Source organism: Erythrobacter sp. LQ02-29, assembly GCF_022576075.2.
Lineage (GTDB): Bacteria > Pseudomonadota > Alphaproteobacteria > Sphingomonadales > Sphingomonadaceae > Alteriqipengyuania.
Map to the genome: position 1 here is coordinate 684,935 of NZ_JANCNT010000001.1, position 55,863 is coordinate 740,797.

Consider the following 55,863-nt stretch of genomic DNA (forward strand, 5'->3'; position numbering starts at 1 on the left):
CGCGGCCCTCGCCATGCTCCGCATGGCCGTGCGCCTTCAGGAAGTAGGCCGCGATCATCGGGGTGATGAGGCGTGCGACCAACAGGCTGATCAGCACCGCCACTACCACGGTAAGTCCGAACGGCTTGAAGAACTCCCCCGGAATGCCCGGCATCATGCCCACGGGCAGGAAGACTGCGACGATGGAGAATGTTGTGGCGACAACGGCGAGGCCGATTTCGTCCGCCGCGTCGATGGATGCCTGATAGGCGCTCTTGCCCATGCGCATGTGCCGCACGATGTTCTCGATTTCCACGATGGCATCGTCGACCAGCACGCCCGCCACCAGGCTGAGCGCGAGCAGGGAGAGGAAGTTCAGGTTGAAGCCCAGCAGGTCCATGAACCAGAAGGTCGGGATCGCCGAGAGCGGAATGGCGATCGCGCTGATCAGCGTCGCGCGCCAGTCGCGCAGGAAGAAGAACACGACCACGATCGCCAGGATCGCGCCCTCGACCAGCGCCGCCATCGAGCTTTCATACTGGCCCTTGGTATAGGGAACCGGGGTGAACAGCTCGGTGAACTTGATGCCGGGGTTCTCCGCCTCGATCTCCTTCATCACCTCCTGCGCGTCGTCGTACACCGACACTTCGGATACGCCCTTTGCGCGGGACATTGAGAACGTCACGACTTCGTTGTCGCCGACGCGGGAAATGCGCGACCGCTCCGAATTGCCATCGGTTACGGTGGCGATATCGGACAGCTTGACCGTCCGGCCGGCGCCGATCGGAATCTGCGCCTGCGACAGCTGATAGGCATCGGCGGCGTTGCCGAGCACGCGCACCGACTGGCGCGAACCCGCGATTTCGGCCTGGCCGCCGGCGGCGTTCACATTGACCTGGCGCAAGACGGCGTTGATGTCGCGCGCGGTCACGCCCAGCGATTGCATGCGCTGTGGATCGAGGATGACGCGGATCTCGCGGTCGACGCCGCCGGCCCGGCTGACCTGCGCCATGCCTTCGACCGAGAGCAGCCGCTTCGAAACCGTGTCGTCGACGAACCAACTCAGCTGTTCCAGCGTCATGTCGTCGGCTTTGACGGCATAGAAGCCGACGGTGCCGCCGCCGTTGATCTCCACCTTGGAGACGCGCGGTTCCAGGATGCCGTCGGGCAAGTCGCCGCGGATCTGGTCGACCGCGTTTTTCACCTCGTTCACTGCATCGTTCACGTCGGTGCCGATGGCGAAATTGACGAAGGTGCTGCTGTTCCCCTCGCTGGCGGTGGACTGGATATCCTCGACGCCATTGATGGACCGGATCGCCGATTCCACGCGCTGCGTGATCTGCGTCTCGATTTCGGTGGGGGCCGCACCCGGCTGGCTGATGCTGACCGTGACCGCGGGGAACTCCACCTCTGGTGTGTTCACGATCGCCAGGCGGTTGAAGGACACCAGGCCGGCGATCGTCAGGCCGATGAAGAACACGATCGAGATGATCGGGTTGCGTATCGACCACGCGGACATGTTGCGAAAATTCATGGGCTTAGCGCTCGACCACCGGTTCTACCGTGTCCCCGGGATTGAGGAAGCCGCCCGCCCGCAGCACGACCCGTTCGCTGCCGTCGAGACCGGAGGTCACGGCGATACCTTCGCCTGTCACGATTCCGGTCGTCACGCCCCGGCGACGAACCTTGTTCTCCTTGTCGACGATATAGACGTAGCTGCCATCGTCGTCCGACAGGATCGCGCTTTCGGGCAGGCGCGGGGCGACCACCGTGCCGCTGTTGATCGTGGCGCTGGCGAACCCGCCGGGCTTGAGCGCGGGATCGTAGGACAGCGCAACACGCGCGATGCCTTGGCGGGTCTGGGGGTCGATGGTCGGCTCGATCTGCCAGATTTGCCCGGTAAAGGTCTGGGTGCCGCCGACGGGCGTGACCTGAGCCTCCACCCCGGGGGATAGCTTCGCCAGATCGCTCTCGCCGACCTGAGCCAGCAATTCCAGCTCTCCACCCTGCGCAATCGTGATCAGTGGTTGGCCACCGGGGCTGACGGTCTGGCCCGGTTCGACATTGCGTTCGAGCACCAGCCCCGAAGCGGGGGCATAGATGTTGAGCCGCGCGTTGCGTGCCTGCAACTCGCCCAGCTGCGCCTGCGCCACCTTTACCCGCGCCACGGCGGCATCGCGCGTGGCGGTGAGACGATCGACGTCGGCCTTGGAGATGAAGCCGCGATCGACGAGCTGGAGCGCGCGATCGAGATTGTTCTGCGCCAGTTGCGCATCGGCCCGCGCGACCTCGATCTGGGCCGCCGCGCTGCGCGCCTGCTGATCCTGAACCGAGCGGTCGATCGAAACCAGCACCTGTCCCTGACGCACCCAGTCACCCTGTTCGACGTTGACCGAAACCACGCGGCCACCCTCGCCCACCACGCCCACGGGCAGGGTCCGCCGAGCGGCGAGCGTACCGGTGGCACTGATCGTGCCGGCGATGGTCGACCGACCCGGCGCGGTAACGGTCACCCGCTGGGCGCTCTGCGCACCCTCCGCTTCTTCCGCAGTACCATCGCCGGAATGATACCAGAAGTAGGCCAGCGCCAACAGCGCCACGACCACCACGACGGCGGCGATCGTGCGCCAGCGCCGGTCTTTCGCCACCGGTTCGAATTCGCCGTTCTGCGCGCCGGGGGGCAAATCGTCTGCGTGGGGCGATGTGCCCGGATCGCCTGGCGATTGATAATTCATGCTCGATGCAGCCTCTTCAATTGGAGCTGTATTAGGAGCATAGATCACTTCGCGCAAGCCGAAGCGTTTTCGCTCGTTCCTCAGCGCTTTATCCGGGTGTCCGGACTGAGGCAATGAAAGGCGGGCTGCCCTGCCTTAGGAACGCACCAAAAAAGGGGCCGCCCGATGGGCAGCCCCTTTCTCTTTTTCCGGTAAGTTTGCGAGCGGTTAGCGCACGCGCCCGCGCTGGACCAGATTCACGATCGCGAGCAGAATGACCGCGCCGATGAAGGCCGTGATAAGATAGCCGATCCAGCCGGTTCCGAACCACGTCGCACCGATCGCGCTGGCGATCAGGCCGCCGATGATACCGACGATGATATTCCACAGAATACCCATCGAGGCATCCCGGTTCATGACCATGCTGGCCAGCCAACCTGCGATACCGCCGACAATAATAGTGATAATCCAGCCCATTTCCCAATCCTCCTGTTCGGTGGGGAGTATGGGGCGGGAAACGTGCGAATGTGTAAGCGGGTTCCCCGAAACATTAGCGCCAAGTTAGTCGGCGCCGTAGAACGCCGGTCTGCGCCGCAAATAGCGGTGGGACCGGGCCCATCCTCAATATTTAAGCTGGCGCTCGTAGAGTTCGCGATAATGCTGAATACGGGTGACGCGCAGGCCCTGCATCCCGGACCTGTCGACCGCACGCTGCCAGGAAGCGAACTCCTCCAGCGTCAGGCCGTAGCGCTCCAGCACCTCGTCGATGGTGAGAAGACCGCCGTTCACGGCTGCGACCACCTCGGCCTTGCGGCGCACCACCCAACGCTTCGTGTTCTGCTTCGGCAGATCGTTCAGCGTAAGAGGTTCGCCAAGCGGCCCGATAACCTGTTCGGGACGGATTTTCTGGTTTTCAATCATGACATCTCTCGGTCGGGAACGGTTCGCCCTCTCGGCGATGAAGAGGGTATGCTACCGTGGAATTTGCGGCGCTCTAAAGCATTATGGTTAATGCTCCTTTCCACCTGGTCGAACAATTGTCGCGCAGCCTGCGGATCGAAGCTCGATCGGGCATGGCGAGCCGCATTGAGATTTGCGCGCAGTTCCCGTCGTGCGTCCAGCCGGGCGACGAGCTCGGCCCAGTCGAACGCACGCAGCGGCAACTCCGTATCGTGCGGGACGGGGATCGCTCTTTCGAACATGACGTCAGCGTAGCGACGCGTGGTCAAGATCGGGTAAACGCGATCGCCGCCAAATGCCGACCCTTTGCGCAGACGGTGTGAATTGGTATCGGGGCGACCTCGCCATGATGAAAGCCGATCCCCTCGATGCCGCGGCCGACGCGGCCGCGCTGTTCGACCTGCCGCGCCCGGCCGGCGAATGCCGCATCGTCGTGGCCATGTCGGGCGGGGTGGATTCCTCCGTCGTCGCGGCGCTGGCCGCGCGTACCGGAGCGGAGGTGATCGGCATCACGCTCCAGCTCTACGACTACGGCGCGGCCACAGGCCGCAAGGGCGCGTGCTGCGCAGGCGACGATATCCGCGACGCGCAGGCGGTGGCCGACCGGCTCGGTATCGCGCATTACGTGTTCGACCACGAAAGCGCCTTTCGCGAAGAAGTGGTCGACAGTTTCGCCGACGATTACCTTTCCGGCCGCACGCCGGTGCCCTGCATCCGCTGCAATATGGGGCCCAAATTCACCGATCTGCTGCGCATGGCGCGCGAGCTGGGGGCCGACTGCCTCGCGACCGGGCATTATGTGCGCCGGGTGGCAGGCGCGGCGGGGCCAGAGCTGCACCGCGCGGCGGACCCGGCGCGCGACCAGTCCTATTTCCTCTTCGCGACGACCGAGGAACAGCTCGCCTTCCTGCGCTTCCCGCTTGGCGGACTGCCCAAGGCCGAGGTCCGCGACCTTGCCGAGAACGCCGGGCTGCGCAATGCGGCCAAGCCGGACAGCCAGGACATCTGTTTCGTGCCGGATGGCGATTATGCGAAGCTGGTGAAGAAGCTGCGGCCCGAAGGCGCGCGACCCGGGACGATCGTCCATGCGGAAAGCGGCGAACGGCTGGGCGAGCATGCGGGCGTGATCCACTTCACCGTCGGCCAGCGCCGCGGGCTGGAGATCGGGGGTCAGCCCGAGCCGCTCTACGTCGTCGGCCTCGATGCCGATGCGGCGGAAGTGCGCGTTGGCCCCAAGCGCCTGCTGGGGGTGGTCGCCGCGCGGCTATCGGGCACCAACCGCATCGGTCCGCTGCCGGATGCGCCGCTGACGGCCAAGGTCCGCTCGCTGGCGAAGCCGGTGCCGGTCGCGCTGGAAGGTTCGCTCGGCGACGGCGCGGCGGCGACGATCCTTTTCGAGAACGCCGAATTCGGCGTCGCGCCCGGACAGGCGGCGGTAATCTATGCCGGAGAGCGCGTGATCGGCGGCGGCTGGATCGAGGAAACCGAGCGCGCCGCGTGACGGATCAGTGCTTCCACGGGTCGAGCACGCAGCCATAGCCGTCGCGCAGGCGAGCCGTATCGCTGGCGACCAGGGGGAAGGTCGCGGTGACGCTCTTCTCCGTATCGTCGTCCGACAGGAAGACCAGTTCCATCCCGGCGAGCTTGTCCTTCTTGCAGTCCGCCAGCGTGCGCCCTTCGACATAGCGGCAGGAGCAGGCGACTCGCGCGCCATAGGCGGTGCCCGCGCGGCCATAGCCACGCAGCGTCTCGCCCCAAAAGGCGTAGGCGACCGCCGCGAGCAGCAGGACGACCAGCAGCACCCACAACCACCGTCCACCGCGGCTGGTGGAGCGGGCTTTCCGCCGCGTGGTCTTCCGTTTTCCCGTTGCCAAGCGCGGCTCCTGTTGCGAGATGCGCGGGCCTGATATGCCCCGCTTTCGCCCCGCCCTTATCGTGCCGCTGGCCCTTGCAGCAAGTGCCGCGGCGAGCCTTGCCGCGTGCAGCTCCCAACCCGACGCGCCGCCGCCGCTCGACAGCAAGGCGCTGGAGGCGGTGACCAAGGATGCGGGCGCGCCAACGGAGGATCTGGCGCGCGCGGTCGACACCCTGTTCACCGATCCGGAGCTGGGCGAAACCCGCGCGGTGCTGGTGATGCAGGGCGGCAAGATCGCGGCCGAGCGCTATGCGCCGGGCTACGACAAGGACACGCGGATGATCAGCTGGTCGATGGCCAAGACCGTGACCGGCGTGATGATCGGCATGCTGGTCGCCGACGGGCAATTGCGGCTCGACCAGTCGCCGCCGATCCCGCGCTGGCAGCGCCCCGGCGATCCGCGCGGCGAGATTACGCTGCGCCAGCTGCTGCAGATGCGATCGGGCCTGCGTCATACCGAAGCCGGGCCGGTGCCCTACGAATCGTCCGAAGTGCGGATGCTGTTTCTCGACGGGCGCGACAACATGGCCGCCTATGCCGAATCGCAGCCGCTGGAGGCGGAGCCGGGCGCGAAGTTCGAATATTCGAGCAACACCACGGTGATCCTCGCCGACATCGCCGCGCGGGTTCTGACCGGTAACAGTGACGACCCGGAGACCCGGAGACAGGCGGTCGCCGGGTTCCTGCGCGACCGGCTGTTCGGCCCGCTCGGCATGACGTCCATGGTGCCGGAGTTCGACGCGCACGGCACGCTGATCGGGGGGAGCCTGATCCACGGCACCGCCCGCGACTGGGCGACCTTCGGCGAATTCCTGCGCCACGGCGGGTCGTGGAAGGGCGCGCAGCTGGTGCCGCGGCAGTGGGTGACCTTCATGACCAGCCCTAGCCCGCGCGAGAAGAACTACGGCGCGCAAACCTGGCTCAACACCACTGCCTCGCAGGAGGACGATCCCCTGCACCCCATCTCCCAGCCAAGCGGCATCTTCGCCGCGATCGGGCATATGGGGCAGTACGTCATCGTCTCGCCCAAACAGCGGCTGACCGTGGTCCGGCTGGGCCATTCGGACGAGGCCGAACGGCGCGTGCTGCTGAACCGGCTGAACGACGTCGTGGACCTCTATCCCGCTCGCTAGGCGGGCAGATGGAAACGCCCCTCGACCACCGTCACGCACGGGCCGCCGAGCCATACCCGGTCGCCATCGAGCCGACAGGCGAGATCGCCACCGCGCGCCGAGGCCTGATGCGCGGTGAAACTGTCGCGCCCGAGCTGTCCCGCCCAGTAGGGCGTGAGCGCGGCGTGGGCGGAACCAGTCACACTGTCCTCGTCCACTCCGCCGCCCGGCACGAACACGCGGCTGACGACATCGGTCTTGTCTCCGGGCGCGGTGCAGATGAACTGGTCGTCGCCTAGCGCCAGCAGCGCGCGCATGTCGGGATCGAGCGCGCGGACCGTCGCCTCGTCGGCGTAGCGCAGGATCGTGTAACCATCGGCATTGCGCTCGATATGTTCGGGTTGCGCCCCCAGCCCCGCGACCGCCTCGGGCCAGGTATGCGGTTCAGTGCGAATCCCGGGGAGCGCCAGCTCGTGACCCTCTTGTGTCCGCCGCACCTCCAGCACTCCGGCCTTGCGCGTGCGGAAGGTTACGCGCTCGCCACCGCCGAAACCGTTCGCGGGATCGAGCAGCACGAAACCGCTGGCCAGCGTGGCGTGGCCGCACAGCCGGATCTCGCAGGTCGGCGTGAACCAGCGCAGTTCCCAGTCCGCCGCGCCGGTCGCGTCGCGCACGACGAAGGCGGTCTCGGCGAAATTGTTCTCTTCGCCGATGGATTGCAGGACATCGCCGGGCAGCCAGGCATCGAGCACCATCACCGCCGCCTGGTTCCCGGCGAAGGGCCGCGCGGCAAAGGCATCGACATGCCAGTAGGGGATGGTGGTGGCGGTATCGCTCACGGGCGTTTCTCCAGCTTTGCGAATTCGTTTTCCTCGGCGAGCGGATTGTCCGGCTCGTCCACATGGCCGCGCGGATCGATGTGGATCAGCAATTCGGTATCGGGGAAGCGGCGGCACAGATCTTCCTCGACTTTCTCTAGGATGTCGTGCGCCTCGCCCACCGTCATGCGCGCGGGCATGTCGACGTGGAACTGCACGAAATCGCGATTGCCCGCCGTGCGGGTACGGAGATCGTGCAGATTGCTCAGCTCGTGGTGCTCGGCTGCGGCCGCGACGAAGCGCTGGCGCTTCGCCTCGTCCCACTCCCGGTCCATCAGGTGATCGATCGCCTCGGTCCCCGATCGGTATGCGCCCCAGATCAGCCACGCGGCGATGGCGAGGCCGAACAGCGGGTCCGCGCCCGACAGACCCGCATACTGGTCCAGCGCGAGCGCCGCGATCACCGCGAGGTTGAGCAACAGGTCGGACTGGTAGTGGACGAAGTCCGTCCGGATGGCGACCGAGCGGGTGCGCGCGATCACGAAACGCTGCCAGGCGAGCAGCCCGAGCGTGGCAAGGATCGCGAACAGGGAAACATATATGCCGTCGGTCGCGGCGGTCACGCGCGCGCCGGAGACCAGATCGTCGATCGAGCGGAAGGCGATGGCGGCGGCGGAGATCGCAATCAGCAGAACCTGAATCATCGCGGCGACCGCTTCCGCCTTGCCGTGCCCGAACCGGTGGTCCCGATCGGCGGGCTGGGCCGCGATCCATACGCCAACCAGCGTGACCATGCTGGCCAGCAAGTCGAGCGAAGAATCGGCGAGGCTGCCCATCATCGCCGCCGAGCCGGTGCGCACCGTCGCCCATGTCTTGAGCGAGATGAGCACCGCCGCGACCCCGATCGAGGCAAACGCCGCGCTGCGAGCCAAGGTCGCCCTTTCGCTCATGGATACAGCAGCGTATTCGTCCAGCCGCCGGTGCCGCGATCGCGCGTGAACAGCCGCCGGTCGTGCAACCGGTTGGGCCGATCAAGCCAGAATTCGATCCGTTCGGGCGTCAGCGTGAAGCCTGTCCAGTGCGGCGGGCGCGGGATCTCCTCCGCGCCCTCGTATTCATCCTCCAGCGCTGCGACGCGATCGAGATAGACCTGCCTGTCGGGTAGCGGGCGCGACTGGTCGGACGCCGCCGAGCCGATTTGCGACACCCGGGCGCGCGAGTGGAAGTAATCATCCGCCTCGCTGCTGCTCACCTCGGCAAGCGGGCCCTCGATCCGGATCTGGCGACGCAGGCTCTTCCAATGGAACAGCAACGCGGCCTGCATATTCGCGCGGATTTCCTCGCCCTTGCGGCTTTGCGCATTGGTGTAGAAGGTGAAGCCATCGCTCCCATGCCCCTTCAGCAACACCATCCGCACCGAGGGCGCGCCCTCCGGCGTCGCCGTCGCGAGCGCCATCGCATTGGAATCGTTCGGCTCGCTCTCTCGCGCTTGCGCAAACCAGGTGTCGAACAGTGCGAACGGATCGCTTTCGGGGATGGCGCTGCGCTCGGCTTCCATGAACGAACTCCTACAGGATGGAACACATGGAACAGTGTCCAGGGGCGGAAAAACGGACGCTCCGCCGGAGTTCCTGCGAAAGGTTGCCAAGATGTCCGGGAGCGGTTTGCATGGCGGCGCCCTTACCCCCTCGCGCGATCGTAGGAAAGACAGGGTTCTTGCGCCAAATCGGTGCTATGCCTAGCTAACACGCCATGGCCGATCCCTACGCAACCCTTGGCGTCGCACGCTCCGCCTCCGAGAAGGAGATCAAGAGCGCCTACCGGACCCTTGCGAAGGAGCTGCATCCCGACCGCAACAAGGACAACCCGAAGGCGGCCGAGCGGTTCAGCCAGGTAACCAATGCGTACGACCTGCTGTCAGACAAGGACAAGCGCGCGCAATTCGATCGCGGCGAAATCGATGGCGAGGGCAATCCGACTAATCCCTTCGCCGGAATGGGTGGCGGTGCAGGCGGCTTCCGCCGTGGCAGCGGCGGCGACCCGCGCGGGTTCAACGCGCAGGATTTCCAGGGGTTCGGTGGCGAGGAAGTCGATCTGGGCGATATCTTCTCCGACCTGTTCGGGCGAAGCGCGGGCGGCCGTGGTCAGGCGGGCGGCGGCTTTCGACGGCCGCCACCGCCACCCCCGCGCAAGGGGGCCGATATCGGCTACCGCCTGCGCGTTCCCTTCGTCGATGCCGCCGCGCGCAAGGACCAGCGGATCACGCTGGCCGACGGCAAGACGATCGACCTGAAACTGCCCGCCGGGGTCGAGGACGGCACCCAGATGCGGCTGAAGGGGAAAGGCGAACAGGGGCCGGGCGGTGCGGGCGACGGCATCGTGACCATCGCCATCGATCCCCATTCTTTCTTCCGCCGCGAAGGCGACAATGTCCGCCTCGACCTGCCGATCACGCTCGGCGAAGCGGTACACGGGGCCAAGGTGCGCGTACCCACCGTGGACGGCCCCGTAATGCTGACGATCAAGCCGGGCATGTCGGGCGGCACGACCATGCGGCTTACCGGCAAGGGCTTTTCGAAGAAGAGCGGCGGGCGCGGCGACCAGCTGGTGACGCTGGAAATCGCGCTGCCGCAGGACCCGTCGGAACTGGCCAAACGGCTCGAAGGTTGGCAGGACGATACCGATCCGCGCGCCGGACTGGGGGTCTGACGACTTCTACCGCACGGGCGCCAAGCCGTTGGGGACCCTGCGTAGCGTGTCGAACTCCTTGCCGAGTCCCGAAAAGCGGCGCTTGCGCTCCCTCACTCCGGAGGATCGGCGCCGCGAGGCGAAGACCCTGCGCGGCGAGATCGTGGAGCGCGTCGGGCCCGGCACCCGCTTCTTCAAAGTCCTGAAGCGCGTCGCCATCGGTACGTTCAACGACGGTTTCATCTATGCCGGCAATCTCGCCTATCTGGCGATGCTGACGATCTTCCCCTTCTTCATCACCGCCGCCGCCCTGTTCTCCCTGGTCGGAGAGGAAAGCGAGCGCGCGGCGACGATCAACGCCCTCCTGCTCGCCATGCCGCCGATGGTCGCCGACGTGATCGAGCCGGTGGCGCGCGACGTCGTTTCCGCACGATCCGGCTGGGTGTTGTGGGTCGGCGGGCTGGTAGGTTTCTGGACCGTGGGGAGCCTCGTCGAAACGATCCGCGACATGCTGCGCCGGGCCTACGGAACGGAGCCGACGCTGGCGTTCTGGCGCTACCGCCTGCTGTCCGCCGGCGTGGTGCTGGGCGCGGTCGTGCTGCTGATGCTCTCGCTCATCGCGCAGGTCGTCATCGGCGCGGTGCAGCAGGTGGTCGACGCATTCTTCCCGCTGCTGACCGATCTGTTGCGCAATCTCTCGCTCGCCCGGTTCGTCCCCGGCCTGGGTCTGTTCGGTTCGATCTACCTGCTGTTCTATTCGCTGACCCCGGCCACCTACCGATCGCGGCGCTATCCCAAATGGCCCGGTGCCCTGGCGGTGACGTTGTGGTGGATCGCGGTCACTGTTGCGCTGCCGCCGGTGCTGCGCAGCTTCTTCAGCTACGACCTGACCTACGGCTCGCTGGCGGGGCTGATGGTGGCGCTTTTCTTTTTCTGGCTGGTGGGGCTAGGGATGGTCGTGGGCGTCGAACTGAATGCCGCGCTGGCGGAAACGCCGGAAGAAGCCGACCTGATCGGGCAGGCCGACGATCGCCGGCGCAAGGATGCGGAAAGCGACGCCGCGGCGACTGAAGAGGAATTGGAATGACGGGTTTGATGGCAGGCAAGCGCGGTCTCATCATGGGGCTGGCGAACGACAAATCGCTCGCCTGGGGTATCGCGAAGAAGTTGAGCGAACAGGGTGCCGAGCTGGCGTTCTCCTATCAGGGCGAGGCGCTGAAGAAGCGGGTCGTGCCGCTGGCGGAACAGCTCGGCAGCGACTTCACCTTCGAATGCGACGTGTCGGACATGGACGCGCTGGATCGCGCCTTCGACACGCTGAAGGAGCGCTGGGACAATTTGGATTTCGTCGTCCACGCGATCGGCTTTTCCGACAAGAGCGAGCTGCGTGGAAAATATGTCGACACCAGCCTCGACAATTTCCTGATGACCATGAACATCTCGGCCTACAGCTTGGTCGCGGTGGCGAAGCGCGCGGCGGAAATGATGCCCGAAAGCGGCGGCAGCATTCTGACGCTGACCTATTACGGCGCGGAGAAGGTCATTCCGCATTACAACGTGATGGGCGTGGCGAAGGCCGCGCTGGAAACGAGCGTGCAATATCTCGCCAACGATCTCGGCCCCGCGAACATCCGCGTGAACGCGATCAGCGCCGGACCGATCAAGACGCTGGCGGCGAGCGGGATCGGCGATTTCCGCTACATCCTCAAGTGGAACGAGCTCAATTCGCCGCTGCGGCGCAACGTCACGATCGAGGATGTCGGCGGTTCGGGCCTATATTTCCTCTCCGACCTGTCGAGCGGCGTGACCGGCGAGGTCCACCATGTCGATGCGGGCTATCACGTCGTCGGCATGAAGCAGGAAGACGCGCCCGACATCTCGCTCGACAAGGGCTGAACCGGTGCGGGTTCTGGTAACGGGCGCTGCCGGTTTCATCGGCTCGGCGCTGACCGAACGGCTGGCCGCGCGCGGCGACCGGGTGCTCGGGATCGACAATCTGGTACCCTATTACGACCCGGCGCTGAAGGAAGCGCGGCTGGCGCGGGTGGCACAGGCGGCGGGCGACGCCTTCGCGTTCCGCCATTGCGATTTCGCGGACTTGGATGCCCTCTCGGCCACCGTGGAAGGCGAGGATTTCGATCGCATCGTCCATCTCGGTGCGCAGCCGGGCGTGCGCTATTCGCTGGAAAATCCCCACGCCTATGTCCGCGCCAACGTGATGGGGCACCTCAACCTGCTGGAGCTGGCGCGCGCGCGCCGGACCGAACACATGGTCTATGCCAGTTCCAGCTCGGTCTACGGCGGCAACGACAAGGTGCCGTTCAGCGTCGAGGACCGGGTCGATCACCCCTATTCGCTCTACGCCGCGACCAAGAAGTCGGACGAGCTGATGAGCGAAACCTACGCCCATCTCTATCGCCTGCCGCAGACGGGCCTGCGCTTCTTCACCGTCTATGGCCCATGGGGGCGGCCCGACATGATGCCGTGGATCTTCACGGGCAAGATCCTGAACGGCGAGCCGATCCCGGTGTTCAACCACGGCGAGATGAGCCGCGACTTCACCTATATCGACGATATCGTCACCGGCATCGTCGCTTGCCTCGACGCCCCGCCCAAGGACGATGGCTCCGCAAAACCCGGCGGCAGCGTAGCCCCGCATGCGCTCTACAACATCGGCAATAATCGTCCCGAGCGGCTGATGGACGTCATCACCATTCTGGAGGAAGCATGCGGCCGCAAGGCGGAGTTGGAAATGCTACCCATGCAACAGGGCGACGTGCCGCGCACCTACGCCGATATCGATGCGTTGGCGCGCGATCACGGCTACGCACCGACTACGCCTGCCGCCGAAGGGTTTCCGCGCTTCGTCGACTGGTATCGGGAGTATCACGGCCTCCATTGAGCGGGGCCAGACAGGATACTAGCCGGGGTCCGACGGAACGGTCGGATCGCCCAGCGAAGGCTCGGTCGCCGGGCGCTGCCCCTCTTCCCCGTCGTCGAACTGCGTCTCCTTGGAGGGGACGACAGGCGGCTGGCGGCGGGCCTGGTTAATCGCCGGCGGCGCGCTCGCATCCACCGCGGCATTGCCGGTCGTCTCGGCATCGCGTTCCCGCTCCAGTCGCTGCATGTATTCACGCTCGATCATCTCGACGCGCTCCTGCTCCGCCGCCGCTTCCTCGTCGATGGTGGAAAGCCGCTCCGCCCGCGCCTCGTCGATCAGGCGACCGAACCGGATCGAACTCGAATTGGCCTTCTCGCCATAGGCCCGATCGATCAACTGCTTGGTGCACCCGGTGATACCGCCAGCGCCGACGGGCGAGCAGGAATCGATACCGAACGCGCCGACCATCTCCATCGATTCGACGGTACGCGTCCACGACGTATTGGCTGGATCGTCGCTGTAACGCAGGTCATCCGGAATGCGATAGCGCTCGGAGTCCGGCTTGCGCGCGCAGACCACGATCTCGCCATCGGACGATGGCGGGCAGGCGTCCTCGCCATAGACGATCACCATGTTGACCTTGTCGCCCGGATCGTCCTGCGCCGCGGCGGTGGCAGGCAGCATCGTCGCGCCTGCCAGCGGCAGGGCGAGAGCGGTAGCGAAGCGAAGGGCGGAGGCGGTCATCATATGTCTTCCCGGGTACTGGCGGTCGAATGATCGATTAGGACGCTCGCGGCGTGAACCCATACTGAAGCGGGCGAACGGGGGGCGCGGTTCCCGGCCGTTCCCTCAAATGCGCTCGCTGATGCGGATCGCGGCCTTGCACCCCAGCCGGATCAGGCCGGACAGGACGGGATAGGCAGGTGCCTGTTCGGCCCCCGCCGCCAGTGCGGTATCACGATGCGCGCGCTCGTCCTCTCGAAATTCCTCGATCATGCCGGCCAGTTCCGGGTCCTCACCCGTTTGGGCCAGAGCATCGAGCTGGTCGGAATAGTGGCGGTCGATCTCCTCCTCCACCGCCGCAGTGCAGGCCATCGCCGCCTTCGGGCCGATGAGGGCAGTGGCGGCACCCAGCGCATAGCCGGCGACATGCCAGAAGGGCTGGAGCGCGGTCGGGCGCACGCCTCGTCGCGTCATCAGCGCGTCGAACTGGGCGCGGTGCCCCTCTTCCTGCCGCGCCATGGCCGCGATCTCGCCCGATTGCGGCCCGCGATCGCCCATCACCGCTATTTGACCGGCATAGATCCGGGTCGCGCCGAATTCACCCGCCTGATCGACCCGGATCATCCGGTCGATGTGGTTGCGTCGTTCGCTCATATCATTCCCCGCGATTGCCCGCCACGACCCAGCAACAGCCCCAGGATCGCGAGGCCGGCGATGGTCGAGACGATGAAGTTCCATCCTGCCAGGGAAATGCCCAGCAGCGTCCATTGTGCCTGCCCGCAGCTGACCAGGGGAATATCTTGCAAGGTATTGAGGATATCGCCGCCCGCCGCAACGACGCCGGTGCAGGCGGTGTGCCCTTCCCACCAGCCATATTCCACGCCCGCGTGATAGGCCCCGATCGCGCCCGAGACGAGGATCGCCACCGCTGCGAGCGCAATCCAGAGCCGCTTGGGTGCGGCCGCGAAGGCCAGCAGGCCGAACGCAACGGCCGCGAAATGGGGATAGCGCTGCCACCAGCACATCTCGCATGGATAGAGCCCGAAGCCGTACTGGCTGAGATACGCACCGCCCAGCAGCAGCGCGGGAATGCCCAGCGCCAGCATGCGCGCGAGCCGTGTCGAAGGCTGCAGTTCCACCGGTTTCCCGCCGATCATGTCAGTCGATCAACGCTTGGCGGCGGCGATCGCCCCACCGCCGGTGCGACGCAGCGTCTTGACCGCGTAGTCGAGCTGGAAATCCTCGATCCCCTTCGCCTCCAGCTCCTCCGCCGTGGCGGTAAAGCGGGGGTCGGGGGTGGCGTCGTTTTCCAGTTCCTCGTCCTTGATCGCCACTTCGTTGATCAAGTGATGGCGCAGATCCGATTCGCGCAGGGCGTATTTCTGGCGCTTCTGGTAATCGGGGTCGGACAGTTGCGGCACGCGGATGTCGGGCTTGATCCCGCCTTCCTGTACCGAGTGGCCCGACGGCGTGTAGTAACGCGCGGTGGTCAGCTTCAGCGCGGCATCCTTGCCCAGCGGGATCAGCGACTGCACGCTCCCCTTGCCGAAGCTGCGTTCACCCATAATCACGGCGCGATGGTGATCCTGCAGGGCACCGGCGACGATCTCCGATGCCGAGGCCGAACCGGAATTGATGAGCACGATCATCGGCAAGCCTTCCGCGATTTCGCCCCGGAACACGCTTTCCGCGTCGTATTCGATGCTCTCGCTCTGCGCCCGCCCGCGCTGCGACACGATCTGTCCCTGGTCGAGGAACAGGTCGGACAGTATCACCGCCTCGTCCAGGGCCCCGCCGGGGTTGGACCGCAGGTCGAGGATCAGGCCGTTCAGCTTGCCCCCCGCCTGCTTGCGCAGCTTGTCGTATTCGGTGAAGACGTCGCGCCCGACATCGCGCGAGAACTCGTTGACGGAGATCACGCCGATCCCGCCATCCTGCAGCGCCGAGGTGACCGGCTCCAGCTCGATCACGCCGCGCGTCACGGTCGTTTCGATCGGCTCTTCCGCCCCGGGGCGGAAGATCGTCAACCGGATCGACGTTCCCGCCTTGCCGCGCATGCGCTGCACCGCTTCGTCCAGCGACCCGCCATAGATCAGATCGCCGTCGAGATGGGTGATGTAGTCGCCGGCCTTCACCCCGGCCGCCTCGGCCGGGCTGCCCTTGAACGGACTGACCACCTTGACCGCATCGTCTTCCATCACGACCGACAGGCCAAGCCCCGAATAATTGCCGTCGATCATGGTCTCGAGCCGCTGGAGATCGGACCCGTCAAGATAGGCCGAATGCGGATCGAGGCTGGCCAGCATGCCGTCGATCGCGCCACGGATCAGCTTCTCGTCGTCGACCTTGTCGACATAGCTCGCCTTGATCCGCTGGTAGGTCTGGAACAGCCGGGCGAATTCGGGACCCGCGCTCGCATCGACCTGGGCATAGCCCACTGTCGTCGCCGGGATCAGCGCGACAGCGGTGACTAGGGCGGCGGAACGGGCGAGAGCGGCGAATTTCATGTGCACGGCGGCTCCAACTGGAATGGCGCGGGTATGTATCGCGCAAGAGGTGTGAATGCCAGATGAGGATTGGGACGGCTTTCGCGCACGCGACCGCCGGGCCCGCCCCTATCCGATATGGTCGAGCGGATTGACCGGTTCGCCTTCGCGGCGCAGCTCCAGCGTGACTTGCGGATCGGTCGCCCCCGCCACACCGATCGGCGCGCCCGCGACCAGCTCGTCCCCCACCCGGGCATCGGCGCGCCCGAGCCCGGTGACGAGGCTGGTCCAGCCATCGCCATGGTCGATGATCACGATCCGCCCATAGCCGCGATAGGGCCCTGCGAAAGCAACCCGGCCGGGAGCTGGCGCGGTAACCTGCGCGCCGATCCGGGTGGCGATGGTCACCCCTTCGCTGCGCTGGCCGCCCCGGGTGGGGCTGCCGAAGCCCAGAACGGTGCGCCCCGTCACCGGCAGTTGCAGGCGAAACCGAGCCGCGCGGGTGGAGAGGCGCGGCGCGGGCCCGCCGGTCGCAACCCGCGCCGCGGCGGGATTTCCTGGACGCATCACGGGGCCGGGAAGCGCGGCCAGTCGCTTGCGCAGCGCCGCGGCATCGTCGAGCTGGTCGACCAGCCCGGTCAGGTCGCGCGCTTCCTCCGCGAGGGCCAGCGCTCGGTCGGTTTCGCGCGCCGCGTCGCCGCTCTTGCGACGCGAGGCGAAGCGCTGGCGCGCCTCTATCGCGGCGAGCTTCCTGCGCTGTTCGCCCAGCGTCTGCTGCTGTCGGCGCAACTGAGCGAGGCCGGTGCGCGTTTCGTGCTGCAGGGCCCGGCCCCGCTCGATCTCCTGCCGCAGCGTAGCGGTGCGCAGCTTCACCTGCGGAATGCTGGTTTCCAGCACCGCGCGCAGATAGACCGTGTCGCGCAGCGATCCGGGCCGCAACAGCGAGAGGATGATCGGCCGGCGGGCGAAATTCTGCAGTGCGGCGGTCAGCTCTACCAGCGGCTGCCTGCGTTCGGCCAATCGCCGCTGGAGCGAGGCGCGCTGGCGCGCGACCAGCGCGAGGCGGCTTTCGCTCGCCTCAATCAGCGCCTCGGACTGCTGGATGCGCGCGGCGATTGCCGCCGCTTCCTGCCGCGTGCGATCGGCCTGCTCTCGCGCCTGGCGCGCCGCGCTGTCGAGCCGCTGGCTGCGCGCCGCTGCCGCCTGAGCCGCTGCCCGCGCACGGGTGATGTCTTCGCGAATTTCGCGCGGGTCGGAGGCGGTTCCGGCAACGCCATCCTCCTGTGCCCCAAGCGCTGGCACGAAGGCCACCGCCCCGGCGAGGGCGAATCCGAGCAGGATGGGTGTGAAGGCAGCGCGGGTCACGGCGCTATCCTGCCCGATGATAGGGATGTCCGGCAAGAATGGAGGTCGCGCGATAGAGCTGTTCCATCAGCATCGCGCGCGCCAGCAAATGCGGCCAGGTCGCGCTGCCGAAGGCGAGCAGCAGATCGGCCCCGGCCCGGTCGTCTTCCGCATGCCCGTCCGCCGCACCGAGTACGAAACGTATCTCTCGCATCCCGCCGTCGCGCCACATCTCCAGGCGCTGGGCGAGCTCTTCGGACGACAGGTCGCGCCCGCGCTCGTCGAGCAGCACGGTGCGGTGTGGGCTTTGCGGTTCCGGAATGCGGCCACCGGTTTCGGGGAGCTCGGTCAGTTTCACCGGCCAGGTCAGCCGTTTCTCGTATCGCGCGACCAGCTCCGCCTCGGGCGAACGGGCGATCTTGCCCCGAGCGATGATGTGGAGGAGCGTTATTTGTCGGTACCGTCGGACTCCGGGGGTGGCGTCGCGCCCCGCCCGGTCGATAACGTGCTAGGCGTTGCCCGACGCCACCGGCGGCGCATCGCCGAACGCCCACATGCGTTCCAGATTATAGAAGCTGCGTACTTCGGGACGGAACAGGTGGACGATCACATCGCCGGCATCGAGCAGCACCCAGTCGGCGGTGGGCAGACCTTCGAGCCGCACGGGGCCGAACCCCTGCTGCTTCACCTTCTCGGCCAGCTTCTGCGCGATCGAGGCAACCTGCCGCGTGGAGCGGCCCGACGCGATCACCATGTGATCGGCGATCGAGGATTTGCCCTCCAGCGGGATGGAAACGATGTCCTGCGCCTGATCGTCGTCGAGCTGCTCCAGCACGAGGGCGTGCAGCGAGCCGGGCTCGGCATCGGCGAGAGGCGGACGAAGCGTGTCGTCGGCAGAGGCCGCCGACGCGGGTTGCGCCTTGGTCATGGGCGAGTGCGATACTCCTGTCATGGTCTGAAAATGGGAAGCAACGGGAAAATTGCCAGTCCTCACGCCGGTTTGCTCCCCGGCAATGCGGAATGCGAGGGAATCGGCCGATGGGTTACCTGATCGCGCAGGCTCCATTGGGGCGCGGCGTCGGTATCGAAGTCGGCCGCCCAGTCCGGGTCGGCGCGGCGGATCGCCGTGGCCGATCGCGGATCGGGATCGAATCGCAGGATCACCAGCGCCGGTGCCCTCCACCGCCCCTGTTTACGAAAGGCCGCCGGTGTCGTGCGATACCGCCTGAGCCATGCCATCGCGGGGCTGGCGATAGCGGCTGCATCATAACCCGGCCGCGCGATTACCGCAATCGGCACCAGACGCGCTATGTCGCGCCAGCTTCTCCACTGATGGAATATTGCCAGATTGTCCGAGCCCATCAGCCAGACGAAGCGTCGCTTGGGATAGCGCCGCAGCAGCGCGCGCAGCGTATCGAGGGTATAGCGCGTATCGAATTCCCGCTCGATCGCGGTCACGCGGATCGGTGCGCGGCGCGCCTGGCGTACAGCCGAGCGATAGCGCGCCGCCAGTGGAGCCATGCCCTTCACGGGCTTGAGCGGATTGCCGGGGGAAACCAGCCACCACACCTCGTCCAGCCCCAGCGCCTCGCGCGCGAACAGCGAGATTCTGCGATGGCCGCCATGGGCCGGATTGAAGCTCCCACCGAGGAGGCCGATGCGGATTGCGCGTGTCACCACGCCTACCAAAGCGAACGCGAGCTGCGCTGGCAAGCGTTCGCTTTGGCCAAGCTTGGGCGTTGAAACGAATCGGGCGCAACGCGCTCCACGCTCGCTGGTTCCAAAAAAATCGGTTCGGTGGACAGATATTTGTCGCTTCATCCCGCGACTCACTCGACTCGGCGGTTAACCGCTTATCGTGATTCGACCCCTCGCAGGGTGGCTGCTAGCCGCCCCGCGGATCGCATTGGACACCAATTACAGGTCGGGGGTCGACTTGACTATTAACCACTCCGATGGCGGCTTTCGCCAGCGGCTCTCCGGATTGTTCGTGGAGCGCGAGTTTTTCATGCGCTCTCACGGACAGGTTCGTTTCGTAACGCTTTCCGCGCGGCTGCAGAAAATGATCGCCGCCGGTGCGATCGCGTTGATCGTTGCATCCATCGCCAGTCTCGGCGCGATGAGCTATCTGCAATACCGCACCTTGTCGGAACGATCGGCGCTGGTGGAACGCGAGGCGAAGATCGCCTCCGCGGAAGACCGAGTCGGCGCCTATCGCGACGATCTGAAATCGGTCGCCCATGACCTCGAGAAGCGGCAGGATTTCCTCGAAAGCGTGATCACCACCCTGCCCGAGGATGCCCGCACCGAAGATGCTGCGGCAGAAGGCAGCGAAACGACCGAGACCGTCGCCAAGGTGAGCGCCGCGCTGCCCGAAGCGCGTGGACTGGTCGCGATCGAGGCGCGCCAGCTCGCGCTGGTGGACCGGCTGACGCGCTTTGCCGATGGCCGCTCCGATCGCGCGGCGAAGGCGATTCGCCAGCTCGGCCTCAATCCCAGCACGGTCATCGCCACCGCCGATCGCGGCGCGGCGATGGGTGGTCCGCTGGAAAAGATCGGGCTGAACAAGGACGATCCGCTCGATCCGCGCTTCGAGCGTCTGGCGGCGAGCATGGTACGGATGAACGCGCTCGAGGCCGGGCTGGAAGGAATTCCGCAGTTCAAGCCAACCATGGGCGCGGCGATCAGCTCCAGCTTCGGCTATCGCCACGACCCGTTCGACGGATCGACGGCCTTCCACGCCGGGCTCGATTTCAGCGGCGCGATGGGCGCGCCGATCTTCGCCGCGGCGACCGGCCGGGTCAGCTTCGTCGGCGTGCGACATGGCTACGGCAACGTGGTGGAGATCAGCCACGGCAACGGGCTGATGACGCGCTACGCGCATATGTCGAAATTCGGCGCGAAGGTGGGTCAGCGGGTCGAGGCGGGCGATCGCATCGGCGCGATCGGCAGCACCGGGCGTTCGACCGGCCCGCATCTTCATTTCGAAGTCCGCATCAACGACCAGCCGGTCAATCCGCGCCTGTTTCTGGAGAAAGCCAACCATGTTCTCGAAGAAGCCCGCCGCCCCGACACAGGCACGAAGCGCCAGCGTGGCTAAGCCGCAGAGTTCGGGCAGCTTCTCGGTCATCGGGTCCGACGTCACCATCACCGGCGACATCGATGCTTCGACCGAACTGCATATCGACGGCACCGTGGAAGGCGACATTTCCTGTGCCGCGCTGATTCAAGGGGACACCGGGGTCATCAAGGGAGCGGTCAAGGCCCACAGCGCGCGGCTTGCGGGCCGGATCGAGGGCTCGGTCGATGCGAGCGAGCTGGTGATCCTGAAAAGCGCGACGATCGAGGGCGATGCGCGCTACGACACGCTGACGATCGAACAGGGTGCCAGCGTGGCGGGCCGGTTCGCCCCGCGCGATGCGACTGGACAGGCAAGCGAAGATTTGCCGCGCGAGCCCAGGCTCACCGTAGCGAGCTGACCCGTTCGGCCGGTCAGCCGAGCACTTCTGCCCGCAGCGCCTTGCGGTCGAGCTTCCCGATCATCGTCTTGGGCAGCTCGTCGCGCACCACCACGCGATCGACCCGCTCGTGCTTGCCCACGCGGGCATTCAACCAGGCGTGCAGCGTCTCGCCGGTCGCATCGGCATCTTCGCGCAAGGTCACGTACGCACGCGGGCTTTCGCCGCGATAATCGTCGGGCACGCCGATCACGAGCGCTTCCTTCACCGCGTCGTTTTCCAGCAGCACCTCTTCCACCTGACTCGGGAAGACCTTGAACCCGCCGACCGCGATCATGTCCTTGATCCGGTCGACGATCTTCAGGAAGCCGTCCTCGTCCAGCGTCGCGACGTCACCGGTACGCAGCCAATGCCGCCCGCCATGCGTGACGAACACGTTCTTTGCCGCGTCGGGCCGGTTCCAGTAACCTTGCATGATCTGCGGCCCGTGAATCGCCAGTTCGCCCGGTTCGCCAGGCTGGGCGATGACCTCAGGGTCTTCCTTGTCGAGCAGCAGGATCTCGGTGCCGGGCAGCACTTGCCCGATCGTGCCGGGCTTGCGCGTGCCGTCATAGGGGTTGGTGGACACCACGCCCGAACTCTCCGTCAGGCCGTATCCTTCGACCAGCCGCACCCCGCTGCGCTCCTCGAAGTCCTCGCGCAACGGCCCCGGGAGGGGCGCGCCGCCCGAAATGCAGATCTTCAGCGAGGAAAGCGCCTCCCGGCTGAAATCGTCATGGTCGAGCAGCGCCTGGTACATGGTCGGCACGCCGGGGAAGGCGGTGGCGCGCGTGCGCCGGATCGTCGCGATGACCTGCTTCGCGTCGAAGCGCGGGACCATCGCGATGCATCCTCCGCGCACCACTGTGCGGTTGAGCACGCAGGTGTTGGCGAAGACGTGGAACAGCGGCAGCGCGCCCATGATGATGTCGTCGTCGCCATCGTCGAAAGGATCGATCGCATCGACCTGCTGCGCGTTCAGCGACAGGTTCGCGTGGCTCAGCATCGCCCCCTTGGGCCGACCGGTCGTGCCGCCGGTATATTGCAGCAAAGCGAGATCGTCGGGCGTCAGGTCCACGGGCTCGGCATTGCCATGCGTCAACAGGTCGCTCCAACGCCACACGCCGTGGCCCTGACGGTCGCCGTAATCGGGCTTGCTGATTTTCGAGCCGCCCAGCAGCTTGAGCGCCCAGCGCTTGAGGGTGGGGAGAGCATCGCCCAGCCGCCCGACGATCAGCGCCTCCAGCGCGGAGGCGCGCAGCACCTTCTCGGCCGTGGGATAGAGTGCCGCGACATCGGCGGTGACGAGAAACCGCGTCCCCGAATCGGCAACCTGCTGCGACAACTCCTCCACCGTGTAGAGCGGCGAGAAATTGACCACCGTCGCCCCGGCCATCATCGCGCCGTAATAGGCCGCGACATAGATCGGCATGTTGGGCAGGAACAAGCCCACGCGGTCGCCCCGCCCGATCCCGCGGGCGCGCAATCCCGCGGCGAACGCCTGCGCCTCTGCCTGCATCTCCCGATAGCTGAAACGCCGCCCGAGAAATTCCACCAATGGCGCATCGGGTGCGCGCGCCACCGCTTCGGCGAGGAGCGTAGGCAAGGTCTTGGGCGTTAGCGGAAAATCCCAGGCGACCGGGTGGTGATAGGGCAGCTTACTGACATCCATGTAAGCAAGGATGCCCGTTCCCGCGCCCCTTCGCAAGGGCGCTTCGCTCCGCCCCGGGCAGGATCAGACTGGTTCGTCGCCCCCGCCGGACGTTCCGGCAGCTTCGGCGGCACGCTTCGCTTCCAGCCAGGCGGCGGCTTCGGCTTCCTGCGCGGCTTCGGCGGCGGCCTTCTCGTTCGCCTCGCGCTCGGCCCGCAGTTCGGCGATCAGCTTGTCCTTGTCGCTGGTGTTGTCGGCAACGGCGACCGGTTGACCTTCATCCGTCGTCCCGGCCTTCTTCGCCGCCTTCGCCACCACCGCGTCGAGCTCGCGCTGCGAGCACAGGCCCAGCGTTACCGGGTCCTTCGGCTGGATGTTCTGGATGTTCCAGTGGGTGCGATCGCGGATCGCGCCGATGGTATTGCGGGTGGTGCCGATCAGCTTGCCAATCTGCGCATCGGTCACCTCGGGGTGGTTGCGCAGGATCCAGGCGATGCCGTCGGGCTTGTCCTGTCGCTTCGACACCGGGGTGTAGCGCGGTCCCTTGGTCCGCGTGACTTCGACCGGGGCCTTGTGCATCTTGAGCGAATAGGAGCTGTCTTTCTGCCCCTTCTCGATCTCTTCCTGCGTCAGCTCGCCCGCGTGCACGGGATCGCGACCGGTATATTTGCTGCCCGCCAGATCGTCCGCCATCGCCTGCACTTCGAGGATGTGCAGCCCGCAGAATTCGGCGATCTGTTCGAAGGACAGGCCGGTGTTGTCGACCAGCCAGGTGGCGGTCGCGTGCGGCATCAGCGGTTTGGGTTGGTCGGCCATCGGGCACCTCTTGAAAATAGAAGGGCCGCCCCTTTCGGAGCGGCCGTTGCACCCGCACACTTAGGCGAGCGGACCGCCTGCGGCAAGCCCCGCTCGGGCGGCGAGACCTCAGGGGTGCGCCTGGATCGCAAGTCCTTCGACGAATTGCGCCGTCGCCGCGTCCCAGCCGAAGGTCTCCCCATAGGCCGCGCACCGGCTCCTGTCGCAATAGAGCGCCGCCGCGATCGCGCGGTCGAGATCGTCCGAGACGGCGCCGCAATCGTCGGTCAGGATATCCAACGGGCCGGGGACGGGGAAGGCGGCGACCGGGGTGCCGCAGGCGAGCGCCTCTATCATGACGAGGCCGAAGGTGTCGGTGCGGCTGGGAAAGACGAACACGTCCGCCCCGGCATAGCAGCCGGCGAGTTCGCGGCCGGATCTGGGTCCAAGGAAATGCGCCTTGGGAAACCGCCTGGCGAGATCGCCGCGGGCCGGGCCTTCGCCGACCACCACCTTGCTGCCGGGATAGCCGTTGGCGAGGAACGCCTCGATATTCTTCTCCACCGCCACGCGGCCGACGTAAAGCTGGATCGGGCGTTCAAGCCCTTCGAATGCGGACGGAGGCGGGGCGTCCGGAGTGAAGCAGGCGGTATCGACCCCCCGGCCCCAGTGGTGAAGGTTGGTCAGCCCCTGTTCGCGCAGTTCGCCGCGAATGCTCTCGGTCGCGACCATGATCGTTTCCGACGGTCGATGGAACCAGCGGATATAGGGCCAGAACGCCCCCGCAGGCAGGCCGGTGCGGCGAGCGAGATAGTCGGGAAACCGGGTATGGAAGGCGGTGGTGAACGGCTTCCCTACGCCTAGGCAATAGCGCCGCGCGGCCACGCCCAGCGGCCCTTCCGTCGCGATGTGGATCGCATCGGGCGCGATCGCCGCAAGCCGGTGCCGGATGGCGCCGGGTGGAGCGAGCGCGAGCCGAATCTCGGGGTAGGTCGGGCAGGGAATGGAGCGGAACCGGTCGGGCGCGATCACATGCACCACATACCCGCCCGCGCGCAGCATCTCGCACGTGGTCGACAACGTGCGCACCACGCCGTTGACCTGTGGGAACCATGCATCGGTGACGATGGCGATGGTGCTCGCGCCCGGAGCGGGGGTGCGGCGGGCGGTCGCCTCCCCCTCAAGCGCCCGCATGTCGAGGGGGGCGTTCACGCCGCGGCCCGGCCTGCCGTGCCGGCCTCGCTTGCGGCAGCGCTCTCGCGCTTCGCGATCTCGTCGGGCCAGTGGAGCACTTCCATCCGCCCGTCGAAATGTTCGACCAGCGCGTTGCACCCTTCCACCCAGTCGCCATCGTTCCAGTATTCGATGCGGCGCCCGTCATGGCTGAATTCGCGGAATTCGGCGGTGTGGATATGGCCGCATACCACGCCGTCGACCCCGCGCTCACCAGCGGCGCGGGCGACCACTTCCTCGTAATGGGAGATGAACTCGACCGCGTTCTTGACCTTGTGCTTGGCCATCTTGCTGAGCGACCAGTAGGGTAGGTCGAGCCGCTGGCGCACCATGTTGACCCAGCGGTTGAGCCCCATCATCAGCGTGTAGAGCGCGTCGCCGACGAAGGCGAGCCAGCGGTGGGCAAGCATGATGGTGTCGAACTCGTCGCCGTGCAGCACCATCAGCCGGCGCCCGTCGGCCGTGGTGTGGAAGGCGGCGCGCGCGATCTCCACCCCGCCGAAATGCATGCCGGAAAAGGGCCGCACCATCTCGTCGTGATTGCCGGGAATGTAGACGATGCGGGTGCCGCGCTTGGCCCGTTTCAGGATGCGCCAGACGACATCGTTGTGCTCCGCGGGCCAATAGACCTTCTTCTTCAGCCGCCAGCCGTCGATGATGTCACCGACGAGGTACATCGTCTCGCTGTCGGTGCTGTCGAGGAAGTCGATCAGCAGTTCCGCGTTACACCCCTTGGTGCCCAGGTGCACGTCGCTGATCCAGATCGTGCGATAGCGACGGCGCTTGCCGTCGACCGGTTCGGGCACCTTGGGCTCGGCTGGGATGAACGTGGCGATATTGTCGAACACCGGTGCCAGTCCGGGCTTCGCCGCATCTTTCGGATCGATCGGGCCGTCGAACATCGTGCTACCCCCCGCCAGAATTGGAATTCTCCTTCTGGCTGGATGGCACAGTAATGTTACGTCCGATTCACGGTACGGCGTCCGATCGGTGACATAATTGCGGTTATGCGACGCGTCCCTCGTGCGAAAGGTCCCGCTCAGCCGACCGCAAGCACGATCTTGCCGATATGGTCGCCTGCCTCCATCCGGGCATGCGCGGCCGCCGCTTCGGCGAGCGGGAACGTCTCATCCATGATCGGGGCCAGCGTGCCGTCGGCGAACAGCGGCCATGCCTCGCTGGCGATTTCCTGCGCCAGCGCGGTCTTGAACGCGTCCGAGCGTGGGCGCAGGGTCGAACCGGTCAGTGTCAGCCGCCGGCTCATCACGAGCGCCATGTTGATTTCCGCCTTCATGCCGCCGAGCACGGCGATAGTCACATGCCGCCCGTCCTCCGCCAGACATTTGAGATTGCGCGCGACGTAATCGCCCGAAACCATGTCGAGCACGACGTTTACGCCCTTCCCGTCGGTAAAATCCTTCACCGCTTCCACGAAGTCGCTAGTCTTGTAATTGATCGCGAGGTCGGCGCCGACCTTTTCCGCCTCGGCGCATTTCGCGTCATCGCCGCATGTCACGATCACGGTCAGGCCGAACGCTTTGCCCAGCATCGTCGCCATCGTGCCGATGCCGCTGGTGCCGCCATGGATCAGCAGCGTCTCCCCGTCGCATGCCGAGCCACGCTCGAACACGTTGTGCCATACGGTGAACAGCGTCTCGGGGATCGCCGCGGCGTGTTTAAGGTCCATCCCTTCGGGTACGGGCAGGCAATGGCCCGCCGGCACCACACAGTATTCGGCATAGCCGCCCCCCGGCGCGAGCGCGCAGACCGTCTGCCCCACCATGGCTTCACCCACGCCCGGCCCGGCGGCGACCACTTCGCCGGCGATCTCCAGCCCCAGAATCGGCGACGCGCCTGGCGGCGGCGGATATTGCCCCGCGCGCTGGATACAATCGGGCCGGTTGACCCCGGCATAGGCCACGCGAACCAATACCTCGTCCGCTTCCGGGCTGGGTAGCGGTACGGTTTCCAGGCGAAGGACATCCGGCCCGCCCGGCCCGTCGAAGCCGATCGCGGTCATGGTTTCGGGCAGGTCGGTGGGCATAGAGATCGCGGTCCCCCGTGTGGCCATGGCGGCTCCTAGTGCCGCACGGTTCGCCGCAACTACAGGGCTGCGGCATTGACAGCAAGCGGGTGGCGGGGAAGACTGCGGCCTGATGGATGAGGACGACCGTCCGCGCCCACGGGGCGACGCCGCCAGCCGACTGGTTGCGGAGGATCTTGCGCCCTATTCTCAGGACGAACTGACCGAGCGGATCGCGCTGCTGGAGGCGGAGATCGCACGGGTCGCAGCCCATCGCGAGCGTGCCGCTAGCCACCGCACGGCGGCGGACGCCCTGTTCGGCAAGGGCGGTTCGTGATCGCGCCCCGGTCTTCACACGCGACCGGCGGCTCCCCATATTCCACACAAGGCGATGGACACCATTCGCCAGTTTCCTCAGCCCGCATTCATGCTGCAGCATGCAACTTAACGATAGCGGGACCGCCACTTCGGGACACATCATTACATGCCTAGCTTCGCCCAGAACCTCGAAAGAACCCTCCATGCCGCGATCGACAGTGCGCGCGAGCGGCGTCACGAATACGCCACGCTCGAACACCTGCTGCTCGCCCTGATCGCCGACGAGGATGCGGCGGAAGTGATGGGCGCGTGCGGGGTCGACCTCGCCGAACTGGCCGAGGTCGTGCAGACCTATCTCGACCAGGAATATCAATCGCTGCGTCCCGACGAGGCGGGCGAACCGCAGCCCACGGCCGGGTTCCAGCGCGTGATCCAGCGCGCCATCCTGCACGTCCAGTCGAGCGACAAGGATAGCGTCACCGGTGCCAACGTGCTGGTCGCGCTGTTCTCCGAACGCGACAGCTACGCGGTCTATTTCCTGCAGCAGCAGGATATGAGCCGGCTCGATGCGGTGAGCTTTATCAGCCACGGCATCGGCAAGGGCGGGCGCCAGATCGAAAGCCGCAATCCGCAAGGATCGGAAGAAGACGCAGCCGAGGAAAAGGGCGACGGCGCTACGGGCAACAAGAAGGAAACCGCGCTCGACCAATTTACGGTCGACCTCAATGCGAAGGCGAAGGCGGGTAAGGTCGATCCCCTGATCGGGCGCGGACCCGAGGTCGACCGCACGGTGCAGATCCTGTGTCGCCGCAGCAAGAACAACCCGCTCTACGTCGGCGATCCGGGCGTCGGGAAGACCGCCATCGCCGAAGGCCTCGCGCGCAAGATCGTCGAGAAGGACGTTCCCGAGGTGCTGGAAGAGGCGGTGATCTATTCGCTCGACATGGGCGCGCTGCTCGCCGGCACGCGCTATCGCGGCGATTTCGAGGAACGGCTGAAGCAGGTCGTATCCGAGCTGGAGAAGCTGCCGCACGCGATCCTGTTCATCGACGAGATTCACACGGTGATCGGGGCTGGCGCGACCAGCGGCGGGGCGATGGACGCGTCCAATCTGCTCAAGCCCGCGCTCTCCGGCGGCACGATCCGCTGCATCGGGTCGACCACCTACAAGGAGTTCCGCAACCATTTCGAGAAGGATCGCGCGCTGCTGCGCCGCTTCCAGAAGATCGACGTGAACGAACCGACGATCGAGGACACGATCAAGATCCTGAAGGGGCTCAAGAGCGCTTTCGAGGATCATCACAAGGTGAAATACACTGCCGATGCGCTGAAGACCGCGGTCGAGCTGTCGAGCCGTTATATCAACGACCGCAAGCTGCCCGACAAGGCGATCGACGTGGTGGACGAGGTCGGCGCGATGCAGATGCTGGTCGCGCCCAGCCGCCGGAAGAAGAAGATAACGTCGAAGGAGATCGAGGCGGTGATCGCGACCATGGCGCGCATCCCCCCCAAATCGGTGTCGAAGGACGACAAGCGTGCGCTGGAGAATCTCGAACGCGATCTGAAGCATGTCGTGTTCGGCCAGGACGCGGCGGTGAAGAAGCTGTCGACTGCGATGAAGCTGAGCCGCGCAGGGCTTCGCGATCCGGACAAGCCGATCGGCTCGTTCCTGTTCTCCGGCCCCACCGGCGTCGGCAAGACCGAGGTCGCGCGCCAGCTCGCCAGCATCATGGGGATCGAGCTCAAGCGGTTCGACATGTCCGAATACATGGAACGCCACAGCGTTTCCCGGCTGATCGGCGCGCCTCCGGGCTATGTCGGCTATGACCAGGGTGGGCTGCTGACCGATGCGGTCGACCAGAACCCGCATTGCGTGCTGCTGCTCGACGAGATCGAGAAGGCGCATCCCGACCTGTTCAACATCCTGTTGCAGGTGATGGATAACGGCCGCCTGACCGACCATCACGGCAAGACGGTCGATTTCCGCAACGTGGTGCTGATCATGACCACCAATGCCGGCGCCGCCGACATGGCGCGCCAGGGCATCGGGTTCGGCGATGTCAGCAAGGAAGATGCGAGCGAAGAAGCGGTGAAGCGTATGTTCACGCCCGAATTCCGCAACCGCCTCGATGCGATCGTGCCGTTCGGCTATCTCGGCAAGGACACGGTCGGTCGCGTGGTCGACAAGTTCATCCTGCAGCTCGAACTCCAGCTCGCGGAGCAGAATGTCGACATCCAGTTCGACAAGGAAGCGCGCGAGTGGCTGGGCGACAAGGGCTATGACCGCCTCTACGGCGCGCGCCCGATGGGCCGCCTGCTGCAGGAGCGGATCAAGCAGCCACTGGCGGAGGAACTGCTGTTCGGCAAGCTGGCCGATGGCGGCGAGGTGCATGTCAGCATCAAGGATAGCAAGCCGAGCTTCGAGCTGACCCCCGCTCCCCCCAAGGCGAAGCGCAAGGCACCTCCAAAGAAGAAGCCGACCGCGAAGGAAGCGAAGCCTGCGGACGAAAGCGAGCCCGAGGGCAGCGGGGAGGAGTAACTCCCCCAATCCCTGTGAAGCACGAGGGGCGCGGACCGGGAACGGTTCGCGCCCCTCTCGCTTGAACCGATACGATGCCCGCCCCTCCCCTTTCCTGGATCCGGCCCGAACCGTGGGGCATCCATGTCGTCCCCGCGGATGCGTGGATCGATCCGGGCCGCGCGGTCGATCGCGCATTGGTCACGCATGGCCATGCCGATCACGCACGCGGCGGGCACGGCGAAACGATCGCTACGCCAGCGACGCTGGACATCATGAAGTTGCGTTACGCGACTTCCGAGGGCGCGATGCCGGTCAAATATGGCGAGACGATCCGGCTGCCGGGCGGCGTAGATGCGACCTACATTCCTGCCGGGCACGTGCTTGGTAGCGCGCAAATCCTCTTGGAACACGCGGGCGAGCGGGTCGTCGTTACCGGCGATTACAAACGCCGCGCCGATCCCACCTGCCCGCCGTTCCAAGTCACGCCATGCGACATCTTCATCACCGAGGCGACCTTCGGCCTGCCGGTCTTCACCCACCCACCCATCGCGGAGGAAATGGCGAAGCTGCTCGACCGGCTAGCGGCGTATCCCGACAGCTGCGTGCTCGTCGGCGCATACGCCCTGGGCAAGGCGCAACGGGTGATCGCCGAACTGCGCGCCGCGGGGCACATGCAACCCATCTACCTCCACGGCGCGATGGAGAAGATGTGCCGCCTCTACGAAGAGCACGGGGTCGATCTGGGCGAACTGCGCCTGGTTTCCAACCATTCGAAAGACGACATGCGCGGCAGCATCGTCGTCTGCCCGCCATCCGCGCTCAACGATCGCTGGAGTCGCCGCCTCCCCGATCCCATCACCGCGATGGCCAGCGGTTGGATGCGCGTGCGCCAGCGGGCCCGGCAGAGGAACGTCGAGCTGCCACTCATCATTTCCGACCATGCCGATTGGGGCGAGCTGACCCGCACAATCCAAGAGGTCGACGCCGCCGAAACATGGATTACGCATGGCCGCGAGGAAGCGCTGCTGCGCTGGTGCCAGCTCCACCAGCGCCGCGCGCGTGCCTTGGCGATGGTCGGGTATGAGGACGAGGACGACTAGGGCGTGGAAGAATTCGCCGCCCTGATCGACGCGCTGGTATTCACTCGCAGCCGTAATGAGAAACTCCGGCTGATCGCGGAATATCTGCGCGCGACGCCCGATCCGGATCGTGGCTGGGCGCTGGCGGCGCTATCCGATGGGCTCGACTTTCCGGCGGTCAAGAGCTCCACCATCCGCAACACGATGAAGGACCGGATCGACCCGGTGCTGTGGTCGCTCAGCCGCGATTTCGTGGGCGATACGGCGGAAACCGCCAGCCTGCTGTGGCCGCAACCAGAGCACCCGCCCTCGCCGCCTACAGTCAGCGAAACGGTCGCGCTGCTATCGGCGATGAACCGCAAGACGGTATTCGAAGAGTTGCCGAAGCTGCTCGACCGGCTAGACCCGTCAGGCCGCTACGCGCTGCTCAAACTCGCCACCGGAGCGATGCGGATCGGGGTGTCGAGCCGGCTGGCGAAGGTCGCCTTCGCGCAGGCGTTCGACGTAACGATCGAAGACGTCGAGGAATATTGGCACGGCCTCACACCCCCCTATCCCGAACTGTTCGCCTGGGCCGCGGATGGCGAGGACCCGCCCGACACCGAGAATCTGCCGACCTTCCGCCCCTTCATGCTCGCCCATCCGCTGGAAGAGACGGTGATCGATCTGGAAGACTACGTCGCGGAGTGGAAATGGGACGGCATCCGCGTGCAACTGGTCCACGCCGGTGACGAGACGCGGGTCTTTTCTCGCTCGGGCGACGATATCTCTGCTACCTTCCCGGAAATGGTCGAGGCGTTCCAGATCCCCGGCGTGCTCGATGGCGAATTGCTGGTTCGCGGCGAGGCACAGGGCGGCGCGGCGAACGAGCGAACACAGGGCGGCGCGGCCAGCTTCAACGCCTTGCAGCAGCGGCTGGGGCGCAAGACCGTGACGCCAAAGATGCTGCGCGAGAGCCCGGCCTTCGTGCGCCTGTACGATGTGCTGCTTTGGCGCGGCGAAGATCTGCGCGCTCTCCCATGGGCAGAGCGGCGCGCCCGGCTTGAGGCGCTGATGGGCGAGCTGCCCGAGAGCCACTTCGATCTCTCCCGCGTGGTCGAGGCGAGCGACTTCGCGCATCTGGGCGAAATCCGAGAGGGTGCGCGCGACGATGCGATCGAGGGGCTGATGCTGAAGCGCCGCGACAGCCCCTATGTCGCGGGCCGCAAGACCGGGCTGTGGTACAAATGGAAGCGCGACCCGCTGCTGATCGATTGCGTGCTGATGTACGCCCAGCGCGGGAGCGGCAAACGATCGAGCTTCTACTCCGACTACACCTTCGGCTGCTGGGACGGCGATCCCGACCAGGGCGCGGAGCTGCTACCCGTGGGCAAGGCCTATTCCGGCTTCACGGACGAGGAGCTAAAGAAGCTGGACCGGCATGTGCGCCGCAACACCGTCAACCGCTTCGGTCCGGTGCGCGAAACCGACAAGTCGCTGGTGTTCGAAGTAGCGTTCGATTCGGTGCACGAATCGAAGCGCCACAAGTCGGGCCTCGCCATGCGCTTCCCCCGCATTCACCGCATCCGCTGGGACAAACCGGTCCACGAGGCCGACCGGATCGAGGCGCTGCGGTCGCTGGTGAGGGATTGACGGACCGTCGCCACGCGGCATGAAGGCGGGATGCAGCGGTACGATCCCGGCAGGCAGGCGCTCGCGCTGGGCATCGCTTTCCTCGCAGGGATGGTGGATGCCAGCGGTTTCCTGACCGGCGGCGGCTATTTTACCTCCTTCATGTCGGGCAACACCACCCGCATGGCGGTGCATCTGGCGCGCGAGCCCTTGCTCGCGCTGCTCCCGCTGGCGATCATCGCCGCATTCGTTCTCGGTGTCGCGTTGGGGGCGATGCTGGCGTGGCGATGGAGCGGGCGGCACAAGGCACCTCTGCTGGGGCTGGTCGCCACCGGTCTGGCACTCGCCTTCTTGGCTCTCGCCGCGGGATCCGCCCCCGGTTATCTGTGCCTTTCGGCGGTAGCGATGGGAATCGCGAACAACGTCTTCACTCGCGATGGGCAGGTGACCGTCGGCGTGACCTACATGACCGGCGCGCTGGTGCGGTTCGGCCAGGGCCTCGCCGCGCGGATCGGGGGCCGCGACCGGGAGGCATCGCGCGGTTACGGGCGGTTGTGGCTCGCGCTTGCCGCCGGTGCGACTTGCGGCGCGTTGCTGCATGGCACGGGTCGGCTGGTGGTGCCTGTCGTCGTGACCGCTCTGGCGGCGGCGCTGTTCGTGGCCGCAATGGCGATCCAGCGCCGCCCGGGCTAGGAAATCTCAAGCAGCTTTTCAGGGGCGGTCGCGCCCCGTATCAACGTGACGCGCGTCGGTGCCACACCCAATGCCTTCGCCACCAGCCGCGTCACGGCGGCGTTGGCCGCCCCCTCCTGCGGGCGGGCGCGTACCTTTACCAGCAACCGCCCCTCGCCGATCACGAGCCCTTCGGACCGGGCACCCGGTGTGACCCGGATCGGCAACCGCCCCCGTTCGTCGATCAGCAAGCGGATCGAATCCCGCGGGGGCAGATCGGCTTTAGGCCGGGCCATACCCTCTCTCGGCGATCGCCGCCGCATGGTGCTTGGCGTTCTCGGCGTAGTGTGCGACGCCCAGTCTCATGCCGGCGATGGCCTTGTCGGGCAGTTCGCGCATTTTCTTCGCGGGGCGGCCGACCCATAGTTCGCGCGGACCCATCTTCTTCCCCTCGGTGAGCATCGCGCCGGCCCCGAGCATCGAATCGCTCGCGATCAGGGCATCGTTCATCGCGATCGCACCCAGCCCGACGAAGCCGCGATCCTCGATCCGGCAGCCATGTACCATCGCCATGTGCCCGATCAGCACGTCGTCGCCGATGATCAGCGGGCAGCCATCGGGATGCCCCGGGCTCGGCCCGTCGCAATGGAGGACGCTGCCATCCTGCACATTGGTCCGCTCCCCGATCACGATCTGGCTGACATCGGCGCGCAGCACGCAATTGTACCAGATCGAACTGCCCGCCCCGATCTCGACATCGCCGACGATCCGGCAACCGGGCGCGACGAAGGCGCTGTCGTGAATCCGCGGTGTCTTCCCGTGGATCGAGAGGATGGTCACGCCGGGTCGGTCGGTCATTCCTGTTTCTCCTGCCAATGTTCGGCGCTCATCGCATAGAGAATCGTGCGGCGATCCTCGGGCGGGTAGGCGGGGTCGTCGAAATCGAGATCCTCGCGCCGTTGCATTCCCAGCCGCTCCATCAGGCGCCAGCTGGGTTCGTTGCGTTCGCCCGTCATCGCGACCACGTGCGGGACATCGTGACGGGCGAAGGCCCAATCGATGAGCGCTGCTACGGCTTCCAGCGCATAGCCGCGCCGCCAGCGATCCTCGCGCACGATCCAGCCGATCTCGTGATCGCCGGGGTTTCTCGCCAGATCGTTGTCGACCAGCTTCATACCGCAGTGGCCCACGCAATCGCCTGTGGCCTTTTCCATCATCATCATCCAGCCGAAGCCGTGTCGCGCGAAAAGAGCCATGCTGTTCGCATGCTTCGCCTCGATCTCGTGCAACTCCTTCGGCCCACCCAGATGCTCCATGAGAACGGGCGAGTTGAGCAGACGATACTGAAGTTCGGCATCGCCCTCCGCGATCCGGCGCAACAGCAGCCGATCGGTTTCGATCACGATATCAGACATGCTCGCCCGCGCGCCAGTCCTCCGCCGCGATGGAATAGACGATGGTGTCGCGCCACGGCGGATCGTAGCGGGCGTCGGCATAATCGAGCTCGGGCCGCCGGGTCATTCCCAGCCGCTCCATCAACCCCCAGCTCGGCGAATTGCCCGCGACCGTCAGCGCGACGATCTCGTCCGCGCCGAAGCGCTCGAACCCGGCCGAGATCGCGGCGACGGCGGCTTCCTTGGCATAACCCTGTCCCCACGCATCCTCGCGAAAGCGCCATCCGACCTCGAATTCGCCGGTCACGGTGCTGCCAGGCGCATCGGCGCGCTTCAGGCCGCAGAACCCGAGCAGTTCGCCATCGTCCCGGCGCTCGACGGCCCAGAAGCAGAAACCGTTGCGTTCGCGGCAGGCCTCCACCCGTTCGCGCTGCCTCATCTGCCCTTCGTCGTCGAGCGTTCCACCCAGCCAGCGCATCACGGCCGGAGTATTGGTACCCACAAAGAAACGCGGCCAGTCCTCCTCGCGCCAGTCGCGCATCACCAGCCGCTCTGTCTCAAGGCGGAATTCAGCCATTGAGCAGCCGCGCCGCGAGTGGGGCATGGTAGGTAAGTACGCCGCTGCAGCCCGCGCGCTTGAAGGCGGTGAGCTTCTCCATCACCAGCGCTTCGCGCGCAGCGACCCCGGCGGCGGCACCCGCCTCGATCAGCGCATATTCGCCGCTCACCTGATAGGCGAACACCGGCACGCCGAACCGCTCCTTCGCGCGCCAGATGATATCCAGATAGGCGAGGCCGGGCTTCACCATCACGCTGTCCGCACCTTCCGCGATGTCCAGCGCGATCTCGCGCAGCGCCTCGTCGCCGTTCGCCGGGTCCATCTGATAGGTCTTCTTGTCGCCTTTCAGCAGCCCACCGCTGCCCACCGCGTCGCGGAACGGGCCATAGAACGCGCTCGCATATTTGGCAGCGTAGGCCATGATCTGGACATTGGGGTGCCCGTTCATCTCGAGCGCGCGGCGGATCGCGTGGACTCGCCCGTCCATCATGTCCGACGGGGCGATGATGTCCGCCCCCGCCTCCGCCTGCGTCACCGCCTGATCGACCAGCACGGCGACGGTGTCGTCATTGGTGACGTAGCCGCTGTCGTCTAGCAATCCGTCCTGCCCGTGGCTGGTATAGGGATCGAGCGCGACGTCGGTCAGAATGCCGATATCGCTGCCACACGCATCGCGGATTGCGCGGATCGCGCGGCACATGAGATTGTCCGGATTATAGGCTTCCGCCCCGTCCTCGCTTCGCTTCTCGCCGGGCGTGTTCGGGAACAGTGCGATGCACGGTATGCCCAGCTCTACCGCTTCCTTCGCCCGCGCGACGATTCCGTCGACCGACCAGCGCGAGACGCCCGGGAGGCTGGCGACAGGCTGCTCCTCGCCCTGCCCCTCTATGATGAAGAGCGGCCAGATCAGGTCGGCGGGCGTCATGACGGTTTCGCGGAACATCGCGCGGCTCCACCCGTGGGCACGGGTCCGGCGAAGGCGTAGATTGGGATAGGATGCGGTCATGCGCACAGCGTGTCGTCCCAAACGCCGCCGATGGCAAGCGGCCCGGCTCAGCCGCCGATCTGGCGCGTCTGCGTGGTGGCCAGCTTGTCGATCTCCCGCTCCGGCTCGGCGCGTTCGCTGGGTGCGGGGGCCAGATCGGAGAGCGCGGATCCGGGCGCGATCTCGCGATAGTCCGCGATCTTCGCCTTGAAACGCTGCAGCTCCGCCCCGGCAAGCAGCGCGCGCGTGGTGTAGGTAACCGAAGCCGGGTTCACCGGGCGCCCGTTGCGATACATTTCGAAATGCAGATGCGGCCCGGTCGAGAGGCCGGTGGAACCGACATAGCCGATCACCTGTCCCCGCCGCACGCTTTGCCCGGCGCGAACGGCCATGCGGCTCATGTGGCAGTAGCGGGTGGCGAGGCTGCTATTGTGCTGGATCTTCACCGCATTGCCGCAGCCACCTGCGCGCCCCGCGGACAGCACGCGACCGTCGCTGACCGCATGAATCGGTTCACCGTAATGCGCGCGGTAATCGAGCCCGGAATGCATCCGCTTGTAACCCAGGATCGGATGGCGGCGCATTCCGAAGCCCGAGCCAGCAGGGGCATTGACTGGTTTCATTAGCCCGCTGCGCTGCTCGCCCACGCCGGACGCCTCGTAGAAACGGCCGTCCTTACCCCAGCGGACCAGCTGCGCGGTCGGCTTACCGTCGCGCTCCACCGCCGCATAGAGCAACTTGCCGGTCTCGTGCTCCCCGGTTGCGGCGCGCTTGTACGACACGACCAGATCGAACGTGTCGCCACTGCGCATCTTGCGATCCAGCGCGTCCTGCTCGTTCATTGCCCGTAGCCATTCCTGCACCGCGCCGGGCGGTGCGCCGGCGGCGCGCGCAGAGCGATAGAAGCTGTCGCCGATCGTGCCCCGAATGCGCAGGGGCGTCTCGTCGACGCGGATCGGATGACGTTCGAGTGCAAGGCGACCGCCGGCGCGGCCCGCAACGGACAGCGCGAGGTCGAAGCGGGCGCGCAGATCGAGCGCTTCCAGCATTCTCGGTCCGCCCGGCGCGGCGCGGCGGCCGAGCGTGATGTCGACCTGCGTGCCCGGTTGGATGTCGGAAAGCGGCACCGCATCGCCTACCATGGCGGCGACCCTTGCGGCTTCGCCATCGCCCAACCCGGCGCGCTGGAGCATGCGCGCGAAACTGTCGCCGCGCGAAAGGGTGGCGACCAGCTGGATCGTCGGGCGCTCCGGCGTGGCGGCGAGCGGGCGCACCTGGGCGGTCGGCCCCATACGGCTGCCGCTGTCGGACCCGAGCGCCAGCGGCATGATCGTCTGGCTGCGGAATTCGGTGCGCGTATCGCCATCCATGGCCATCGCCGGGGCAACCGCGATCGCGCCGAAGCTGGGCCAGAGAGCGATCGCGGCGGCCGACAGGCCGAGCCAGGTGGCTAGACCGCGAAACCAGCGACGGCTGCCGATATTCTCCGCCAGGTCGGGTGCCCAGTCGATCGCATCGAATCGTTGTTCGAGCGACAGGCGCCAGTGTTCCCACCGATCCCCCGGACCCGGACGGCGGTGGAACGCCGCGCGCAAGGATGCGCCCGGCACGCCCGTACCCAGCGATCCAGCGCCATCGTTATCGATCCGGGTGTAGTGCACGCCCTCTCCTGAAGGTTGGTCCGCGGGTATCTGCGCGATCCTTCCTGTCCGCGCTGCGGTCTAGCTGGGCGGCATGCCGGATTAAAGTTAATCCCGCGCTAAGCCACGACGAGCCGAGTCGCAGCTGCGGCAGAAGGTGGGAACACTCATAGGGCGCTTGCGATAGGCAGCACACGCTGCCACCTTCGAGCGGTGAGCGAAGGCGCCATCAAGGCGGTACTCGGGCCGACCAATACCGGGAAGACGCATCTCGCGATCGAGCGCATGTGCGCTCATTCGAGCGGGGCGATGGGTTTCCCCCTGCGTCTGCTGGCGCGCGAGGTCTATGACCGGGTCGTTGCGATCAAGGGCGAGAAACAGGTCGCGCTGATTACGGGCGAGGAGCGGATCGAACCGCCCGATGCCCGCTATCTGTGCTGCACGGCGGAAGCCATGCCGAGGGACGGCGGCGGCCGCGCCTTCGTCGCACTGGACGAGGCGCAACTCGCCGCCGATCCGGAGCGCGGGCATATCTTCACCGACCGGCTGCTCCACGCGCGAGGGCGCGAAGAGACCATGCTGCTGGGCGCAGCGACGCTGGAGCCGGTATTGAAATCGCTGATCCCGCGTGCCGAGGTGATCGAACGGCCGCGTTTCTCCACACTCAGCCATATCGGACCGCGTAAGCTTTCCCGCCTGCCGCCGCGCAGCGCGATCGTCGCCTTCAGCGCGGAGGCGGTCTATACCGCGGCGGAGATGCTGCGACGATTTCGCGGCGGCGCTGCCGTGGTGATGGGCGCGCTGAGCCCGGAAACGCGCAACCGCCAGGTCGAGCTGTTCCAGTCGGGCGAGGTCGACTACATCGTCGCCACCGACGCGATCGGCATGGGGCTTAATCTTGACCTCACGCATGTCGCCTTCGCCGCGCTGACCAAGTTCGACGGGTCGCGCATGCGGCGGCTGATCCCGGCGGAGATGGCGCAGATCGCGGGCCGCGCCGGGCGGCACCAGCGCGACGGCACATTCGGCACGCTCGCCGGCGGGCGCGGGCATGATTCCTCTTCGGCGCTCGAATTCACCGAGGAAGAGATCTACGCGATCGAGGAGCACCGCTTCGCCCCCCTCACCAAGCTGTTCTGGCGAGAGGCCGAGCCACGCTTCGACACCCTCGCTACTTTGATCGGCGATCTGGAGGCGCGCCCGGACGAGCCGGAGCTCGCAGCCGCGCCCGAAGCAATCGACCTCGCCGTGCTCAAGAAGCTGGCCGACGAGCCGTTTGCCGATAGCATACGGGGCGCGGGGTCGGTGCGCCGGTTCTGGGAAGCATGCTCGCTGCCCGATTTCCGCCAGTCGGGCGTCGACACCCATGCCCGCTTCGTCGCACGGCTGTGGGAGGATTTGCGCGAGGGCTATCTCGGCGCGGATTACGTTGCCGCGCGTATCGCCGAGCTCGACACGACGACGGGCGACATCGCCACGTTGCAGGGCAAGATCGCGGCGATCCGCAGCTGGGCCTATATCTGCCAACGGCCCGACTGGGTCCTCGCGCGCGACGAAATGGCGGCCCGCGCACGCGCGGCGGAGGCCCGCCTGTCCGATGCGCTGCATGCGCGATTGACGGAGCGTTTCGTAAATCGGCGAACCGCTGTATTGATGCGCAGCATGGGAACCGATCCGAACCTTCTGCCGGTCACGCTCGACGAAGATGGCACCTTGCGCGTCGAGGACGAAGCCATCGGCACCGTTACCGGCTTTCGCTTCGCCGTTGATGCCAGCGCCAAGGCGAGCGACCACCGCATGTTGCTCGCAGCGGGCGAGAAGGCCTTGCCGAAGATCCTGGGCGAACGCGCCGCGGCTCTGCGGACGGGTGGCTTCGACGGGGTGGCCATGGAACGCGGGGCGATCATGTGGGGCGGACACGAGCTGGCGCGGCTGGATTTCGGCGCGCATGTGCTGGAGCCGCGACTTGAACCGGCACGGGAACTTTCGGCGTTGCCGGACGGTGAACGCGCTGCCTTCCTGGCCGCGTTGACTGTTTGGGCGGAAGGGCGACTCCAACCGCTCGAACCCTTGGCTCGGCTGCAGATCGCCGCAAACGATCCGGATGCAGGCTCGCAGGCGCGCGCGTTGCTTCTCAATCTGATCGCGGGGCACGGCTACGTCGCGCGAGAGAATGCGGGCATCCAGCACCTACCTAAGGAGATGCGTCCCTATCTGCGCAAGCTGGGGGTGGTGTTCGGTGCCCTCGACGTGTTCGTACCTGCTTTGCTCAAGCCTGCCGCACGCGCCGCCTTCCAAGCGAGCGGCCTCGACCGGCGACCGCTGGAGGAGGCGATGCGCTCGGTCCTGCCCGATGCGAAGACCCTCGCGTCCGGTTATCGCCCGGCCGGCGATCAGGCGATCCGCGTCGATGTCGCGGAGAAGCTGCTGCGCGCCGCGCACCAGTCCCGCGCCCAGGCAAAAGATCAGCGCAAGGTGGTGATCGATCCGTCGCTCGCGATCTCCACCGGACTGACAGCCAGAAGCTTTACCCGCCTGCTCGGTGCCGCCGGCTTCCGCGCGCAGCAGGCGAAGGCTCTGGCAGAGGGTGCCTACGGTCCGCCCGCGCCCGATCGGTGGCACTGGCGCTCGCCCCGTTACGGGAACGCGCCGCAGCGCGATGGGCGGAACGAGCGCCGGGGCAAGCCGCGCGGAAAACAGCCGGATCGCGAACCCGCGCCCGGCAACGCGTTCGCCGCACTGGCCAACTTGGTCCGCTAGCGAGCACCGGCCGTCCGTGCGCATCGACCTTGCGCTGTGCCGCCTGCGCCTTGCGAAGACTCGCTCGATCGCCCGCCGGATGGCCGAGGAAGGTCATTTGCGCCTCAATGGCGAGCGGGTGGTTCGCGCCACACGCGAAATCGTGGTCGGCGACGTGCTGGTGATGCCTCGCGGCAAAGCGGTCGCCGTGCTGGAAATCCTCACGCTTCCCGACCGGCGCGGCCCGGCGGCCCACGCGCAAAGCTGCTACCGTATGCTTGACCCGGCGGGCGAAAAAGCCATAGCACCGGCTGCATACCACCCATCCGAGAGGGACGTACCCGAATGACCTACGTCGTCACCGACGCTTGCATCAAATGCAAATACACCGACTGCGTGGAGGTGTGCCCCGTCGACTGCTTCTACGAAGGCGAGACGATGCTGGTGATCAACCCCAGCGAGTGCATCGACTGCGGCGTGTGCGAACCGGAATGCCCGGCAGAAGCCATCCTGCCCGATACCGAGGACGGGCTCGAGAAATGGCTCGAGCTCAATACCAAGTACTCGGCCGAGTGGCCCAACATCACGCAGCAGAAGGACCCGCCCGAGGATGCCGACGAGCACAAGGGCGAGGAAGACAAGTACGAGAAGTACTTCACCGCGGACCCCGGCGAAGGCGACTGACGCCCCCTTGGCTGACGCTGACAGCGCAGGAATGGAGCGCCTTGCGCGCGTGACACCCCGCACGGCGTGCGAGGGTGGAAACTTTGTTGCGTTCGTGTTATATAATGCAACAACCGGGCCGGATTCGCGCCCGGCCTGATCTGGACAGGCGGCAATCGCTTCTTGCAGGTGACGAAATGACCCATCCCCGGGCTCGCATTGGGGAAGGGTTCGCGCGTCCCGCCCGAAGCTTCCCGCCGATTGGAAAGGACTTCACTGATGGCAGCCAGCAAGGCTCCGGCGTTCGATGTCGGTGACTATGTCGTTTACCCGAAGCACGGCGTGGGCCGTGTGATCGAATTGCAGAACGAAGAAATCGCAGGGATGCAGCTGGAGCTCTACGTGCTCCGTTTCGAGAAGGAACGCATGACGCTGCGCGTTCCGATGAACAAGATCGAATCGATCGGCATGCGTAAGCTTTCCAGCGACAAGACGCTGAAGGAAGCGATGGAGACCCTGAAGGGCAAGCCCAAGGTCAAGCGCACCATGTGGAGCCGTCGTGCGCAGGAATACGAAGCCAAGATCAACTCCGGCGATCTCGTGTCCATCGCCGAGGTGACGCGCGACCTGTTCCGCCCCGACGACCAGCCCGAACAGAGCTACTCCGAGCGGCAGATTTTCGAAGCGGCCTCCAGCCGCCTGGCGCGCGAACTTGCCGCGATGGAAAAGACCGACGAGCCGGCGGCGCTCGAGAAGATCCTCGACATCCTGCGCGAGCATGCGCCGCAATATTACGAGAACAGCGAAGACGCCTGACGCCTCCGCGCCCTGCTACGTTCGTATCGAGAAGGCCGCCCCGACCGGGCGGCCTTTTTCGTATGGACTTGCATGGCGGATCGAAGCGTATTACTTGTATAATACAGCTTCGAGAAGGAGGTTTCCATGCTCAAATCGGCTCTCAGGGCGCTCGCGCCGGCACTCTTCCTGGCTGCCGCGCCGTTGCTGACCGCGTGCGGACAGGCGAACATGAATATCAACGGCGAGGACGGCGTGCCGCTGGCCGAGCTGGATATGACGGGTGAAGTCCCCAGTAAAATCGTTCTCGCCGGGCCGGACACGGTCGTCGTGAACCCGGGTGAGAAGCTGGCCATTACCGTCGAGGGCGATGGCACCGCCAAGGATGAGCTGCGCTTCTCGCTCAAGAACGGGACACTCGGCATCATGCGCAAGTCGCAAGGCGGCTGGACCGATGCTTCCTCCACCGTTCGCGTCACGATGCCCAACCCGCAATCCGCCGTCGTCGCCGGATCGGGCACGCTCGAATTGCCCGGTATGGCGCAGAACGCGGGCATCGTCATTGCAGGTAGCGGCACCGCCACCGTCAAAACACTCTCGGCCACGCAGCTCTCGGTCACCGTCGGCGGCGCCGGAAAGCTTGTCGCTTCGGGCACGGCGGAAACGCTGGAGCTGACGATCGCCGGCTCGGGAGAAGCGGACATGTGGGGGCTCCAGGTCGATCGCGCCGAAGTGACCATCGCCGGCTCGGGCAATGCCGCATTCGCGTCCGACGGCCGCGTCGAGGCGACAATAGTCGGATCAGGCACGGTCGACGTCGCGGGCAATGCGATCTGCACGATCAAGGCGATGGGATCTGGCTCTCTCAATTGCTCGGGTGGCACGCGAACGAAGACCGGTGAGGCACCTGCCGCTCCAGCTGCACCCGATGCCCCCAACGCACCGCGCGGGCCCGACACCCCTTCCTCTGCGACCGCTCCCGAAGCACCTGCTCCGCCGACGCCGAGCGAAAATTAATCCATCCGCAAGGCGCGATGGGGCACAAGCGAACCGGTCACCCGGAGTAGCCATGCATCCTCGTCTGTCCTTGCTGATCCTGCTTGCCCCGGTCGCCCTCGGTGGCTGCGTTGCGAAGACTTTGGTGGACGTGGCCACCTTGCCTGTCCGTGCGGCCAGCGGAGCGGTCGACATGGTCACCACCAGCCAGTCCGAAGCGGACGAGAAACGCGGGCGCGAGTTGCGCAAGCGCCAGGAACGGCTCGGCAAGCTCGAGCGCGAATACGACAAGCGGCGCGAGAAATGCGAGCGCGGCTCGCAAGAAGCATGCGAAGACGCGCGGCGGCTCTATGCCGAAATCGAGGAATTGCGTCCGACCGTTCCTTACGAACCGGATTGAGTTTCCACCGGCGCTGCCGCGCGGCGCAAACGGTCGTTGATCGCGCGGCCGAGCCCCCGATCCGGTATCGGTGCGACCGCAATTCGCGGGCGGTCGCTGTGCGCCCCCTGGTAGAGACACGCGTAAAGCCGCGCCGCCGCGTCGGCGAGGTCGCCCGATGCGGACAGGTTGCACTGCCCCTCTATCGCGCCGAAACCGATGAAAAACTCGTCTGGCGCGACTTTTTCGGCGTTCAGCCGCACGGGCTTGCCGGGCGCGTAATGGCTGGCAAGCTGTCCCGGCGCCTCGATATTCCCGCGACCAGCCGCAACAGGCCGTGGCTTCCCGGTGTCGTCGTAATAGTGATCGTGCAGCGCCTGCAGGTCCACCGGGCCGGCGCGCAGTTCCTCCCACCGCCCATCCTCGCGGATCGCCATGATGGTCGATTCGACCCCCGCCCGGCATGGCCCCGCATCGAGGACCAGATCGATTCGTCCGCCGAGCGAGGCCACGACATGCTCCGCCGTGGTGGGGCTGATAAAGCCGCTGCGATTCGCCGACGGGGCTGCGAGCGGAAAGTCGCACTGCGCCAGCAGCGCGCGCATCACCGGATGGTCGGGGCAGCGCAAGGCGACCGTGTCGAGCTCCGCCGTGACGGCTGCGGCCAGTCCCGCATCCGGCCGGCGCGGTAGCACCAGCGTCAGCGGCCCGGGCCACATGATGTCGCTGACGAGGTCCGCGTCGGCGACGAACTCTGCATAATCGCGCGCCTGCGCCTCGTCGCGCACATGGACGATCAGCGGATTGAAGCTTGGTCGCCCTTTCGCGGCGTAGATCCGCGCAACCGCCGCGTCGCTATCGGCGCGCGCAGCGAGGCCGTACACCGTCTCGGTCGGGACCGCGACCAGCCCCCCATCGCGCAGCACCTCAACCGCGCGGGCGATACCGGCTTGGTCTGCCAAAAGCGTTTCCGTAGCGTTCTTGCCGCCCATGCCGCCGCGCTATATTCGCAGACGTGCCAAGCCAAGAGGAATTGCCGATGGACTTCACCCCGCCCACCGCCGACCAGCTGCTCGCCATCCGTGCCAATGCAGGGATCGCGGAACTGGCGGAGACCGAGCGCTTCGCCGCGGCGGAGCCGGATCTGGTCGAAGCGATCGTGATCGGTGTGGGGGAGTTCGCGGCCGGCGAATGGGCTCCGCTCAACCGGATCGGCGATCTGGAAGGCGCGAAGCTCGAGAACGGCAAGGTGCGCCTGCCCGATGGCTATGCCGATGCCTATGCGCATTATGTCGAGCAGGGCTGGAATGCGATTTCCGGGCCGGAAGAATTCGGCGGCCAGAGCCTGCCCTTCACCCTCGCCTGCAACGTGCTCGAAAATCTCGGCGCGGCGAACATGGCCTTCACGCTGCTACCGATCCTGTCGGTCGGCGCGATCGAGGCGTTGGCGCACCACGGCAGCGACGCGCAAAAGGCCCGCTATCTCGAAAAGCTTGTCAGCGGCGCATGGTCGGGCACGATGAACCTGACCGAGCCGCAGGCGGGCAGCGATGTGGGCGCGCTGCGCACCACGGCCGAGCCCATCGCACCTGACGAATTCGGCGGCGAGCACGCCGGGAGGTACCGGATCAAGGGGCAGAAGATCTACATCACCTGGGGCGATCACGAGCTGGCAGAGAACATCGTTCATCTCGTCCTCGCCCGCCTGCCCGGTGCGCCCGAGGGGAGCCGCGGTATCTCGCTGTTCGTGGTGCCGAAGTATCATGTGAATGCCGATGGATCACTCGGCACGCACAACGACCTCCGCCCTGTCAGCCTGGAGCACAAGCTGGGCATCAATGCCTCGCCAACCTGCGTCATGAGCTATGGCGACAACGACGAATGCATCGGCGAGATCGTGGGTGAGGAGAATCGCGGGCTCGCGGCGATGTTCACGATGATGAACAATGCGCGGATCAATGTCGGCAACCAGGGCGTGCAGATCGGCGAGCGCGCGACGCAGCAGGCGCTCGCCTATGCCGCCGACCGGGTGCAATCCGCGCGCGCCGGAGCCAGCGACCGCACCCCGGTCACCATCGCCGAGCACCCCGACGTGCGTCGCATGTTGCTGCGCATGATGGCGCTGACGCATGGTGCGCGGGCGCTGCTCTATTATACCGCGGGCCAGGTCGATCGTGGTACGCTGGGCCAAGCCGAGGCGAAAACGCGCGCGGAAGTGCTGGTCCCACTGCTGAAGGCGTGGGGCACCGACATCGGCGTCGAAGTCGCAAGTTTGGGGGTACAAGTCCATGGAGGCATGGGCTTTGTCGAAGAAACCGGCGCGGCCCAGCATTATCGCGACGCGCGCATCGCTCCGATCTACGAAGGCACCAACGGCATCCAGGCGGCGGACTTCGTCACCCGCAAACTGGGGATCGAGAACGGCGAGGCCGTGCTGGCGCTGTTCGCGGACATCGCGCGCGAATGTAGCGAGGAAGGGGCGCTGGCCGAGCTCGCCTGCGCCTGCGCCGGAGTCGCGGAATGGATGCGCGATCGCGCAAGCCTCGACGACCGGCTGGCGGGGAGCGTGCCCTTCACCACCATGAGCGCTGTCGCCGTGGCCGGTTGGCAATTGCTGGTGCAGCTGCGCGCGCTTGACGGAGAGGATACGCCGCAAGCACTGCACAAGCGTGCCGTCGTCCGGTTCTTCCTCGACCGGATCGTGCCGGAGGCCGCGGGGCTTCGCGCCAGCGCCACCGCCGGTGCGGACTCGCTTTATACGCTCGAAGCGGCCGCGCTGGCGGGATGAGCGCACAGACTGATCATGCCGCGGCGCTGTGGCGAATCGCCGATGCTCTGGAAAAGATGACGGCTCAGGCGCAGGGTGAGAGACCCGACTGGACCGATGCACCCGCCTATGTCTGGACCGGATCGGGTGCCCGCGGCGTGCCGGCGCTTCAGGCTCCAACTCTTGATCAGTTGCGGGCCATCGACCGGCAGAAGGAGACGGTGGTCGCCAATGTCCGCCGCATGGCCCAAGGGGCTGCCGCGCACGACATGCTGCTGTGGGGCGCACGCGGCATGGGCAAATCGGCACTGCTGCGCGCGGCAGTGATCGACGCGGCGAAGGCCGATCCGGGGCGCATCGCGCTGGTACAGGCTGGGACCGACGCGCTGGCGACCCTGCCCGACCTGTTCGCCGAACTGGCGCGCATCGATCGCGCCTTCTTGGTCTTCATCGACGACCTCGCTTTCGACGAGGGAGGCTCCGCCGACGCTCGGCATCTGCGCAGCTGGCTGGAGGGCGGCGTAGAGGCGCGGCCGGGCAATGTCCGCCTGGCGGTCACATCGAACCGCCGGGCCATCGTGGCCCGCGACATGGCCGAGCAGGACGATCCCATCAATCCGCGCGATGTGGTCGACGACCGGCTGGCGCTGGCGGACCGTTTCGGCCTGTCAGTGGGGTTCCACGCCGCGTCGCAGCACGATTATCTTGCCATCGTCGCCGCCTATGCCGATCCACTAGGTCTGGATTGGGATGAGGCCGATGCGCTGGAATGGGCACGACGCCGGGGTGCCCGATCCGGGCGGACGGCATGGCACTACGTGACCGAGCTGGCCGGTCGCGCCGGGCGCGCCCTGGGTTGAAGTATGAGCCTCTAGGCGAGGCCTATTGCATCAGATCGGTGATGCTGTGTTCCCGGGCGAATTCGTCCGAGAACTCCATCGTCGGGTCCTTCAACTCGCGCTTAGCCTTCAGATTGCCGCGTTCGACGCGCTGGATCGCTGCATTGGGTCCGGCTCCGGGAGCGACAACCCGCCAGATGATCCCCGCCGTATCGTCAGACACCAGCAGCGCGCCATCCTGCGCGAACGCGACCCAGGTCGGGCGCCCGTGGGTTTTCCCGTTCCCCTCCAGAAAACCGGTCAGGAGCGGGACCGGCTTGCCCACCGGGTTGCCGAGGTCGTCGAACTTCACGAACACGACGTCGTAGCCAGAGGCGGGCTTGCGATTCCAGGACCCGTGGCGGGCGATGATCGCGCCGCGCCCGAACTGCGTCCCCAGCCGGTTACCCTCGCCGGTAAACGTCAGGCCCAGCGCCGCGACGTGCGGACCCAGCGCATATTCCGGGCGACGGGTGTATTCCTCCAGATATTGCGGCCTCGGCGCGTCCACCCGGGAATCGATATTGTCCTTCCAGTAAACCCACGGCCAGCCATATTGCGCGCCCACCGGCACGTTGGTGAGATAATCGGGCACGAGGTCCGAGCCGAGCATGTCACGCTCGTTCACGGTCACCCAAAGCTCGCCCGACCATGGATTGAAGTCGAGCCCGTTGGGGTTGCGCAGCCCGACGGCATATTTGCGCGCCCGGTTGGTCCGCAGATCGTATTCCCAGATCATCGCGCGGCCTTCCTCCGCCGCCATCCCGTTCTCGCCGACATTGCTGGCCGAGCCCACCGCGACATAAAGCTTCGTCCCATCGGGGTTCAGAACGATGTTGCGCATCCAGTGGTTGCCGCCGCCGGCCAGGTCCATCAGCTTGGTCGGCTGGCCGGTCACGGCGCTGGCACCGAGCGCGTAATCGAAACGAAGCAGCGCGTTGTGGTTCGCGACGTAGAGTTTCCCGTCACGCCAGGCGATGCCCGAGGGCGAGGCGAGATCGTCGCGCAGAACCTGCCGGACGTCCGCCGTACCGTCGCCGTTCGTATCGCGCAGCAGCACGAGCTGGTTGGGCGATGCATCGCCCGCGCCCGCCTTGCCCATCAGATTGCGCATCACCCACCCCTTGATACCGCCGCCTTCGCGCGGAGGGCTGTTGGTGAGCGTCGCAAGGACATCCCCATTGGGGAGCGTATAGATGATGCGGGGATGATCGAGCCCGGTGGCGAAGCGCGATACCGTCAGCCCTTGCGCCGCGGTAGGCTTCTCGTTCGCCTCCCAGCCGACGGGTTCGGCAATGTTCACGGTTGGCACCAGTTCGCTGCGCGGTTGGGTCAGCTCTGGGTCGCTACCGGCGACAGCCTGCACCGAAAGCTCCGCGGTGTCGCCCCGCGTCAACCAGACGGCGAGACCGCCTATCACGACTATCACAAGGGCGAGGGCGATCAGGATCTTGGCTTTGGTGCTCATGCTGTGAAGAGATAGGGCGCGCGGCCACGGGCGGCAATCGCTTTACGATCCGCGAGCGTGTGCCTATCGGCGATCCATGTTCGACTTCACCCCCGATACCGACCTGCCCGATACCGAGCGCTACCGGCAGCTGGCCGATGCGGCCGTCGCCCTGACCGATGGCGAGGATGACCCGGTGGCCAACATGGCCAATCTCGCCGCGTTGATGGCGGAGTTCCTGCCCCGTCTGAACTGGGCCGGTTTCTATCGGGTTATCGGCAACGAACTCGTACTCGGCCCGTTCATCGGCCGGCCGGCCTGTATCCGCATTCCCATGGGACAGGGGGTCTGCGGCACAGCCGCCGCCAGCGGTGAGACGCAGCTGGTGGCGGACGTCCATGCGTTCCCCGGCCATATCGCCTGCGATGCGGCGAGCGCATCGGAACTGGTCGTGCCGGTCACGCGCGATGGCGAGGTGATTGCGGTTATCGATCTCGACAGCCCCGACAATAATCGCTTCGGCCAGGAGGACGCGGCCGGGATCGAGAAGCTGGCGAGCGCGATCGCCGACCGTATCTGAGCGCCGAGCGGCGCTGCCAGGGATAGCACAACGATCATGGCGAGGGCTACGATCCGGATAACGCCTATGGCGGACCGCCTCTGCCGCGCTGCGGCTATCGGGCCGACTATGGCCACTGGTCCGGTGCGATGAGGATCATCGTAGATCGGCCGAGCGTGCCGTCAGTCCCGGTCGTGCGCGAATACGTCACGCGCGCATGGGTGGAGACGGCTGCCGAGCTTATTAGGGAAGGCGCGATTGCTCGCCCCCCGTCGCGCCGTGACCAGCGGGTGAACTACACGAAGACTGGATGATAAGGCCACCGGGCCGGTCCCGGGAGGCTTCCAGCCTTCCCCAATCCTCGCCAAGTCTCTGTTATTAATCTATATTTCGCCGCCGGTGAGCCGCTGACAGATCAGGTCGAGCTGATCGAGGGTGCGGTAGCGAATGGTCACCGCGCCGGATCGCGAATCGGCTTCGCTCTTGATCCGAACCGTGAGACCGAGAAATTCTTCCAGATGCCGCTGCACCGCCGCGATGTCGGCATTTTCTGCACCGTCCGCTGGCGATTTGCCCCGGCGACCTTTGCTCTCCTCTTTCGTCGAGCCCGAACGAACGAGACGTTCGACGTCGCGGACCGTCAGCTTCTCGGCGATCGCCTGGCGAGCGAGCGAGGATGCATCGTCATGACCGATCAGGGCACGCGCGTGCCCCATCGAAAGCGCTTCCTCTTCCACCAAGGCAATTACGTCGTCCGGCAGGGCGAGCAGACGCTGCAGATTTGCGACATGGCTGCGAGACTTGTCGACCAGCTTGGCGATGTCGTTCTGGCTCATCCCCTCCTGCTCGCCCAGCTGTTGATAGGCCCGCGCTTCCTCGATTGGGTTGAGGTCCTCGCGCTGGATATTCTCGATCAGGGCCAGCGCCATGACTTCGCTCTCGTCGAGATTCCTAACGATCGCGGGAATATCGTGGAGCCGTGCCTTTTGCGCGGCCCGCCAACGTCGTTCACCGGCCACGAGCTGATAACGGTCGCCAGCGAGTGGGCGAACAATGATAGGCTGGATGACGCCCCGCGCGGCAATCGAACGTGAGAGCTCGTCCAGGGCGTCTTCATCGAAACGGGTGCGTGGTTGCCCAGGAAGCGGTTCGATCGACGCTACCGGGAGCGACGCAAGCCCTATCATCGTTCCACCGGTACTGTCCCCTGTTCCACGTGAAACGGCTTCACCGTCATTGTCACGGACGAACGGCTCTTCGCGTCGTGTCTCGCCCAGAAGCGCGCCGAGCCCCCTGCCGAGTTTCTTCTTCCGATCGGTGGCGCGGGGTGCGGAGCCGGCATGGACAGGATCGGACGAACTCATGCAGCTTTCCTCTTCTCAGGCAGACGCGCGATCAGCTCGCTCGCAAGCGCCATATAGGCACGGCTTCCTGCGCAGGCGTGGTCGTACACAAGCGCCGGCAAGCCATGGCTCGGCGCTTCCGAAAGACGCACGTTGCGCGGAATGACCGAATTGAACACCAGTTCGCCGAGACAATCTCGGACATCGTCGGCTACCTGGTCCGTCAATCTATTGCGGCGATCGAACATGGTGAGTGCGATCCCGATTATCCCGAGCCGCGAGTTGAACCTCTGCTGGACTTGCTCAACCGTCTGCAGCAGCTGGCTCAATCCTTCCAGTGCGAAGAACTCGCACTGAAGCGGTACCAATAGCGTATCCGCCGCGGTCAAGGCGTTCAGGGTAAGCAGGCCAAGCGAAGGCGGGCAGTCGATGAAGCATATTTCATGTTGCGTGTGGTTGCCAAGTGCGCCGTCCAGCCTGGCGGCACGGTCATTTACCGACACGAGCTCGACCTCGGCACCGCTCAAATCCTGCGTGGCCGGAATAATATCAAGGCCCGGGATCGAAGTCCCTTGAAGACAGTCCGCTATCGGAGATTGTTCGACCAACAGGTCGTAGCTGGAAAAAGAGCGCTCACCTGAGGGGATGCCCAGCCCGGTCGATGCATTTCCCTGAGGATCCAGGTCGATCAAAAGCGTCTTCCAACCTGTGGCCGCCATCGCGGTGGCGATATTGATTGCAGTGGTAGTCTTCCCGACCCCGCCTTTCTGGTTTGCAATCGCTATCGTGATCATGCCCGCTTCCTTTTCTGAGCGACACCCTTCCCCACTAGGATAGCACTTTCCGAGTGCGTCAGCGAAGGTTCCACGTGAAACCGGAGACCCCATTCGGCTTCCAGGCTTTCTAGTTCTTGCCGCGCCGACCGACCCTTCGGCAAGACCCAATGGGTCGATGGGGTGGAAAACTCGGCCGAAAGCGCAAGCAGGCGTTCAAGAGGGGCGAAGGCACGTGCGGTAATGGCTCCAGCCGCGATGGGTTGGATCGTTTCCACACGTTGGCCGACAATCTCGCACTTCGGCAGGTCCAGCACATCGCGCATTTGCTCGAGCCATTCGATCCGCCTGCGGCGCGATTCGACGAGGTAAATCGGGAGTTCCGGCTGTAGGGCAGCTAGCACCAATCCAGGAAACCCCGCCCCGCTTCCGAGATCCAACCAAGGGGATGTTCCACGTGGAACGTACTCCAAGAGCTGCGCGCTATCGGCGATGTGCCTTTGCCAGACTTCGGCCAAGGTCTTCTCGGAGACCAGATTCTGCCTCCTGTTCTCAACCCCGAGATGGGCGACGAGCGTGTCCAGACGCTCCATCGCCGCGTCATCGCCCCATCGAGCGACATATTCGCGCGCACTGACTTCATCTTCGATCATGCCGATACGCGTTCGCGTTTGGCGTGGACCAGCAGGATTGCCAAAGCAGCGGGCGTCACACCGGGTACGCGCCCCGCAGCCGCAAGAGTATCAGGCCGAGCGCTTTCGAGGCGCTCTATCATCTCTCGCGACAGACCGGGAACCGAATGGTAGGGAAAGTCGCCGGATAAAGTCACGCCTTCGCTCGCGCGCAGGTCGCGCAGCTCGGCTTCCTGTCGAGCTAGGTAGGGCGCATAGGCGGCGTCCTCTGCCACTTCTTGAGCCAATTCAGGATCGAGTGCGATCTCGGGCACCTTGAGCATCGGAGCCAGGGTATGCAGGTCGACACCGGGGAAACGCAGCCACTCACGCAGCGTCTGGCGCCCCGCGTCATCCTTCGCCGAAAACCCCAAGGCTCGCAGATCCTGTGGCCCTGCCTCATGGTCCAGCCGAGAATCGATCTTCGCCCGTCGCTCTTCGCGTTCGGCAAACCACTTGGCTCTGTCCGGTCCGACCACCCTAGCTTCAATACCCAGCGGCGTAATGCGCGTGGGCGCATTGTTCGCACGCAGCCGCAATCTGTATTCGGCGCGCGCGGTCAGCATGCGATAGGGCTCGGTCACGCCCTGGAGGGTCAGGTCGTCCACCATCACTGCCATGTAACTGTTCGCCCTATCCAGCCGAATGGGCTCGCGGCCGAGCACCCTGCCTGCCGCTCCCATGCCCGCGATCAGTCCCTGCGCGGCTGCCTCCTCGTATCCCGTGGTGCCGTTGAGCTGGCCGGCGCAGTAGAGACCCGGCAAGGCCCGCAAGGCGAGTTGGCGATCAAGCGCCCGGGGATCGATGTAATCATACTCTACCGCGTAGCCCGGCTCGACCATCTCCACCAACTCGAGGCCCGACATGGTGCGGAGAAATCCCTCCTGCACATCCACTGGCAGCGAGGTGCTGATCCCATTCGGATAGACGAGTGACGTATCGAGCCCCTCTGGTTCGAGAAAGACTTGATGTCCCTCCCGATCGCCGAACCGATGAATCTTGTCCTCGATCGATGGGCAATAGCGCGGCCCCTCCGCGCCGATCGCCCCGGAGAATAGCGGAGAGCGATCGAGGTTGGCACGAATGAGATCGTGCCCGGCCCGTGTAGTCCGTGCCACCGAACAGAAGATGGTGGGATTCACTCGCCCCGGTCCAAGGTCGGACAAGGTCCATGCCTCGCTGTCGGAGGGCTGCTCTTCGAGCCGCGCCCAGTCTATCGTGCGTCCGTCGAGCCGCGGCGGCGTACCCGTCTTGAGCCGTCCCATCGGGAGTTCGAGTTCACGCACCTGCTGGGCCAGCCGATGGGCGGAACTCTCTCCGATGCGTCCGCCCTCGAGGCGCTCTTCACCCCGATACAAACGACCCCCTAGAAATGTCCCCGTGCAAAGAACCACGGCATGCGCCTCAACCCGCCCTCCATCGGCCAGGTCGACACCGACGACCGCCCCACCTTTGATGACCAGCGCCGCAGCCTCACCCTCAAGCACCTCGAGGCCTTCTTGATCCGATACCGCCTGCTGCACCGCTCGGCGGAATAGAGTTCGGTCCGCCTGTATGCGCGGACCCCAGACCGCGCTGCCCTTTGAGCGGTTGAGCATGCGGTAGTGGATCGCTGCGGCATCTGCAGCGCGCGCGATAATGCCATCCAGCGCATCGACCTCCCGAACCAGATGACCCTTGCCCAGGCCCCCTATCGCGGGATTGCAGCTCATCGCCCCGATCTTGTCGGCGCGGAAAGTCAGCAGAGCAGTATGACACCCCATGCGTGCGGCGGCACATGCCGCTTCGACACCGGCGTGCCCGCCACCCACCACGATAACATCATACATGCTCACGCGCCGTCTGTATCCGATGCTCAATGGCGAGGCCACCCGTTCCACGTGAAACAAACTGACTATGGCGTCAGGATCGTTCCACGTGGAACATGCCTATTTCCCGATGCAGAAACGTCCGAACAAAGCGTCCAGCATATGTTCGGTCGAGGCGTACCCTAGCAGATCGTCAAAGGCCGCCCTTGCCGCACGCAGCGATTCCCCGATCAGCAGCGGATCGCTCGCATTGCCGATCTCGTGAAGCGCACCATGCGCGCGCTCCAGACATCGGCGCTGCCGCGCATTGACAGCACTCTCTCCCGGGCGCGGAAGCAGTGTCCGGGCCCGTTCGACAAGAATGGCAGCGAGAGCGGAAAGCCCTTCCCCAGTCTTTCCAGATACACGAGCAGCAGGATTTTCCTTTTGCTGATCCTCTAGGTCGACACGCGTTTCGATTTCGAGCGCACCATCCGGCCCCTTACCCTCGGTGCCAAGCCACAATACTATATCCGCACTGGCCATCTGCTCCGCCGCGCGTGCAATCCCGACCGCCTCGATCTCGTCCCCCGTCTCCGACCGTAGCCCTGCCGTGTCGATCAGCACGAAAGGCACGCCATCGATCGCAACCGGACGCTCGATCACATCACGTGTCGTCCCGGCGACGGGCGATATGATTGCCGCCTCGCTCGACAGTAACATGTTGAAGAGGCTGGATTTTCCCGCGTTGGGCGGGCCCGAGAGGACGACCCGTACCCCATCGCGCAACCGTTCGGCGGGTGGTCGCGCCAGCCAGCCCTCCAATGCCGTAACGAGCCGATCCACATCTCGCCTAAAGTCTTCGCTCAGCGTATCGACGTCGTCCTCATCCGAAAAATCGAGCAGCGCCTCGATCCAAGCGGACAATCGCAGCACCTCGTCGCGCCATTCCGCGACCTGCCGCGACGCCTCTCCGCTCGCTTGTGCCTGCGCCACCCTTCGCTGAAGTTCGGTTTCCGCCGTCAGCAGGTCGGCCAGCCCCTCCGCCTCGGCGAGATCGATCCGGCCATTGGTGAAGGCGCGCCGGGTAAACGCACCCGGCTCGGCCCGCGCGAGACCCGGCATAGCTGCCAGCGCGGTTTCGACAGCGGCAATGACCGCCCTCCCCCCGTGGCAGTGGATTTCTGCGCAATCCTCTCCGGTCGCGGAGGCGGGGCCGGGAAACCACAGCACCAGCGCGCGGTCGAGAACTTCCTCAGCCGCGTCCCTGACCGTGCGCAAACTGGCGGTACGCTCGGGCGGCAAAGCACCGCACAGTCGAATGAGCGCCTGACCCGCCTCGGGCCCGCTGATCCGCACGATCCCAATCGCGGCGGGCGGAGCGCCGCTCGATAGAGCGAAGATCGTCGTCATCGTCGTGGCTCGCGCTCGAAGCGCGGAAACGTCAGGCCTTGTCGCTGCCGGAAGGGTCGGTCGGTTTGCCCGGCGTGCGCCCCCCCATGCTACCCTCGACGAAGTTCTGGAACAGCTTGAGACCCATCTGCCCCATCGGCGCCATCGTGCGCGCCAGATCCTGAAGCTGATCGGGCGAGGTCACGCCGCGCATCGCCTCCGCCATATTGTCGGAATAGACCGAGTTCGCCTTGCTGATATCGGGCAGGCCCATGAAGGAACGCGCCTCCTCCGGCGTACATTCGATTTCGACGTGGACCTTCATCGCAAGTTCTCCGTTTAGGCTATCGCGGCCCATCTTGGACCACCCGGCGCGCGACGCAAGTCCCGCCGGTCGCGAACGAACCATCGAACCGGCAATACAGGAAGATATCGGGATGAGCGAGAACGTCACGATCGATACCATCGACGGCAACGAGCATTTCACCGCCTATGTCGCCCGCCCGGCAGAGGAACCCCGTGCGGCGATTGTGGTGATACAGGAAATCTTCGGCGTGAATGCAGGCATCCGTCGCAAGTGCGATCTGCTGGCGGAGCAAGGCTATCTCGCCGTGGCGCCGGATCTTTTCTGGCGTCTGGAGCGCGAGATCGAGCTCGATCCCGATGTGGAACCCGAATTCAAGAAGGCTCTCTCCCTGATGGAGGATTTCGATCCCGATCGGGGCATTCGCGATATCGAGGCGACCATCAAATGGGCGCGGGCGGAGACCGGTGGGAAAAAGGTCGGAGCCGTGGGTTACTGCCTGGGCGGCAAGCTCGCCTACATGACTGCCGCGCGGACCGATAGCGATGCGACCGTGGGCTATTATGCGGTCGGCGTGGACGAGATGCTGGACGAGGCGCACGCGATCGCCAATCCGCTGATGCTCCACATCCCGACCGAAGACGGGTTCAACGACAAGGAAACGCAGAAGGCGATGCACGACGGGCTCGACGATCACCCGAAAGTGACGCTGCACGACTATCCCGGTCTCGATCATGGTTTCGCAACCCAATTCGGCGAACGGCGCGACGAG

58 protein-coding genes (2 of these 58 only partly in view) are annotated in these 55,863 nt (G+C 65.8%); 23 read left to right on the plus strand and 35 right to left on the minus strand.

Annotation, left to right across the window (positions count from 1 at the left end; all coding sequences use genetic code 11):
- The 4 genes from MKP08_RS03350 to MKP08_RS03365 all read right to left on the minus strand — a co-directional run.
- A protein-coding gene (locus MKP08_RS03350) for an efflux RND transporter permease subunit (protein WP_241554876.1) crosses the window boundary here: on the minus strand, positions 1-1,513 show its start. 1,898 nt of this gene lie to the left of the window's left edge; only the first 1,513 of its 3,411 coding nucleotides appear in the window; the start codon lies at positions 1,511-1,513; its stop codon lies beyond the left edge, outside the window.
- A gap of 4 nt (positions 1,514-1,517) precedes the next feature.
- On the minus strand, positions 1,518-2,714 hold the full coding sequence (locus MKP08_RS03355; RefSeq protein WP_241554877.1) for an efflux RND transporter periplasmic adaptor subunit: 1,197 nt from the start codon (positions 2,712-2,714) through the stop codon (positions 1,518-1,520).
- 207 nt (positions 2,715-2,921) lie between these two features.
- Complete coding sequence (locus tag MKP08_RS03360) at positions 2,922-3,170, minus strand: GlsB/YeaQ/YmgE family stress response membrane protein (RefSeq protein ID WP_215229442.1); 249 nt, start codon at positions 3,168-3,170, stop codon at positions 2,922-2,924.
- A 144-nt stretch (positions 3,171-3,314) separates the two neighbouring features.
- The gene (locus MKP08_RS03365) at positions 3,315-3,614 is read right to left on the minus strand and encodes a DUF1153 domain-containing protein (RefSeq protein ID WP_215229441.1); all 300 of its coding nucleotides are present in this window, start codon (positions 3,612-3,614) and stop codon (positions 3,315-3,317) included.
- A gap of 385 nt (positions 3,615-3,999) precedes the next feature.
- Between MKP08_RS03365 and mnmA the strand changes: the two genes are divergently transcribed.
- On the plus strand, positions 4,000-5,154 hold the full coding sequence (mnmA, locus tag MKP08_RS03370) for a tRNA 2-thiouridine(34) synthase MnmA (RefSeq protein WP_241554878.1): 1,155 nt from the start codon (positions 4,000-4,002) through the stop codon (positions 5,152-5,154).
- Positions 5,155-5,158: 4 nt separating this feature from the next.
- On the opposite strand, the gene MKP08_RS03375 is transcribed toward mnmA, so the two are convergent.
- The gene (locus MKP08_RS03375; RefSeq protein WP_241554879.1) at positions 5,159-5,527 is read right to left on the minus strand and encodes a hypothetical protein; all 369 of its coding nucleotides are present in this window, start codon (positions 5,525-5,527) and stop codon (positions 5,159-5,161) included.
- Between the two features lie 34 nt (positions 5,528-5,561).
- On the opposite strand from MKP08_RS03375, the gene MKP08_RS03380 reads away from it, so the two are divergent.
- Positions 5,562-6,701 carry a serine hydrolase gene (locus MKP08_RS03380; protein ID WP_241554880.1) on the plus strand — a complete coding sequence of 380 codons (1,140 nt, stop codon included), beginning with the start codon at positions 5,562-5,564 and terminating at the stop codon, positions 6,699-6,701.
- Here MKP08_RS03380 and MKP08_RS03385 read toward each other — a convergent pair.
- Genes MKP08_RS03385 through pdxH form a run of 3 tightly spaced genes read right to left on the minus strand, consistent with a single transcriptional unit; the run spans position 6,698 to position 9,056 of the window.
- The gene (locus tag MKP08_RS03385; RefSeq protein ID WP_241554881.1) at positions 6,698-7,519 is read right to left on the minus strand and encodes a PhzF family phenazine biosynthesis protein; all 822 of its coding nucleotides are present in this window, start codon (positions 7,517-7,519) and stop codon (positions 6,698-6,700) included. The two genes, MKP08_RS03380 and MKP08_RS03385, sit on opposite strands and share 4 nt — an antisense overlap.
- Positions 7,516-8,448 carry a cation diffusion facilitator family transporter gene (locus tag MKP08_RS03390; protein WP_241554882.1) on the minus strand — a complete coding sequence of 311 codons (933 nt, stop codon included), beginning with the start codon at positions 8,446-8,448 and terminating at the stop codon, positions 7,516-7,518. Before MKP08_RS03390 ends, MKP08_RS03385 begins: the two co-directional genes overlap by 4 nt.
- Positions 8,445-9,056, minus strand: coding sequence for a pyridoxamine 5'-phosphate oxidase (gene pdxH / locus MKP08_RS03395; RefSeq protein WP_241554883.1), 612 nt, complete (start codon positions 9,054-9,056; stop codon positions 8,445-8,447). Before pdxH ends, MKP08_RS03390 begins: the two co-directional genes overlap by 4 nt.
- A gap of 194 nt (positions 9,057-9,250) precedes the next feature.
- Here pdxH and MKP08_RS03400 point away from each other — a divergent pair, with 194 nt between their 5' ends.
- The 4 genes from MKP08_RS03400 to MKP08_RS03415 all read left to right on the plus strand — a co-directional run bounded on the left by MKP08_RS03400 (position 9,251) and on the right by MKP08_RS03415 (position 13,088).
- Positions 9,251-10,207: a DnaJ C-terminal domain-containing protein gene (locus MKP08_RS03400; protein ID WP_241554884.1), complete on the plus strand. Its 957-nt coding sequence runs from the start codon at positions 9,251-9,253 to the stop codon at positions 10,205-10,207.
- A gap of 82 nt (positions 10,208-10,289) precedes the next feature.
- Positions 10,290-11,273 (plus strand): YihY/virulence factor BrkB family protein, encoded by a 984-nt coding sequence (locus MKP08_RS03405; RefSeq protein ID WP_241554885.1) that lies wholly within the window; start codon positions 10,290-10,292, stop codon positions 11,271-11,273.
- Positions 11,270-12,082 (plus strand): enoyl-ACP reductase FabI, encoded by an 813-nt coding sequence (gene fabI, locus MKP08_RS03410; protein ID WP_241554886.1) that lies wholly within the window; start codon positions 11,270-11,272, stop codon positions 12,080-12,082. The genes MKP08_RS03405 and fabI overlap by 4 nt, the downstream gene beginning before the upstream one ends.
- 4 nt (positions 12,083-12,086) lie before the next feature.
- Complete coding sequence (locus MKP08_RS03415) at positions 12,087-13,088, plus strand: NAD-dependent epimerase/dehydratase family protein (protein ID WP_241554887.1); 1,002 nt, start codon at positions 12,087-12,089, stop codon at positions 13,086-13,088.
- An 18-nt stretch (positions 13,089-13,106) separates the two neighbouring features.
- On the opposite strand, the gene MKP08_RS03420 is transcribed toward MKP08_RS03415, so the two are convergent.
- From MKP08_RS03420 to MKP08_RS03455, 8 genes are all read right to left on the minus strand, one after another.
- Positions 13,107-13,814, minus strand: coding sequence for a hypothetical protein (locus MKP08_RS03420; RefSeq protein WP_241554888.1), 708 nt, complete (start codon positions 13,812-13,814; stop codon positions 13,107-13,109).
- Between the two features lie 102 nt (positions 13,815-13,916).
- The gene (locus MKP08_RS03425; RefSeq protein WP_241554889.1) at positions 13,917-14,444 is read right to left on the minus strand and encodes a demethoxyubiquinone hydroxylase family protein; all 528 of its coding nucleotides are present in this window, start codon (positions 14,442-14,444) and stop codon (positions 13,917-13,919) included.
- Complete coding sequence (locus MKP08_RS03430; RefSeq protein WP_241554890.1) at positions 14,441-14,947, minus strand: disulfide bond formation protein B; 507 nt, start codon at positions 14,945-14,947, stop codon at positions 14,441-14,443. Before MKP08_RS03430 ends, MKP08_RS03425 begins: the two co-directional genes overlap by 4 nt.
- Positions 14,948-14,956: 9 nt before the next feature.
- A complete protein-coding gene (locus MKP08_RS03435) occupies positions 14,957-16,297 on the minus strand; it encodes a S41 family peptidase (protein WP_241554891.1) in 1,341 nt (446 codons plus the stop codon).
- 108 nt (positions 16,298-16,405) lie between these two features.
- Complete coding sequence (locus MKP08_RS03440) at positions 16,406-17,641, minus strand: peptidoglycan DD-metalloendopeptidase family protein (RefSeq protein ID WP_241554892.1); 1,236 nt, start codon at positions 17,639-17,641, stop codon at positions 16,406-16,408.
- Between the two features lie 4 nt (positions 17,642-17,645).
- Positions 17,646-18,071, minus strand: a complete 426-nt coding sequence (locus MKP08_RS03445) for a 23S rRNA (pseudouridine(1915)-N(3))-methyltransferase RlmH (RefSeq protein ID WP_241555522.1) — start codon at positions 18,069-18,071, stop codon at positions 17,646-17,648.
- 57 nt (positions 18,072-18,128) lie between these two features.
- Complete coding sequence (gene rsfS, locus MKP08_RS03450) at positions 18,129-18,548, minus strand: ribosome silencing factor (protein WP_215229427.1); 420 nt, start codon at positions 18,546-18,548, stop codon at positions 18,129-18,131.
- A 62-nt stretch (positions 18,549-18,610) separates the two neighbouring features.
- Entirely contained in the window at positions 18,611-19,333 is a 723-nt protein-coding gene (locus MKP08_RS03455) for a nicotinate-nucleotide adenylyltransferase (protein WP_241554893.1), read from the minus strand.
- Between the two features lie 223 nt (positions 19,334-19,556).
- Here MKP08_RS03455 and MKP08_RS03460 point away from each other — a divergent pair, with 223 nt between their 5' ends.
- Both MKP08_RS03460 and MKP08_RS03465 read left to right on the plus strand, forming a co-directional pair.
- Positions 19,557-20,720, plus strand: coding sequence for a M23 family metallopeptidase (locus MKP08_RS03460; protein WP_241554894.1), 1,164 nt, complete (start codon positions 19,557-19,559; stop codon positions 20,718-20,720).
- Positions 20,713-21,099: a polymer-forming cytoskeletal protein gene (locus MKP08_RS03465; protein WP_241554895.1), complete on the plus strand. Its 387-nt coding sequence runs from the start codon at positions 20,713-20,715 to the stop codon at positions 21,097-21,099. The genes MKP08_RS03460 and MKP08_RS03465 overlap by 8 nt, the downstream gene beginning before the upstream one ends.
- Positions 21,100-21,112: 13 nt before the next feature.
- Here the strand turns inward: MKP08_RS03465 and MKP08_RS03470 are convergent, their stop codons facing one another.
- The 5 genes from MKP08_RS03470 to MKP08_RS03490 form a co-directional block, all read right to left on the minus strand.
- On the minus strand, positions 21,113-22,789 hold the full coding sequence (locus tag MKP08_RS03470) for a long-chain fatty acid--CoA ligase (RefSeq protein WP_241554896.1): 1,677 nt from the start codon (positions 22,787-22,789) through the stop codon (positions 21,113-21,115).
- A 63-nt stretch (positions 22,790-22,852) separates the two neighbouring features.
- A complete protein-coding gene (locus MKP08_RS03475; RefSeq protein ID WP_241554897.1) occupies positions 22,853-23,584 on the minus strand; it encodes a DUF1013 domain-containing protein in 732 nt (243 codons plus the stop codon).
- A 108-nt stretch (positions 23,585-23,692) separates the two neighbouring features.
- Positions 23,693-24,757 (minus strand): glycosyltransferase family 1 protein, encoded by a 1,065-nt coding sequence (locus tag MKP08_RS03480; protein ID WP_241555523.1) that lies wholly within the window; start codon positions 24,755-24,757, stop codon positions 23,693-23,695.
- 14 nt (positions 24,758-24,771) lie between these two features.
- Positions 24,772-25,698 carry a UDP-2,3-diacylglucosamine diphosphatase gene (locus MKP08_RS03485; protein WP_241554898.1) on the minus strand — a complete coding sequence of 309 codons (927 nt, stop codon included), beginning with the start codon at positions 25,696-25,698 and terminating at the stop codon, positions 24,772-24,774.
- A 137-nt stretch (positions 25,699-25,835) separates the two neighbouring features.
- The gene (locus MKP08_RS03490) at positions 25,836-26,840 is read right to left on the minus strand and encodes an NAD(P)H-quinone oxidoreductase (protein ID WP_241555524.1); all 1,005 of its coding nucleotides are present in this window, start codon (positions 26,838-26,840) and stop codon (positions 25,836-25,838) included.
- A 112-nt stretch (positions 26,841-26,952) separates the two neighbouring features.
- Between MKP08_RS03490 and MKP08_RS03495 the strand changes: the two genes are divergently transcribed.
- The 5 genes from MKP08_RS03495 to MKP08_RS03515 all read left to right on the plus strand — a co-directional run bounded on the left by MKP08_RS03495 (position 26,953) and on the right by MKP08_RS03515 (position 33,041).
- Positions 26,953-27,156 (plus strand): DUF1192 domain-containing protein, encoded by a 204-nt coding sequence (locus MKP08_RS03495; protein WP_241554899.1) that lies wholly within the window; start codon positions 26,953-26,955, stop codon positions 27,154-27,156.
- A 147-nt stretch (positions 27,157-27,303) separates the two neighbouring features.
- Positions 27,304-29,676 (plus strand): ATP-dependent Clp protease ATP-binding subunit ClpA, encoded by a 2,373-nt coding sequence (gene clpA, locus MKP08_RS03500; protein ID WP_241554900.1) that lies wholly within the window; start codon positions 27,304-27,306, stop codon positions 29,674-29,676.
- A 74-nt stretch (positions 29,677-29,750) separates the two neighbouring features.
- Positions 29,751-30,758 (plus strand): ligase-associated DNA damage response exonuclease, encoded by a 1,008-nt coding sequence (locus MKP08_RS03505; RefSeq protein ID WP_241554901.1) that lies wholly within the window; start codon positions 29,751-29,753, stop codon positions 30,756-30,758.
- A 3-nt stretch (positions 30,759-30,761) separates the two neighbouring features.
- Complete coding sequence (locus tag MKP08_RS03510; protein WP_241554902.1) at positions 30,762-32,369, plus strand: cisplatin damage response ATP-dependent DNA ligase; 1,608 nt, start codon at positions 30,762-30,764, stop codon at positions 32,367-32,369.
- A 30-nt stretch (positions 32,370-32,399) separates the two neighbouring features.
- A complete protein-coding gene (locus tag MKP08_RS03515; RefSeq protein ID WP_241554903.1) occupies positions 32,400-33,041 on the plus strand; it encodes a YoaK family protein in 642 nt (213 codons plus the stop codon).
- Here MKP08_RS03515 and MKP08_RS03520 read toward each other — a convergent pair.
- From MKP08_RS03520 to MKP08_RS03545, 6 genes are read right to left on the minus strand one after another with little or no spacing between them, the layout of a single operon-like run.
- Positions 33,038-33,316 carry a DUF167 domain-containing protein gene (locus tag MKP08_RS03520; RefSeq protein WP_241554904.1) on the minus strand — a complete coding sequence of 93 codons (279 nt, stop codon included), beginning with the start codon at positions 33,314-33,316 and terminating at the stop codon, positions 33,038-33,040. The two genes, MKP08_RS03515 and MKP08_RS03520, sit on opposite strands and share 4 nt — an antisense overlap.
- On the minus strand, positions 33,303-33,878 hold the full coding sequence (locus tag MKP08_RS03525; RefSeq protein WP_241554905.1) for a gamma carbonic anhydrase family protein: 576 nt from the start codon (positions 33,876-33,878) through the stop codon (positions 33,303-33,305). The genes MKP08_RS03520 and MKP08_RS03525 overlap by 14 nt, the downstream gene beginning before the upstream one ends.
- Positions 33,875-34,435 (minus strand): GNAT family N-acetyltransferase, encoded by a 561-nt coding sequence (locus MKP08_RS03530; protein WP_241554906.1) that lies wholly within the window; start codon positions 34,433-34,435, stop codon positions 33,875-33,877. Before MKP08_RS03530 ends, MKP08_RS03525 begins: the two co-directional genes overlap by 4 nt.
- Positions 34,428-34,991 (minus strand): GNAT family N-acetyltransferase, encoded by a 564-nt coding sequence (locus MKP08_RS03535; protein WP_241554907.1) that lies wholly within the window; start codon positions 34,989-34,991, stop codon positions 34,428-34,430. The genes MKP08_RS03530 and MKP08_RS03535 overlap by 8 nt, the downstream gene beginning before the upstream one ends.
- Positions 34,984-35,979 (minus strand): porphobilinogen synthase, encoded by a 996-nt coding sequence (gene hemB, locus MKP08_RS03540; protein ID WP_241554908.1) that lies wholly within the window; start codon positions 35,977-35,979, stop codon positions 34,984-34,986. Before hemB ends, MKP08_RS03535 begins: the two co-directional genes overlap by 8 nt.
- Positions 35,980-36,026: 47 nt before the next feature.
- Complete coding sequence (locus MKP08_RS03545; protein WP_241554909.1) at positions 36,027-37,619, minus strand: M23 family metallopeptidase; 1,593 nt, start codon at positions 37,617-37,619, stop codon at positions 36,027-36,029.
- Between the two features lie 192 nt (positions 37,620-37,811).
- Here MKP08_RS03545 and MKP08_RS03550 point away from each other — a divergent pair, with 192 nt between their 5' ends.
- The 6 genes from MKP08_RS03550 (at position 37,812) to MKP08_RS03575 (ending at position 43,191) form a co-directional block, all read left to right on the plus strand.
- Entirely contained in the window at positions 37,812-40,358 is a 2,547-nt protein-coding gene (locus tag MKP08_RS03550) for a DEAD/DEAH box helicase (protein ID WP_241554910.1), read from the plus strand.
- A 16-nt stretch (positions 40,359-40,374) separates the two neighbouring features.
- A complete protein-coding gene (locus tag MKP08_RS03555) occupies positions 40,375-40,686 on the plus strand; it encodes a S4 domain-containing protein (protein ID WP_241554911.1) in 312 nt (103 codons plus the stop codon).
- Complete coding sequence (gene fdxA / locus MKP08_RS03560; RefSeq protein ID WP_241554912.1) at positions 40,683-41,021, plus strand: ferredoxin FdxA; 339 nt, start codon at positions 40,683-40,685, stop codon at positions 41,019-41,021. The genes MKP08_RS03555 and fdxA overlap by 4 nt, the downstream gene beginning before the upstream one ends.
- 258 nt (positions 41,022-41,279) lie before the next feature.
- Positions 41,280-41,816 (plus strand): CarD family transcriptional regulator, encoded by a 537-nt coding sequence (locus tag MKP08_RS03565; RefSeq protein ID WP_215229409.1) that lies wholly within the window; start codon positions 41,280-41,282, stop codon positions 41,814-41,816.
- Positions 41,817-41,942: 126 nt separating this feature from the next.
- Positions 41,943-42,812 carry a head GIN domain-containing protein gene (locus tag MKP08_RS03570; protein ID WP_241554913.1) on the plus strand — a complete coding sequence of 290 codons (870 nt, stop codon included), beginning with the start codon at positions 41,943-41,945 and terminating at the stop codon, positions 42,810-42,812.
- A 52-nt stretch (positions 42,813-42,864) separates the two neighbouring features.
- Entirely contained in the window at positions 42,865-43,191 is a 327-nt protein-coding gene (locus MKP08_RS03575) for a hypothetical protein (protein WP_241554914.1), read from the plus strand.
- Here the strand turns inward: MKP08_RS03575 and MKP08_RS03580 are convergent.
- Positions 43,176-44,162: an L-threonylcarbamoyladenylate synthase gene (locus tag MKP08_RS03580; protein ID WP_241554915.1), complete on the minus strand. Its 987-nt coding sequence runs from the start codon at positions 44,160-44,162 to the stop codon at positions 43,176-43,178. The two genes, MKP08_RS03575 and MKP08_RS03580, sit on opposite strands and share 16 nt — an antisense overlap.
- 47 nt (positions 44,163-44,209) lie before the next feature.
- Here MKP08_RS03580 and MKP08_RS03585 point away from each other — a divergent pair, with 47 nt between their 5' ends.
- Both MKP08_RS03585 and MKP08_RS03590 read left to right on the plus strand, forming a co-directional pair.
- Positions 44,210-45,958, plus strand: a complete 1,749-nt coding sequence (locus MKP08_RS03585; RefSeq protein ID WP_241554916.1) for an acyl-CoA dehydrogenase — start codon at positions 44,210-44,212, stop codon at positions 45,956-45,958.
- A complete protein-coding gene (locus tag MKP08_RS03590) occupies positions 45,955-46,797 on the plus strand; it encodes a DUF815 domain-containing protein (RefSeq protein WP_241554917.1) in 843 nt (280 codons plus the stop codon). The genes MKP08_RS03585 and MKP08_RS03590 overlap by 4 nt, the downstream gene beginning before the upstream one ends.
- Positions 46,798-46,819: 22 nt before the next feature.
- Here the strand turns inward: MKP08_RS03590 and MKP08_RS03595 are convergent, their stop codons facing one another.
- Complete coding sequence (locus tag MKP08_RS03595) at positions 46,820-48,283, minus strand: sorbosone dehydrogenase family protein (RefSeq protein ID WP_241554918.1); 1,464 nt, start codon at positions 48,281-48,283, stop codon at positions 46,820-46,822.
- 76 nt (positions 48,284-48,359) lie between these two features.
- Between MKP08_RS03595 and MKP08_RS03600 the strand changes: the two genes are divergently transcribed.
- The gene (locus MKP08_RS03600) at positions 48,360-48,842 is read left to right on the plus strand and encodes a GAF domain-containing protein (RefSeq protein ID WP_241554919.1); all 483 of its coding nucleotides are present in this window, start codon (positions 48,360-48,362) and stop codon (positions 48,840-48,842) included.
- A 362-nt stretch (positions 48,843-49,204) separates the two neighbouring features.
- On the opposite strand, the gene MKP08_RS03605 is transcribed toward MKP08_RS03600, so the two are convergent.
- The 6 genes from MKP08_RS03605 to MKP08_RS03630 form a co-directional block, all read right to left on the minus strand.
- Positions 49,205-50,185, minus strand: coding sequence for a ParB/RepB/Spo0J family partition protein (locus MKP08_RS03605; protein WP_241554920.1), 981 nt, complete (start codon positions 50,183-50,185; stop codon positions 49,205-49,207).
- Entirely contained in the window at positions 50,182-50,958 is a 777-nt protein-coding gene (locus MKP08_RS03610) for a ParA family protein (RefSeq protein ID WP_241554921.1), read from the minus strand. Before MKP08_RS03610 ends, MKP08_RS03605 begins: the two co-directional genes overlap by 4 nt.
- Positions 50,955-51,590: a 16S rRNA (guanine(527)-N(7))-methyltransferase RsmG gene (rsmG, locus tag MKP08_RS03615; RefSeq protein WP_241554922.1), complete on the minus strand. Its 636-nt coding sequence runs from the start codon at positions 51,588-51,590 to the stop codon at positions 50,955-50,957. Before rsmG ends, MKP08_RS03610 begins: the two co-directional genes overlap by 4 nt.
- On the minus strand, positions 51,587-53,443 hold the full coding sequence (gene mnmG / locus MKP08_RS03620) for a tRNA uridine-5-carboxymethylaminomethyl(34) synthesis enzyme MnmG (protein ID WP_241554923.1): 1,857 nt from the start codon (positions 53,441-53,443) through the stop codon (positions 51,587-51,589). The genes rsmG and mnmG overlap by 4 nt, the downstream gene beginning before the upstream one ends.
- Positions 53,444-53,536: 93 nt before the next feature.
- The gene (mnmE, locus tag MKP08_RS03625; protein ID WP_241554924.1) at positions 53,537-54,808 is read right to left on the minus strand and encodes a tRNA uridine-5-carboxymethylaminomethyl(34) synthesis GTPase MnmE; all 1,272 of its coding nucleotides are present in this window, start codon (positions 54,806-54,808) and stop codon (positions 53,537-53,539) included.
- A gap of 31 nt (positions 54,809-54,839) precedes the next feature.
- Positions 54,840-55,112: a DUF6489 family protein gene (locus MKP08_RS03630; protein WP_241554925.1), complete on the minus strand. Its 273-nt coding sequence runs from the start codon at positions 55,110-55,112 to the stop codon at positions 54,840-54,842.
- A 112-nt stretch (positions 55,113-55,224) separates the two neighbouring features.
- Between MKP08_RS03630 and MKP08_RS03635 the strand changes: the two genes are divergently transcribed.
- Positions 55,225-55,863, plus strand: partial view of a dienelactone hydrolase family protein gene (locus MKP08_RS03635; RefSeq protein WP_241554926.1) — the 5' portion only. The gene runs 60 nt beyond the window's last position; 639 of the gene's 699 nt are visible here — the first part of the coding sequence; its start codon is at positions 55,225-55,227; its stop codon lies off the right edge, out of view.

Bases quoted from the DNA above. Each gene is read 5' to 3' on its own strand.
- MKP08_RS03490 (WP_241555524.1), bottom strand. From the start codon at position 26,840: ATGCCCACCGACCTGCCCGAAACCATGACCGCGATCGGCTTCGACGGG.
- MKP08_RS03535 (WP_241554907.1), bottom strand. From the start codon at position 34,991: ATGGCTGAATTCCGCCTTGAGACAGAGCGGCTGGTGATGCGCGACTGG.
- pdxH (WP_241554883.1), bottom strand. From the start codon at position 9,056: ATGGAAGCCGAGCGCAGCGCCATCCCCGAAAGCGATCCGTTCGCACTG.
- MKP08_RS03605 (WP_241554920.1), bottom strand. From the start codon at position 50,185: ATGAGTTCGTCCGATCCTGTCCATGCCGGCTCCGCACCCCGCGCCACC.
- MKP08_RS03575 (WP_241554914.1), top strand. From the start codon at position 42,865: ATGCATCCTCGTCTGTCCTTGCTGATCCTGCTTGCCCCGGTCGCCCTC.
- MKP08_RS03365 (WP_215229441.1), bottom strand. From the start codon at position 3,614: ATGATTGAAAACCAGAAAATCCGTCCCGAACAGGTTATCGGGCCGCTT.
- MKP08_RS03530 (WP_241554906.1), bottom strand. From the start codon at position 34,435: ATGTCTGATATCGTGATCGAAACCGATCGGCTGCTGTTGCGCCGGATC.
- MKP08_RS03585 (WP_241554916.1), top strand. From the start codon at position 44,210: ATGGACTTCACCCCGCCCACCGCCGACCAGCTGCTCGCCATCCGTGCC.
- MKP08_RS03595 (WP_241554918.1), bottom strand. From the start codon at position 48,283: ATGAGCACCAAAGCCAAGATCCTGATCGCCCTCGCCCTTGTGATAGTC.
- MKP08_RS03515 (WP_241554903.1), top strand. From the start codon at position 32,400: ATGCAGCGGTACGATCCCGGCAGGCAGGCGCTCGCGCTGGGCATCGCT.
- MKP08_RS03480 (WP_241555523.1), bottom strand. From the start codon at position 24,757: ATGCGGGCGCTTGAGGGGGAGGCGACCGCCCGCCGCACCCCCGCTCCG.
- MKP08_RS03520 (WP_241554904.1), bottom strand. From the start codon at position 33,316: ATGGCCCGGCCTAAAGCCGATCTGCCCCCGCGGGATTCGATCCGCTTG.
- MKP08_RS03565 (WP_215229409.1), top strand. From the start codon at position 41,280: ATGGCAGCCAGCAAGGCTCCGGCGTTCGATGTCGGTGACTATGTCGTT.
- MKP08_RS03495 (WP_241554899.1), top strand. From the start codon at position 26,953: ATGGATGAGGACGACCGTCCGCGCCCACGGGGCGACGCCGCCAGCCGA.
- MKP08_RS03470 (WP_241554896.1), bottom strand. From the start codon at position 22,789: ATGGATGTCAGTAAGCTGCCCTATCACCACCCGGTCGCCTGGGATTTT.
- rsfS (WP_215229427.1), bottom strand. From the start codon at position 18,548: ATGACCAAGGCGCAACCCGCGTCGGCGGCCTCTGCCGACGACACGCTT.
- clpA (WP_241554900.1), top strand. From the start codon at position 27,304: ATGCCTAGCTTCGCCCAGAACCTCGAAAGAACCCTCCATGCCGCGATC.
- MKP08_RS03610 (WP_241554921.1), bottom strand. From the start codon at position 50,958: ATGATCACGATAGCGATTGCAAACCAGAAAGGCGGGGTCGGGAAGACT.
- MKP08_RS03435 (WP_241554891.1), bottom strand. From the start codon at position 16,297: ATGAAATTCGCCGCTCTCGCCCGTTCCGCCGCCCTAGTCACCGCTGTC.
- MKP08_RS03590 (WP_241554917.1), top strand. From the start codon at position 45,955: ATGAGCGCACAGACTGATCATGCCGCGGCGCTGTGGCGAATCGCCGAT.
- mnmA (WP_241554878.1), top strand. From the start codon at position 4,000: ATGATGAAAGCCGATCCCCTCGATGCCGCGGCCGACGCGGCCGCGCTG.
- fabI (WP_241554886.1), top strand. From the start codon at position 11,270: ATGACGGGTTTGATGGCAGGCAAGCGCGGTCTCATCATGGGGCTGGCG.
- rsmG (WP_241554922.1), bottom strand. From the start codon at position 51,590: ATGATCGAAGATGAAGTCAGTGCGCGCGAATATGTCGCTCGATGGGGC.
- mnmE (WP_241554924.1), bottom strand. From the start codon at position 54,808: ATGACGACGATCTTCGCTCTATCGAGCGGCGCTCCGCCCGCCGCGATT.
- MKP08_RS03580 (WP_241554915.1), bottom strand. From the start codon at position 44,162: ATGGGCGGCAAGAACGCTACGGAAACGCTTTTGGCAGACCAAGCCGGT.
- MKP08_RS03420 (WP_241554888.1), bottom strand. From the start codon at position 13,814: ATGATGACCGCCTCCGCCCTTCGCTTCGCTACCGCTCTCGCCCTGCCG.
- MKP08_RS03400 (WP_241554884.1), top strand. From the start codon at position 9,251: ATGGCCGATCCCTACGCAACCCTTGGCGTCGCACGCTCCGCCTCCGAG.
- hemB (WP_241554908.1), bottom strand. From the start codon at position 35,979: ATGACCGCATCCTATCCCAATCTACGCCTTCGCCGGACCCGTGCCCAC.
- MKP08_RS03570 (WP_241554913.1), top strand. From the start codon at position 41,943: ATGCTCAAATCGGCTCTCAGGGCGCTCGCGCCGGCACTCTTCCTGGCT.
- MKP08_RS03430 (WP_241554890.1), bottom strand. From the start codon at position 14,947: ATGATCGGCGGGAAACCGGTGGAACTGCAGCCTTCGACACGGCTCGCG.
- MKP08_RS03360 (WP_215229442.1), bottom strand. From the start codon at position 3,170: ATGGGCTGGATTATCACTATTATTGTCGGCGGTATCGCAGGTTGGCTG.
- MKP08_RS03505 (WP_241554901.1), top strand. From the start codon at position 29,751: ATGCCCGCCCCTCCCCTTTCCTGGATCCGGCCCGAACCGTGGGGCATC.
- MKP08_RS03425 (WP_241554889.1), bottom strand. From the start codon at position 14,444: ATGAGCGAACGACGCAACCACATCGACCGGATGATCCGGGTCGATCAG.
- MKP08_RS03485 (WP_241554898.1), bottom strand. From the start codon at position 25,698: ATGTTCGACGGCCCGATCGATCCGAAAGATGCGGCGAAGCCCGGACTG.
- MKP08_RS03525 (WP_241554905.1), bottom strand. From the start codon at position 33,878: ATGACCGACCGACCCGGCGTGACCATCCTCTCGATCCACGGGAAGACA.
- MKP08_RS03380 (WP_241554880.1), top strand. From the start codon at position 5,562: ATGCCCCGCTTTCGCCCCGCCCTTATCGTGCCGCTGGCCCTTGCAGCA.
- MKP08_RS03475 (WP_241554897.1), bottom strand. From the start codon at position 23,584: ATGGCCGACCAACCCAAACCGCTGATGCCGCACGCGACCGCCACCTGG.
- MKP08_RS03355 (WP_241554877.1), bottom strand. From the start codon at position 2,714: ATGAATTATCAATCGCCAGGCGATCCGGGCACATCGCCCCACGCAGAC.
- MKP08_RS03600 (WP_241554919.1), top strand. From the start codon at position 48,360: ATGTTCGACTTCACCCCCGATACCGACCTGCCCGATACCGAGCGCTAC.
- MKP08_RS03630 (WP_241554925.1), bottom strand. From the start codon at position 55,112: ATGAAGGTCCACGTCGAAATCGAATGTACGCCGGAGGAGGCGCGTTCC.
- MKP08_RS03390 (WP_241554882.1), bottom strand. From the start codon at position 8,448: ATGAGCGAAAGGGCGACCTTGGCTCGCAGCGCGGCGTTTGCCTCGATC.
- fdxA (WP_241554912.1), top strand. From the start codon at position 40,683: ATGACCTACGTCGTCACCGACGCTTGCATCAAATGCAAATACACCGAC.